Raw genomic sequence first — 42,847 nt, 5'->3', positions numbered from 1 at the left:
ATACGGCTCGATGAACTTCCACTGAGCATTGGTGAGTTGCCTACGCGTCACGACCACAGTCCTACCGGATTCCACCCCGCGCAGGGGGAAGAACTTAGAAGCTGATCACGACATCACACAGGCCCTAGGTGCCCACCTCGGGCGAAGTGAACAACTCGATGACCGCCGCACGGTCCCGGGCCCCGAGCTCACGGAGCACGAGCCTCTCGGACCTTCGATTCCGTTATGGGACGGCGTACTCGGCGTGGGATCGTTCCGGACGGACTGTGGGGCGATCGCAATCATTAGCGGCAAGGAGAGATCGCCCCCTGGCCTTCGTGTTTTCCCGAGGCGCGGGAACGTCCGGAGCGGTCTGTCCGGACATGAGGTCCGGACAGACCGCTCGCGCCTTCACGCGGAGGGATCGGGCTCAGCAGCCGCCGCAGTTGTAGAACGTCACGTCCCAGTGGGAGCCCTCGTCGGCGTAGACGTTGCCGGCTCCGGACTTCCACTGCGGGGCGCCGTCACCGCGCAACCCGATGTAACTGAACGTGTTCTTGATGTAGTTACCGAGGCACGTGTACTTGCTGAAGTCGAGCTTGTAGCCGTTCCAGTGCGAGTAGGTCCCGTCGGCGTGACCGGTCTCGGTGCCGCCCGTGATGTTCAGCGCGCAACCGCTGGCGCTCTTGAGGGTCTGGGCGCCCTGCGCCGTGGCGAGGTTGAGCTGGTCGAAGGACGTACAGGAAGCGTTGTTGCGGTTCGAGCAGCCGCCGGACGACGACCAGGTGATCCCGGAGCTGCGGAACATCGAGGTCGCGGTGGCGTGGCTGATCTTCGTGGCCGCGTGGGCGGCGGTGGCACCGCCGACGACGCCGACGCCGGGGGCGAAGAGCGCACCGAGTACGAGGGCGAGGGCGGTGAGGACGGAGCGCAGTACGTTTGCTCGTGGGCGGTTCGTGGCCGAGGGGCCGGCCTGGTTGCCTGGGGATGCCGCGGGGAGCTTCATGAGCTTTCCTCCTGGTGCGGATTTCGGCGGGGGGACGGGTGCGCTGGTGTACGAGGTGCCGTGCGGTGGAACTCGGGGTCTACCCGCGTCGACTCATGGACGCGAAAGGCCCGGGATGCGGCCCGGGGGCGGTCACACGGCCGAGCGGAAGGCCGGCAGGTATCCGCCGGAGTGGCCCGCGGCCGTGGGGTGGTAGCTGTTGGAGACGGGCACCGAGACGCTGTGCAGCCAGGCGTTGGCCGAGCAGATCTCGTGGCCCGTGAACTCGTCCACGACGCTGGAGTACGAGAATCCGGCGTTGGCGGCCTGCTTGGCGAGCATGCCGTTGAGGGCGTCGCTGCCCCGGTTGATCGCCGCGCGCTCGGTTTCGCTCAGGCCGGCGATGCAGCTGCCGTTCAGCTGGTAGAAGCGCGGGTAGCCGAGTACGACGACGTGAGCCTGCGGCGCCTTGCTGTGGATGGTGCCGTAGAGGGAGGAGAGACTCCCGGGCAGGGTGTTGTTGATCTGCGAGATGGCGTTGTTCACCGCGTTGACACAGGTGGTCTCGCTCTGCAGGACGCAGGTCTGCATGACGTTCGCGAACCCGACGTCGTTGCCGCCGGCGGTGATGCTCACGAGCGTGGTGGAACTGTTGAGGGGGGTCAGCTGGCCGCTCTTGACCGTACTGGTCGTCGCTCCGGAACAGGCGGTGAAGGAGAACGAGGCCGGGGCGTTGGCCGCCGCCCAGAGGGACGGGTAGGCCTTGCTGCTGCGCTGGCAGCTGCCGCTGTCGGACAGGTAGCTTCCGGCGCCGACCCCTGAGGAGTAGGAGTCGCCGAGAGCGACGTAGCGCTCGCCGGCCGCCGTGGCGGCCGAGGCCTGCTGGGTGAGTCCCAGGGTCACGGCTGCGAGGGTCAGCAGGACGGGCATGACGCGTCTGAAAATTGTCGTGGGCATGACAGTGAACTCCTTGGAGTGTTGTGGGGAACAGGAGTTGTTGAAGCGTCACTCTTCTAGCAGTGAGCGACCGCCACGCGATAGGCGTGCGAGGCGGATTGTTGCTGTGCGCTCGGCTGGGACGCCGAGCCCAAACGTCGCCGGGTCCTGGCGGACGACCGGCGCCGTGGCTGGTGGACGGGCGGCGGCCGGTCAGCCGGGCAGGCTGGCAGGCCGAGCGCCGCAGGGGATGAAGTGCCAGGTCTGTTGACCGGTGCCGTCGGTGCTCCCGGTGCCGCGGGTGCCGCGGGTGCCTCCGCCGCGGGGATCCCGGCTCGCGACCCACCTGACGTCACGTGAGACGTGCCTCCACTCCCTGCTCCGGCCGATCGTGATGCGACCGTTGACGGGTGTGCCGGGGGTGGTCGGGACGCGCCGGGGACGTACGTTGCCGTATGCGGGGATGCGCGAGCCGTCTTGGGTTCGACCGCCGGCGGCCGGGTGCCGGCGGCCATGGTCGCGCCCTCGGCCGCCGAGCCGCCGGGTCGCCGGGGCGCCGACTTGGCCCTGCTGAACAGCGAGGTCGGCAGGCCGACGCGGGTGAGGGTGGCGGAGGAGTTCGGACCGCCGAGCCGGCCACTGCGAAGGGTGGGTCCCGGCACCGACGCGCGAGGGGTGCGGGTCGTGGAGAGCGGCATGGCCGTGGCTGATGGTGGAAGCCGGCTGGGTGATGCCGGCTCTCGGAGCGACCATCGTGGCGGCGATCGGTACGGACGATCCGAGTCTTCGCCAGAGCATGACGATCAGCCTCAAATCCGCTGCGTGGGGGGCGTGTTGGTTGGGCCCGACACTTCTAGCAGCATCTGAGTACTCGTGAGTAGCCCTCGGACGACAGTCGTCCACTATGCGGGCATATTTTCTTCGCGCGTAGATGTCGGTCCGGCTCGGATGCCGGGGAAGTGAACGGACTGGTGCGCTCCGGCGCTCCGACGCCTCCCCGCAGAGCCTCCGATGGCCCTCGCCCGCCGTTCGGAGAAGGCGTCAGGGATGGGATGGGAGAGCGCGCCGCCCGCGCGCTCAGGGCTGCGAACGCAAACTCCGGCCCGGCCCGGCCCGGCCCGGCCCGGCCGGGGCTGGTCGAGCGGGTCGGGCTATTCGCGCGGTGCGGGAGGCGGGATGGGGCCGGGCCGTATGGTCGGACGGGCGGGTGGGAAACTATCCGGTCGTGGATCTGCCCTGCCACACCAGGTCCTCGGCGGAGGAGATCGTCGGAGCCGCTCCGGTTTTCTGGAGCGGACGCCTGTGTCGAGGCACAGTGCTTGTCGCCGGCCGGGGCGACGAGCCCGGACGGGTCAGCGGCGACGGCGCTTGACGAACAGCGGGATGCCGAGGCCGAGGCCTACGGCGACGACGGCGCCGAGTGCGGGCCACATCCAGGAGGCCTTCCCGGATTCCGCATCCGCAGATTGCACCTGGTGCGGCACCGCAGCTGTCTGGTCGGCGCTTGGGGTGGGAGCCTTCGCGGGGGCTGGGACGGCGAGGGGGTCGGTGTCGGGCGCACCCGGGTCTCCCTCATGATCGAGTAGAACCTTGCGGGGGCGGGCGACTCCGTACCCGACGTAGTCGCTGCGCTTCGAGCCGTCGACTGGGGCGCCGGCCGTCTGGATGAGGACACGGGCCACCTGGTTCGCGGTCCAGTCGGGGTGGGCCGACCAGACGAGCGCGGCGGAGGCGGAGGCGAGACTGGTGGCGTACGAGGTGCCTCCGTCTCCCACGCACCAGCCCTTGTTGTCGGTGCAGCGGATCTGGACCTTGCCGCCGACGGAGGACAGGTCCGTGTCGGGGCCGTAGGAGGTGAACGGCATGGCCTTGGCGGTGTCGTCGACGGCTCCTACGCCGATGACTCCCGGCAGGGCGGCGACAGGGTTGTTGAAGTTGTGGCCCTCCCCGTCGTTCCCCATGGCGGCGAAGACGAGCGCACCCTTGCTCTGGGCGTACTCGACGGCCGGCCTGATCTTGTCCATCGACCACCCCGGAGTCACCCCGAGGGAGATGTTGATGACTTTGGCTCCGTTGTCGGCCGCGTACCGAAGCCCCTTGGCCACTTCGGGACCTACGGCAAAGGCCATGGGCGTGCCGATGCTCGTGCGGATGGGCAGGACCTTGGCGCCGGGAGCGAGGCCCTGCGGGCCGCCTGCTGAGCCGTCGCCGACGATCCCCGCGGTCATGCTGGTCCCGTGCCCGACGAAATCCTCGTGGGGCGGATAGGTGATATCCGGGCGCTCGAAGGGTGGTTCCATGAAGGAAATGCCAGGAAGGACTCGGCCCTTCAGCTCTGGAAGGTCCGTGACGCCGCTGTCGATGACCGCCACTGTGACGCCGGTGCCGTCCGCCACCTTCCACATCTCCTGGGCTTTCATCTTCGTGAGGTAGCCCCGTGGGTCGGTATCGGCCGCCGCCGGCATCACCGTGCCGGCGCTGACCGTCCACGCTGCGACGATCACAGCCGCCGCCCTTCGCCACGACCCATGTCGATGTATGGTGCCCCGCATTTTCGCCCCTTTGTATCCATGCGCTGCAATCTCGCGCGGACCCACCTCATCACACTGCCGATCCAAGGCAGCACCCGGCTACTTGAAGGGCATGTCCCGGCCAGGGAGAGGCTTGGCCTTCTTTGCTGCTTCGCTCGTGCGTAGTTGCCACGCATAGATCAAGCGTTGTCGGCGGGGGAGGGGACGGCATGGCAGGGGACTTCACCCAGGGGTGGGGCCGGCGCCGCGCGAGATGGTCGACAACGGCCGTGCGCTCAGGCAGCGGTACGCCATCCAGGACGGGGACCCCACGCCGTACCCGGCGCAGGACGGCCACCCTGTCCGCGGGCCCACCGTCGGACCACCCTGATCCGGGGGTGACCGAGCGCCGTCCTTGGCCCGTCCGGCCGACTACGCCGCTCAGCCTCGTCGCATCGGGTGCGAGAAGGCCGCGCCAGGCCCCTCTGTCGTTCTCGTGCCTGAGAGGAGCAGAAGGACAGACCTGCGTCGCGGTCAGTCCCGGCGCCTGATCGAGTCCCCAAGCAAGTCGGTCAGTTCCGCCTCTACGGCGGAGAGCAGCGGGGTCCCCCAGACGGTCAGAGTCTGCTCCCAAGGATGCCCGAAGGTGCCCAGGCGCATGTCATGTGTGAGGTGGAGGTGGTAGTCGCCGTTGGGATAGGTGCCGAGGCCCGGCACCGGGGGCCGGCCGGGGATGCCGACGCGGCGGGGGTCGTAACGGTAGCCGTCGTGCTGCCAGTTCAGCCAGTACACGAACTCCCCGGGCTCGGTGGCGCTGACCAGTCCGCGCCGGACGATCGCGTCGAGCGCTGCGGGGAGGTCGGGCACGAGCCGGTGGTGGGAGTGCAGGTCCCAGACGGCAGAGGGGGACGGTTGGGTGATCGCAGGTCTGGTGCTCGGCGTGAAGTCGAAGTCCGCGTAGAAGCGGTCCCACAGCGGCCCGTCGTCGTGAAGCCAGTCGAGGAACTGTGCGGGCCGGCTCGGTTCCGGGGTTGCAGGCGGACTCCAGTGGTAGGAGCGGACGGTGGTGGCCTCGCTGAAACCGGCCTTCAGAAGTTGCTCGCGCAGCGAACCGTGGGCCTCGGCGAGCAGAGGGCAACCGAGCCGGCTCCGCTCGCGCCACCGGTCCGTGCAGGTCCGGACGAAGTCCTCGTCGTCACTCGTCAAGCCGCCGACGAGGGTGAAGGGCTGTTCGTCGCTGTGAGCCCAGCCGACCGCAGTGACCACGCCGTCGTCCAGGAGAACCTCGATCACGACGTCCCCCTCGTCCGAGGAGCCATCCGCGATCATCTCGGCGTACGGCATCGCGTGCGGGCCAGGGGAGTCGACGGCCACCGCCCAGGTTCGACCCGCCTGCCCCCGCACCCGGTACAGACTGTGCACACCGTCCCGAGGCTCCGGCACGTCCGCGCGCTCCACTCCTGACGACGTGGTGGCGATCAGCACGGAGCGCTCCCAGCCGGCGGTGAAACCCGCCGCCGTCAGTGCAGGACCCAGATCAGGGGAATCGTGTGCGTAGACCTTCCACTCCACCGGCTCACCACGCTTCGCGAAGGCTTCCTGCTGCCGACGTACCAGCACGGCGAGGTCGGTGCCCAGCGCGAGGGGAGCGTGCTCGACGGTCCCGCGGGTCCCGTAGTGACGGCGCGCGACCGGCCCGTCGACCTCGACCACCACCCCCACCGGGCTCCATGCTGGCATGCGCCCCCGCAGCCCGTTCCATTGCGCCCACCGCGCATCGACAACCATGATCGGGAGCTTAGGCGGGTCGGGGGACGACCCGGTGGCAGGGTCCAGAAGCAACTTCGCCAGCCGCGCAATTGTGCAGCCATGCACGCGGCGGTACCGGCGGGTCTGATCCACTCCCGGCGTCGCGGGCCAACCACCTCGCCCAACAGGTGTGGCTGTGACTGATCGGCCGCCCAGCGCCCCGCGACGCCACGGCCACACCCGCGCCACATCAGGGGAACGCCGGCGACCGGGGGCATAGCCGGAGAGGCGTGGCGATCTCCCACATATGCCAGACCCTCGGTGCGGCGCCGGGGTCAGCTCCTGCGGGTCAACGGGTGCCCGGCGAAGCTCACCCCTGCCAGGCCGTGAGCCACCAGGCTGCGAATGTTGCCGTGATCGGCGCCGTTCGGCGTCGCCACCACGCTGCGGTAGTGCTCGCCGAATGCCAGCAGTGCCTCCTGGTCGCTCAACCCCTCCAGCAGGGCAAGTCCCAGCGTCTTGCAGGAGCCCTCGTTCTCACCCGCGGCATTGTCCAGTTCCCCGTTGCGGAACGCCTGCGGCTGATACTCGTAGTGCGATGCGATGAAGGCCAAGGTGCCGGCGAACTCGTGCTCACCTGACGCGAGGCTTGCCCGGAGCGAGTCCAGATCAGTCATGTCGGGTCCTCTTGGGTGGGTTGGACAGACGATCCGCTTGCCGTCCGTGATCGGACGAACATACCCGCCTCGACGGCGGCACGCAGAAACCGTCCCACACCTCGAACGGACCACATCTCCGCAGCTTACAAAGAGGAGCTTGTATGGCCCGTCCGGCCGCCGAATGATGTGCCTCGCACCTTCGGGTTGCCTGCGGGCCCGCTTCCGGTGCGCGGCTCCAGGAGCGTCACCGCAGCGCCGTCTCCCGAAACCGTCGCGTCGCCCTGGCCGACCAGGCGGCGGTGTGCCGACCAACACGCGAGAGGCATGCCATCGTCCACGCGAGAGGCATGCCATCGTCCGGGGAGGTCCGCCCCCGCCTCAAGGCCGGTGGTCCACCGGACCGGTCCCGACGGGGCGCACCTGGTGAGTCTCGTTGTGGTGGTAGTGGTCGCGGCGCCGACACACATCACCGCGGCGAACGCGCGGCTCATCGCCGACGGCTTCAGGCAGGCCATCACCTGGCGGAACGCCGTCAAGTAGGGGGGCGCGCACCCAGCATGACGTGCCTGGTCAAAGGGGGAGAGTCGACGAAAGGGCTGGCTCCCCGGCGGGGTCATGCTCCGTTGCATTCGATGCAACTGCTCAGGTGGCTTCCGCCGCCTTCGAGGTGCTCCGGGCCCGAGCCCGTGCCCGCTCGATCTCGTTGATGTGGGTTTCGGTCCATTGGCGGAGCGCAGAGATCGGCTCGGCCAGACTGCGGCCGAGGTCCGTCAGGTCGTATTCGACCCGGGGCGGGATGGTGGGGTACACGGTGCGGGTGACGAACCCGTCGGCCTCCAGGCCGCGCAGCGTCTGCGTGAGCATCTTCTGTGAGACACCCTCGATGCGCCGCTTCAAGTCGGTGTAGCGCAGAGTTCCTTCGAGGAGCGCGTCCACGACGAGGATCGTCCACTTGCCGGAAATGTGGTCGAGGACCTGGCGCGTCGGGCACTTTGCGGAGTAGGCGTCGGCAGGCAGTCCGGATGCTTCCACCGTGGTCTTCATGCCGGGAGAGTAGCGCACGAAAAGGTGCCCTCTTCCCTACGGAGAGTCGCTCTCCAATAGTGAGTTACATGACGAGCCACACGATGTCCGTCGCTGAAGCGATCCGCACCCGCCGCACCGTCCGCCACTACCGGCCCGATCCGATTCCGCCGAGCACGCTCAAAGCACTCCTTGATCTCGCGGTGGAGGCGCCCACCAGTTGGAACCTCCAGGACCGGTCGATCGTCGTGGTGTCCGGAGAAGCGGGCCGTGCGGGGCTGGCATGGGCTACCGGAGGCCAGCCCCAGCCCCAAGAGGCCCCCGTCGTACTGGTCTTCGTCGCCGAGCCGCAGTCCTGGCGTGAAGACCACAGCGACGTCTATGAGCAGGCGCGGCGCGGGGGAGCATGGAACGACGAGTTCATCGCGAGGTTCTCCGCCGCGTCGAGCGCCTTCCAGGAGGATCTCGATCGGCGCGGTCTGCTTCGGGAGTACGCGGTCAAGGACGCCGTGATCGCGGCCTCATTCCTGATGCTCGCTGCTACGGAGATGGGTCTGGCGACCTCGCCCATGAACGGCTGGGACGAGGCCAAGGTGAAGAAGGTGATCGGGATCGACGGCCGTGACGATCTGGCCGTCGCCCTGTTGGTCTCGGTCGGCTACCCGGCGGAGGAACGGCGCCATCCAGGCCGGCGTGCCTTGGAGCGCAACGTCTTTCGCGGATCGTACGGGCGGCTCCGCGACACGGGGAATGCCACACGCCGGACATGAGACGCCCCTCTCATGGGGACGGTCGGGTGGGCCGGCGTTCCTGGTGGGGATCGCTGAGCAGCTGGTGCCCGATGCGTTGTGGGACTTGTTCCAGCGGGTGGTGCCCGAGGCGCCGTCGCAGCCTCAGGACGGTGGCCGGCGTCGGTACGGCGATCGGGAAGTGCTGGCGGCGATCGTGTTCGTCGTCACCTCGGGCTGCACCTGGCAGCATCTGCGCGCAGCGTTGTCCGGGCCCGCCGGTGCGGCCGCCCGTCGGCGCTTTTCGGAGTGCTCGAAGGCGTATGAGACAGGCCGCACCACCGTCGGCGCGAACCGGTAGGAGGTGACCTGCCGGAAGACAGCCCGGCTGATCGGCAGACGCCCGCCGGCGAACAGGTCGCGGTCGACGGCGGGACGGCGTATGGATCACCGATACCACCACACGGCGGGACAAGCTCAATCCTGAGCGCCGTGCCGCACTGACGGCGCCGGGCACGGGCACAGGCACGGGCACGGCATGGGCCGTCTCAGGCCGCGACGAGCTCCTTCTCGCGGTCCGGCGTCTTGACCTTGGGCTGCTTGTTCGGCAGCGAGAGCCGGAAGACCTTGCGCCACGCGGAGTACACCTGCTTGGGCAGCGGTCCGGTGACGTACTCCAGCTCGTACTTCTCGAACAAGGCGCGCACCTTCAGCGCGACCTCGGCGTACCGGTTGCTCGGGAGGTCAGGGAACAGGTGGTGCTCGATCTGGTGCGACAGGTTGCCGGTCATGAAGTGCATGGCCTTGCTGCCGCTGATGTTCGCCGAGCCCATCATCTGGCGCAGGTACCACTGGCCGCGCGTTTCGCCTTCGATCGACCGGCGCTCGAAGACCTGTACGCCCTCGGGGAAGTGCCCGCACATGATCACCGAGTGGGACCAGATGTTGCGGACCAGGTTCGCGGTGAACGTGGCGGCGAGCGTGGTGAGGAACGACGGGCCCGACAGCAGCGGGTGGATCACGTAGTCCTTGAGCACCTGCTTGCGGATCTTTCGGCCCACGTCCCTGGCCCGCGCGCGGAAGTCCGGATTGTTGCGGCGGCGCTTGTGCAGGTTCTTGGCGAGCTCCAGGTCGTACGCCGCGATGCCGTACTCGAAGAAGCAGGCGTTGATGAAGTTCCACAGTGGCTGGCCGAGGTGGAACGGGTGCCATTTCTGATCCTCGTCGACGCGCATGATGCCGTAGCCGAGGTCGTTGTCCTTGCCGATCACGTTGGTGTACGTGTGGTGCAGCTCGTTGTGCGAGTGCTTCCACTGCTCGGCCGGCGAGACATGGTCCCAGTCCCAGGTGGTGGAGTGGATCTTCGGGTCCCGCATCCAGTCCCACTGGCCGTGCAGGATGTTGTGGCCGATCTCCATGTTGTCCATGATCTTCGCCACGGACAGACCCGCGGTGCCGATCACCCATGCGGGCGGGAAGATCGAGAACAGCAGCACGCCCCTGCTGACCAGCTCGAGTCTGCGCTGCGCCGCGATCACCCTGCGGATGTAGGCGGCGTCGTCCGCGCCGCGGGCGGCGATCACCTCGTCGCGGATCGCGTCCAGCTCGCGGCCGAGCTCCTCGATCTGCTCCGCGGTCAGGTGTGCGGTGGGGTCGATGGCGGTCAAGGTGCTCCTACCGTTCGATGTCGCAGGGGCCCGCCGCGGCGGACACGCAGGTCTGGATGAGGACGCCCGGCTCGGCTTCGGTGATCTCACCGGTGCGCAAGTCGCGGACGGCTCCTGCCTTGAGCGGCGTGACACAGCCGAAGCAGATGCCCATGCGGCACCCGGACGGCATGAGCACGCCAGCCTCCTCGCCGACGTCCAGCAACGGCGTGGAGCCGTCCGCGTCGACGGTCTTGCCGGTGGTGCTGAACGTGACCTCGCCCCCGTCGCCGGCGACGACGATGCTCGGGCGGAAGCGTTCGGTGTGCAGGCGCTCCTGGACGCCGTGCTCGGTCCAGTGCTGTTCGGCGGCGTCGAGCAGGCCCGCGGGCCCGCACGCCCATGTCTCGCGCTCGGCCCAGTCGGGCACGAGTTCGTCGAGACGGGTGACGTCGAGCATGCCGTCCGTGTCGGTGTGCAGCTCGGTGAGACGCAGCTTCTTGTCCGCGACCAGGTCGTGCAGATCGTTCCGGAAGATCACGTCTTGCGGCTGTGGCGCCGAGTGGACCATGACGACGTCGTCGAACTCGATGTCGCGCAGCATGCCCATCACCGGCGTGATGCCGCTGCCGGCCGTCAGGTAGAGCACCTTGGCGGGCTTGGCCTCCGGCAGTACGAAGTCACCGGTCGCCTGGTCGAGCTGGATCAGCGTGCCCGGTTTCGCCCTGCGGACGAGGTGATTGCTGACCTTGCCGTCCGGGATCGCCTTCACGGTGATCGTGACGCGGCCGTCCTGGCGGTTCGTCGGCGAGGTGAGCGAGTAGGCGCGCCACAGGCGCACCCCGTCGACGTCGACACCGATCCGCACGTACTGACCGGCTCGGTGACCGCGCCAGCCCCGTCCCGGCCTGATCACGAGGGTCGCGGCGTCACCCGTCTCGGGGTGCACGGCCTCGATGCGCCCACGCAGGTCAGCGCCCGCACGCAGCGGGCTGACCAGATCGAGGTAGTCCGACGGCAGCAGCGGCGTCGTGACCATCTCCAGCAGTTTCCACGCCCCACTGCGGAGGGCTGCACTCGTCATGACTACAGCTTGATGCGCCTCAGGGCGTAAAGTCCTGTCCGCAGGACGTGAAACTGGTCGGCTGAATTGTCTGCAGGGAACAAAAACATGAACCATGCGATCCAGCGGGCCACCGAACTGGCCCTGGATGAGACAACGGTCACCGCACTTCGGGCCGAGCTGAAGACCACCGCCGACGAGGTCGTCCAGGCGATCATCGACGAGGTCCCCTCCTACGCCAACGCCCTTTCGGGCCGCATGGGCGGCACCATCCGCCGAGCCGTCCGCACCGCCCTGGCGCACTACCTGGACCTCGCGAGCGGGAACGCCACGGGCGGCGACGGCGGTGACGCAGCCTACGAGCTGGGCCGCGGCGAGGTGCGCGACGGCCGCTCGATGGACGCCCTGCTCAGCGCCTACCGCGTCGGCGCCCGCGTCGCCTGGCGATGCCTGGCCGCGGGTGCCGTACCCGCAGGTCTGCCCGCCGCCGAGGTCGCCAAATTCGCCGAACTGACCTTCGCCTACATCGACGAGCTCTCCGCCGCGAGCGCCGCGGGCCACGCCGACGAACTGGCCGCCCGGGGCCGGGCTCATGAGCGCCACCTGGAACAACTGGTCCGCGACCTCCTCGCCGACGCGAGCCCGGACGTGCTGCGGGCCTCCGTTCAACGGGCCGGGTGGCAGCCTCCGGTTTCGCTGACCGCGGTCCTGCTGCCCGCAGCCCAGGCCCGGCCCGCCAACCGCGTGCTCGACCCGGGAACCCTCGTCCTCGACGATCTGCCGGACGCCCTCGGCGTACTGTTCGTCCCCGACGCCGACCGATCACATCTCCTCAGACAGCTGACCGACCGTACCGCCGTGGTCGGCCCGTCCCGGCCATGGACCCGTGCGTCCGCCTCGTACGCACGAGCCGTCCGTGCGCGCTCGCTCTCCTCCGATATCCGCGACACCGAGGATCACCTGCCCGAGCTGGTGCTGAGCGCCGACGTGGACGCGTTCGCAGACCTGCGTGCCCGAGCCCTCGCACCGTTGCTGACCTTGCCCGTCGCGACCGCGCGGCGGCTGGAGGAGACGTTGCGGGCGTGGCTCCTGCACCACGGCAGACGGAACGAGGTGGCGGCGGCGCTGTTCGTCCATCCCCAGACCGTCCGGTACCGGATGTCGCAGCTCCGGGAGCTGTTTCCGGATCTCGAGTCGCCGCACCGGGTCCTCGAACTGACGCTCGCGGTCGGTCTTCGGGCCAGCTGACGCGTTCTTCGAGCGTCCACGTGGGTGGCGAGGAGGTCCATGCGGCCGTTGCGGACGAAGGCGGGCCCTGCGGTGAGCGCGTCCGGGGTCCATTGCAGGCTGCGGTGCGCGGTCCACTGCCGGGTGGTGCGGCGGCGGGGGCGGGCAAATAGTCTGCGGCGTCACCGACGAGGACCAGGTCGCCGCCGCCGTCGACCACGACGTCGAAACCCTCAGCCGCCTCGACATGGCAAACGGAGGCGGCCGGCCCATCACCGGGCCGGGCCCGGTCACTCCCCGGCCCCTGAGCCGGCGGGCGTGGTGTGGCGTCCGGCGAGGTGCTACGCGGTCAGCGCTTGCGAAGGCGTTTGGCACCGTGGGGAGTCAGTTCGGCCATCCTGCCGTTCCCTGTCAGGATGCGGGCGCCGGCTGGGAACCAGAGTCCGACACGCAGTTCGGCCCAGGAGTCGTCGTACGTCATCACGGCGTCGACGAACGTCTCGGGCGGCAGGTAGTCGTGCTCGATCACGTAGTGGAGGAGCAGGTCGGGGGCCGCGAACATGTGCCTGGGGGCCTGTGGCACAGGTACGCGGATCTCGGCGCTGCCGAGGTGCAGAGCTTGATCTCCGCAGACCGTCTGGGGCATCCCGTCGAACGGTGCGGGAGCGGGGCAGAATGCGCACAGGTGAAACCCGCGCGTGCCGTTGGCTCGGTGCCCGTCGTAGATCCGGACCAGGGCCTCCACGAACCCGGCCGGCGTCGTCCCACGGCTGAACTCCCGGTCCCTGGCCAGCCACCCGACCGCGATACGTGGATAGCGAGGTGTGAACGTCACGATGCACTCGTCGACGCGGACGGTGTCCTCGTCGAAGTACGTGTAGGGGCTGAGGTCGGCGATGTAGGTCACTCTCAGTTGCTATCACATCGGCTGCTCGGCACCTCCGGTCGGTTCCGGGCCCGCCGGCACGACCGGGTTCGCCGGTCCTCCCTGCACGGGCCCGGTTGGCCGCGGCCGGTACCCCGGACGGACATGGCGGAAGCCGCCACCGCGCTGCGGCCCGGACGGCTCGTCATGCCCGCCGCAGAGCAGGCGCTGCGCCGGGCCATCGACCAGGCACAGTCCCGGCCCGCGCCGGTGTGCCCCACAGCGTCACAGCTCCTGCCCCACCCCTTCACCGTGCGCCAGCACCTCAGCCACCTGCGTGCTGCCCGCCGCCGCACGTTGGCGGCGCCCGATGATCCGGCCGCCCGTGCCGCGCTGGACGACGCCGCGTACACGCTGTGTGTCCTGATGGGGCAGCGCGGCACGTACGCCGCCCTGAAAGCGGCCGAAGAACACGTCGCCGCGCACCGCCTCCCGGCGTCGCCCGGCTAGGGAGCCCCCACCCTCGCTGACCGGCCCCTCTCCTCCAGGAAGCGTGCGGTCAAGGCGGCTGCCCCGTCGAATCTTTCGAGCCACGGCCGACCCCACCCCAGTTCCGGTCGTGTCCGCCTGATCGGGTTCCAGCGCGCGAACGCCGGCAGCTGTCGTACGGCGTCGCCCCGCGCCCATCCCCACGCCGACACCCGACTTCGACCCATGCCGTTTATGTCGGTTTTATGGGGTAGATGGTGGCTAGTACCCGTTTCTCTGGAGGTCATCATGGCGTCTAGCTACCGCGCACCCATCGAGGAGCACCCGGACCTGATGGAACTGCGCGCCCGACACGACCGCGCTGCCGCGACACCGCGGGCACAGATGATCGAGGCCCTCGCTCTTCTCACCGGCCTCTACATCGCGGCGTCGCCCTGGATAGTCGGATTCAGCGGCTTCGGCACCCTCGCCGTCACCAACCTCATCGCCGGAATCGGCTACGCGCTGCTCCTGGGTGGTCTCGGCAATTCCTACGAACGCACCCACTCCATGGCATGGGCCGCGGCGGCCATCGGCATCTGGACGTGCATCGCGCCCTGGGTCGTCGCCGGCGACGTCGCCCACACCCGATCCATCACCAGCAACCTCATCAGCGGCGCCATCGCCACGCTCCTCGCCATGGCGGCCGCCTCAGGCGCCCGCGACCGCACGGACACCTCTCGAGAGCGCTCCGCTGCACGCGCGCCGCGCACCATGCCCGGCGACCGCTGACCCGCCTGACCCTGTGGCCCCCGCCGGGAGATCTCGCTTGGCGGTGGGGGCCGCGTCATGCTTGGCCCGCCGCAGGCCGGAACGGCCGCAGTCGCTGACTTCCCCGGTTGCTCCCGACTCCCGCATGAACCGCGAGGACCTCACCGACGCGCTGAGGAACGCCTCCTGACCCGAGCCCCGGCCCGGGTGCCCTGATGTTCCGCAAAGGTATTCACAAAGGTATGCGCCAGTGCATACTCGGGTCATGGCAGATACAACCGTGAAGATCGACGCCGAGACCCGAGACCGCTTCGCCGCTGTCGCCGCAGCCCACGGTAAGAGCGTGCGCGCCTACCTGGCGGAACTGGCCATCGAAGAAGAGAACCAGCTCGCCCTCGGAGGCGCGACCGTAGCCTTCCGAGAAGCCGTGAGCAGGCCGGGCATCGCCGAGGCCTTCGACGCCGAGTTCGGCGGACTCCCGTCCTCCCCGAACACGCGCCGGGCGGCCTGACCCTTGAACCTGCACATCGACATCCGCTGGCTCCTGGACCGACAGGAGGAACTCCTCGGCAAGGACCTCGGAGTCCTGGACTACTCGGGCCTCGTCGCCGCAGTCGCCCGCCACCGCGTGAACACCCCGGCACTGGCCACCGACGAACCCGATGCCTACTGGCGGGCCGCAGCCCTCCTGGAACAGATCGTCCTCCTGCGCCCGCTCCCGGCCCGCAACGAATACTTCGGCTACGGCGTCGCCGTCGCCTACATCCGAGCCTCCGGTAAAACCGTGGACGACACCTTCGAACCCTGGCGTGACCTCATCACCGACATCCGAGCACTACGTCTGAATGTCTTCGAGGTCGCCGGCCGGCTCCGCTCCCTGCTCAGTTCCTGATCGGCCGCCTGCCGACTTCACGCGCGTCCAGCCGCGTATCTGAGAGCCGGCCCACCCCCGGAACCAGAAGCATGTGTGCGATTCAGCGGTGATCGGCAGGGTAGGCGACGCCTGCATGTCGATCCCCGGCGAAAGGTACCCCCGATGCTGATGGCACACCCCGCCGTTCTCCCCGGCCTCGTCGACCGCTACTGGGCGCTGTCCGTACTCGACGCGGCGGAAGGCCACTCGCCCGTGCGCAAGGAGATCGAGGACGTGGAACGAGCCCTGTGCGTGGCCACCGGTACGACGGACGTGCACGCCGCCCTCATCGCCGCCCGCCATCACCTGCCCGGCACGAGCCCCCTCGACGACTCGGTACTCGCTTCCCGCTGACCGGTCCGGCAACCGACGTCCTCGGCAGCCCGCCCCTCCAGGACGCGGTCCTGGGTGATCGCGGGCTGGGCTGGTGGACCGCCGACGCGGAGCTTTCCAGGGGGCGGCTCGCGGCGGCCGTAACGCAGGGGGGCAGGGTGGAAAAGGCTTCCGGCGCCCGTAGCGGCGGCCCACGCGACGGCGAGCTCGAGATGTCTCCTGGCGCGCCGTTTTCACCGCACGATTGAACGCCGTACGCGAACGACTGCGACTGCGCGTCGTCCACGGCGACTTCGCGGCACGCACCACGGATAGCCGCTTCGACCTGATCATCTCGAATCCGCCCTACGTCCCAGCCCCGGGGCGCCTGCCGTCGCGGGGCGGGAACCGGCTCCCCCTGGCCGAGGCTCCGACGCTTACGAGATGTTCCAGAAGAACAGGACAGCGCCGTCAAGGTCCTTTTCACCCCGTGACTCAGGTCGGCGTCTCAGGTCGGGGCGAAAGGTTTCCCAGGCAGAACAGCAACGCAGTACCCGGCGCGCTGGCCGGCGCGCCCGGCATAGCCGCCGCGGACCGGTCTGCGCACCTCTGCTTAGCGCATAGCGCATAGCCAAGCGAGGTGACACCGAGTCTGCGCCCGAGCCCACGGGACCGGCCCATGGGACCGGCACAGGGTCCGGGGTTGCCCGGGTCGGCCGAACCCCAGGTGCAGCCCGGAGGGCGGGCGTCGGCCCGTCACAGGTCTCCGGCGTCCCTTCGCTCCAGCGGGCTCAATGCCGGGCCCTGAACGACCTGACCGTCGATGCCGAAGCGGGAACCGTGGCAGGGGCACTCCCAGGTGCGTTCGGCATTGTTGAAGGCGACGAGGCATCCCAGGTGGGTGCAGACGGCGGACACGGCGTGCAACTCGCCCTGGTCGTCGCGGTGCACCGCGCAGGGCTTGCCGCCGGCGCGGACCACCGTTCCTTCTCCCGGTCGCAGGTCCCGGACCGGGCCGTTCGTGCCGTCGCCGAGCGTGTCGAGGCGGTCCTTGACGAAGTGCTTCCCGGTGTCCCACTGCGCCTTGAGGAACTCCGGGGCGGATCGCACCGACGAGCCGAGGCGAGCGGGGTCGTAGAGGCCGGCCCACCGTTGCGGGGATCCGACGACGAGGGAGCCGATGAGCGTCCCCGCCATGACCCCGCCCGTCATGCCCCAGCCCGCGAAGCCGGTCGCGACGTATACGTTCTCGCCGCCCGTGGGCAGCCTGCCGACGAGGGGCACGGTGTCCGTGGAGCTGTTGTCCTGCGCCGCCCACCGGCGGGAGAGCGTCACGCCGGGGAAGCGCTGCTCGGTCCAGGCCTGCAAGCGGGCATACCCGGCCGCGGTGTCTTCGCCGCTGCCCGGAGTGAAGGCTTCGCCGGTCACGATGAGGAGCCGACTGCCATCCGAGAGCGGCGCCGTGCGGACGGAGCGTTTGCCGCCTTCAGCGGTGATGTACATACCCTGCGGGTCCTGGGCAGCGGGCAGCGCTCCGGCGACCACGAGGTCGCGGTGCTGGGTCAGCCGGGAGGCGAGGACGGCGTGATCGAAGACGGGATGGTGGGTGGCCACGACCACGTGCCGGGCGGAGACGCTCACTCCGGCCTCCGTGGTGAGCCGGCACGGGTCCCCGTCATCGAGCCTGGTGACACGGGTGCCCTCGTAGATCCTCCCGCCCCGCGCGATGATGTCCTCGACGAGTCCGCGCAGGTACTTCAGCGGGTGGAACTGGGCCTGGTTCTCGACCCTCACGGCGCCGGCGACGGGAAAGGGCAGGCCGGTCTCGGTCACGAACGACGCGTCGAGCCCGACCGACCGGGCCGCCTCGGCCTCCGCGCGCAACGCCTCGACACCGTCGGGCTGCTCACAGTAGGTGAGGGCCGGGCGCCCCTCGAGCTCGCAGTCGATACCGAGCTCCGAGGCCACGTCGAACACGTGCCGCAGGGCGGCGCTCTGGGAATCGGCGTAGTAGCGGGCCGCTTCGTCACCGCGCTTGCTCCGGAGCGTGGCATACACGGAGGTGTGCAGCGCGGTGAGCTTTCCTGTCGTGTGCCCCGTGACGCCGCTCGCGAGCCGGTTCGCTTCGAACACGATGACGCTCAGCCCGGCTCTGGCCAGTTCCCACGCCGTGCTGAGGCCCGCGATTCCGCTGCCGATCACCGCGACATCCGCCTCAGCGGATTGTGAGAGTGGGGCGAAGGACGCAAGGGCGGCCGACTGCATCCAGTAAGACCGTTCGGCATCGGGAAGTCGGTTCATGGGGTGCGGCTGCCCACGAAAGCGCTTGTGATGCGAGATCGCGCCGCCGCCGTCGGACCCGGGGGCCGCCGCACAGGGGCCGGCGGACATCGGGTCAGGACCCATGCCGCTCCTGGCGATATCTGTGTGAACGAGGCGTGGTAAACGGGCCTGCACCCGGGTACAGGCCCTGGGCGGCGCTCGGTGACGGGCCGTAGTACCCCCCGGTCCGTGCTGAGGCCCCGTGGGAGCGAAGCTAGCTAGGCTTGCTCTCTGGCCCTTTGTACGGCCGCACTATCGCGGCTTCGACAGCGTGAATGACGGCGTGCCTCGGACTCGGGCCTGATGCCGCAGCGCCATACAGGGGGAGTCCGCTCCCGGCACGTTCCTGTGCTGCGAGGCGACCGGCTCACCGTGTAGCGGGGCGCCCGGCGGGCAGATGCCCGGCATGACCAGGCACGGTCGCCGTGAGCACCCGGGCGTCGAGAGGCCCTTGGAGGGCCGCGTCGCGGTCGTCACGGGCGCCGCACGCGGACTCGGCCAGGGGCTGGCATACGCGCTGTCCTACAGCGGCGCCCGGGTGGCCCTGGTGGGGTTGGAAGACCGCCGCCTCGCCCGCCTCGCGTCGGACCTGCCCGGCGTGGCGGTCCACTGGCCCCTCGACGTGACCTGCGCCGACGAGCTCGCCGCGGCCGCCGATGCCATCCGCCGGACGCTCGGCAGGCCTTCGATAGTCGTCGCGAACGCGGGGGTGGCTCTCGGCGGGCCCCTGCTGGACTGTGACACCGACGCCTGGCGACGGGTGATCGACGTCAACATCGTCGGCAGCGCCCTGACGGCGCGCTGCTTCCTGCCGGACCTGCTCCACACCCACGGCTACTACCTCCAGGTCGCCTCCATGGCAGCCCTCGCGCCCGCACCCCTCCTCACGGCCTACTGCGCGTCGAAAGCCGGCGCGGAAGCGTTCGCGCACGCCCTGCGCGCCGAGATCTCCCACCGCGGTGTCGATGTCGGCGTCGCCTACCTGAACTGGGCCGACACCGCCATGATCCGCGAAGCCGAAGAAACGACCGTCTTCCGCGAACTGCGGACGCACCTGCCCTGGCCGGCCTCCGCCATCCACGACCCCGCCCCCTACATCCGGGCCATGATCCGCGGCATCGAACGCCGATCCGCGCACATCTACGCCCCACCGTGGCTGCGCGGCGCCCACGCAGCGCGCGCCCTTCTGCCATCCGTCGTCGCGCACCGTTCCCGCCAGGTCCTCGCCGACCGCGGGGAAGCGCCCCTGCCGCCCACCGGCCTCCTCGGACCCGGCGGCGCCGCCGCAGGCACCGTCCGGGCCGGCGTGCGGAACCCTGATCCTTACCTCCACTCCGGGGAGTGACCATGGCCATACGACACCGACTGATCCACGCCGCCCCGCACCAGGTATGGACCGTCCTCGCCGACGCCTCCCTCTACGCGGACTGGGTGGTCGGCACGAGCGAATCACACGCCGCCCGCGGCGCGTGGCCCGAACTGGACTCCGCCCTCGAGTACGCCGTCCGGATCGGGCCGTGGACGCTGTCGGGTACGACGGTCGTCCGCAGTGTGGACGCACCCCGAGCACTCGAACTCGAAGTCGACAGCGGCCCCCTCGGCACCGCCCGGGTCGCGATCGAGGTCCGCCCCTGGGGTCAGGAGTCCCTGGTCATTGTGGACGAACACCCGCTGCGCGGGCTCGGGGGCGCCCTGCACAACGCCGCGGTCGACGCGCTGATCCAGCTGCGCCACCGCGACATGCTACGACGGCTCTCCGACGTCGTCGAAGAACATGCCGGAGCTTCCGCCCACGAAAGTGCCTGAGGCCGAGGGAGAGAGGGGGGCCCGGGGCCGTGCGCAGCTCGTTCTGGCTCCGCTGCCCGGACGCAGCGACGGCCGCCCCCGTCTGGACCTTCACCGCCGACGTTTCGCGTACCGAGGCACCGCCGCGAAGCGGGCGGGGAGGGAATCGGCGGCCTGGGCAGGACGTCAGGTGAGGGCGGTCGCGCAGCATACTCCGTGCCGGTCTCGCGGGACGTCGGGGATGTGCCGAGGAAGGCTGGTCCGGGCCCGGGTCCACCTCCGGGAGACCGTCACCGCGCTCCCCTCTCTGACCGCCACTGGTCCGGCCGGGGCCGGCTTCGCCGATGCGGCCGCCACCGTGGTGGTAGCGGCGTTGGCTGGACCAGACCGCGCGCCGTCGGCCGGTCCCAGGCGAGGCCGAGAAGCCGCCCGACGCGACCTCGCGGAGACGGCGCGGGATTCCCTGCAGCGCGCCGCCGCCAGGCGCCGCCGCCTTCGCCCTCGGCGACCAGCAGTGGCTTCCTCGACCGGCTCACCGCCGTGGTCGGCGCCCCTTGGATCGTCATCCCCATCGGCTCCATCGGAACGGACCGGCGTCATCCACCGGCCAGCTGCTGGATCGTTCTGAGCGTCTGGCCTGCTCCGTTCTCGGTCGCCATATGTTTCGCCGCTCTTGCGGCGGCCCGGCTGTGTGCCTGCTGCTTCACTACTTGGTGCAGTGAGTCGGCAAGCCGTTCCACCGTGAGGGACCGGAAGGGAATCGGGTCGGTGGCGGCGCCGAGGGCGGCGAGCCGCCCCGCCCAGAACGGCTGGTCCGCGGTCACCGGCACGGTGACAGCAGGTACGCCGGCGCGCAGCGCGGCGGCCGAGGTGCCGGCCCCGCCGTGGTGGACCACCGCGGCCAGCCGTGGAAACAGCAGGGCGTGCGGCACGGCCCCGATGGTGAGCAGGTCGTCTCCGTCGGCGGCGAGCCCGGCGCTGCCGGCCTGGAGGATCCCCCGCAGCCCGGCGCGGCGCAGGGCCCGCACAGCGATCTCGCTCAGTCGTTCCCCGTCGCCGGATGCCATGCTTCCGAATCCGATGAGGACGGGCCGGGGTCCGGCACGCAGGAAGTCCTCGAGCTCGGCAGGCAGCCGTTCGGTCGCATCGTGATGGGGCCACCAGTTGCCGACGACCCTCAGGCCGGAGCGCCAGTCGGAGGGACGGGGCGCCAGGGCCGTGCTGAAGCCGTGCACAATGGGCCAGTTCGCCTGTTCCTGTCGTCGACGCATCTCGGAAGGGGAGGCCGGGGGCAGCTCGAGGCGGTGGCGCAGCTTTGCGACCGCCTGTGCGTAGACGCGGTCGGCCATCCGCAGTGCGAAGCGTCCGGTTGCCCGGTTGGCGAGACGTCCCGGCGAGCGGGAGCCTGTCACGACGGGCGGGAAGTCGCCGGTCGGTGCGGTGGGCTGGAGGTACACGCCGAGGCTCGGTATGCCCATGGCCTCGGTGAGGTGCCAGCCGAGCGGGGCCGTCGTGGTCGACAGCAGGAGCAGGTCCGTGTCATCGCCCACCGCGTCGGCGAAGCCCTGACCCAGTTCGGTGATGAACGCGGCAGCGGTCCGCATCAGTTCACGGGTGCCTGTGCCGCCGCCACCCACCCGTGTGTCGGCGGGCAGACAGCGGAATTCCAGCCCTGCGTCGCGTACGAGGGGTGCGAAGGTCTCTGGGGCGGCGAGGGCGACGTCGTACCCGGCCCGGCGCAGTTCAGCACCCAGGCCCGTGTAGGGTGCGACGTCGCCGCGCGATCCGGCCGCGGCGATCAGGATCCTCATGGGGCCTCCTCAAAATCCATACTTCCACCGGGGTGGCGGGCCGCGTTGGCGTGGACCGCCTTGCACGTGTAGACGGCCAGGCCCGGGCGTTGCTGCGAGGGCGGTACGACCAGAGCGAAGGCGCGCGGGTCGGCGACGAAGTCGTCCGCGATGCGCCGATGCATGTCAGGCGGACAGGCGGTGAACCAGCGTGCGATGTGCAGGCGGTGCTCCTCGGCGAGGTCCATGGCCCGCTCGCCGTCGCCCGGTTCACCCTCGTCGAAGACCGCGAGCAGCTCCGCGCGCCATGTGGCGGCTTCCCCCATGAGCTGGCGCCAGTCCTCCTTGGTGTGGACAGCCGCGCGCGCCACCGCCTCGCTCTGTCCCTCCGATCGTGCCCACTTCAGCTCTGCCTCGGTGGCGTAACTCAGGTCGAAGGTGACCTCACCAAAGACCTCGAAACGTTCTTGCGGGGTCAGGGACACCCCGGTCTTCTGGACCTCTATCGCCCGCTCCGCCACCTCGGCCAGCCGCTGCAGCCTGGCGATCTCCTCACTCAGCTGCCGCTGCCGGGCCCGGAGCCGCTCCAGGGCGTTCCCCTGCGGATCCCGCAAGATCGCGGCGATCTCGTCGAGGGGGAAGCCGAGTTCACGGTAGAAGAGGATCTGCTGGAGACCTACCAGGTCGGCTTCACTGTAGAGCCGGTATCCCGCGCTGCTGCGGTCACTGGGCGAAAGCAGGCCCGCCTTGTCGTAGTGATGCAGTGTCCGCACTGTCACGCCGGCAAAGGCCGAGACCTGCCCCACGGAGTAGCTCATCCACCTGTCCTTTCGTCGGCATACAGCCTCCAGCCTGACGTAGGGGGAGGGTCAACTCGCGCGCCAGAGGGGGGCATGGCACGGTCCGCGGCGGCGAAGCCTGACCGTGGAGAACTGCGGGGAAGGGGGAAGCGGATGATGTCTGTCGAGGCTTCGGGAGGCACTTGGCTCGGGGTTGCGTGATCAACATCGACGAGATCCAGCGTCGCAAGCGCGTGCGGTCGAGGATCGCGGTCTGCTCCATAATTCAGGTGTGGACATATCCGATGAGGGACAACCGCTCGATCCCGTCTGGCTTGAGATCAACAACAACGTGTGTGGCGGCTTGACGGGGGCCCCGAGTGCCTCGTTGGTAGTCGAGCGGTTCATCGGGGCAGGCTGGAGTTCCAGATCGGCTTCGTGGAAGTCGTATGAAGTTGAGACCGGCTGGTGTCGCCTCGAGGTCGACCCAACCGAGGGCGACACGCTTCTGAACGGAGTCGTCGATCCTCAGCGGTTCGAGGATCTGGCAACGCTGTTGACCCGGTTCGGCCTGCCGTTCAGTCTTGAACTTTATGACGATGACGGCGAACTGCTGCGGGAGATCGAAGCCGGAACCCCGTCAGCGCCTCACGGCGCAGTTCCCAAGCGCCTCAGCCCGCTGCTCGCTCGGCCTGGGCTTTGGTCGCGGCGAGGCGGTAGGACTCGGTTCCGGTCTGGATGATGCCGAACGCTTCCAGGTCTCACCCACCACCGCCCAACGCTGCTGGTCCACGTCGACATCAAGAAGCTCGGGAACATCCCCGACGGCGGCGGCCACAAGGTCCTGGGCCGCCAGGCCGGGCCGCAGGAAACGGCCCCGTCTGGGCTACCGGTACAGGCCCGAAGAGCGGCCGGTTCCCGCCGCCCGGCAGGGTGCCATGCCGTCCCGGTCCCGTGGTCACAGGCGCCGCAGTCGGATCAACCGGCTCGCGTAGTCGCCGGCCGGCAGGCCCAGGTCGAGGCCCCGCGTGGTCAGGAGCGCGCCGTCGTGGACCGTGCCGACGGGCAGCTCCTCGTAGCGGGCGTCGGACCGCAGTCCGGGCAGTGCCAGCGGGGCGGCCGCGTGCCCGAAGCGTGTCGCGGGACGGCAGGCGATGACCGCGTGTTCCGCTCCGTTCGGGGCCGCGTAGTGCACCGCCCGGACGCCGCCCTCTCCGGTGAGCCGGTACTGGTCCCCGTGTTGGACCAGAGCGCGGATCTGTTTGTACGCGGCCAGGTGCTCGGCGGTCTCCGCCTTCTCCTCGGCGGTGAACGCGATCAGGTCGCCGCCGAGGCCGAGCACCCCGGCCATCGCGACGTGGAACCGGAAGCGCAGCGGTGTCGCGCGTCCGGTCGCCCCGTTCGGGCTGTCGGTGACCCACGCCGCCATCGCCTGGGCCGGGAACAGCTGGCTGAACCCGTGCTGGATGGCGAGCCGGTCCACGGGGTCGGTGTTGTCCGAGGTCCAGATTTCGTCGGTGCGGGCGAGGACACCGAGGTCGGCGCGGCCGCCGCCGCCCGCGCACGCCTCGATCCGCAGGTCCGGGTGGTCGCCGCGCAGCTGGTCCATGATCGCGTAGACCGCGCGGGTGTGGTCGATCCACAGCCGGTCCGGGTCCCGGTGGCCGCTCCAGCCAGCCTCGGTGACGACGCGGTTGGCGTCCCACTTCAGGTAGTCGACGCCGTGCTCGCGGACCAGGCCGTCCAGTGTCCGCAGGACCCAGGCCGCCGCGTCCGGCCGTCCGAGGTTCAGCATGAGCTGGTCGCGCATTTCGGTGGCCCGCCGGGTCGGGGCGTGCACGACCCACTCCGGATGCGTGCGGTACAGGTCGCTGTCGGCGTTGACCATCTCCGGCTCGACCCACAGCCCGAACTTCATCCCCAGTCGGTGCACCTCGTCGGAGAGCGGGCGCAGACCGCGCGGGAAGGCGTCGGCGCGCGGCGTCCAGTCGCCCAGCCCGGCGCGGGCGTCGCGGCGCGCGCCGAACCAGCCGTCGTCCAGGACGAACAGTTCGACGCCCAGGTCGGCGGCGGCCGCCGCGAGTTTCCGCTGCCCGGCCTCCGAGACGTCGAACCCGGTGGCCTCCCAGGAGTTGTAGAGGACCGGCCGGTCCTCGTCCGGGTGGGCCAGGACGTGGGCGCGGACGTACCGGTGCCAGGAGCGGCTGGCCGCGCCGAATCCGCAGGAGCTGTAGAGCCCGGCGTAGACCGGTGTGCGCAGGCTCTGTCCCGGCTCCAGCGTCCAGCTGACGCCCTCGTGCCCGAAGCCGCCGCTCCAGGTGGTGCGGCCCACCGGATCACGGTCCACGGTGATCCGCCAACTCCCGCTCCAGGCCAGGGCGCTGCTCCAGACCTCGCCCCGCTCCTCGTCGGCGGTCCCGTCGTCCAGCGCCAGCCACGGGTTCGCGTGGTGGCTGGTGAGACCGCGGCGGCTGGTCAGGACGGTCTCGGCGACCGGGAGCCGGTCGCGGTTCAGTTGGAACTCGCTGTTCCAGCCGCCGGTCAAGTGGCTCAGGCGGTAGTCCGCGCGGTGCGGCAGCGCCCAGGAGGCGGAGTCGCAGCGCTCGAGGACGAAGGGCCCGCGGCCCGGCCCGTCCGCCGCGTCGGTTCCCGGGCCGTCGCCGGTGTGGGTGACTTCGGTCCAGCGCTCGATGACGTCGGTGTCGTCGCGCACGTGGTAGCAGAGGTCTGCCGCGAGCGGATAGACGAGGTCCTTGAGGTGGATCCGCAGGGTTCCGCCCTCGATGCTGTGGCCTTCGAACCGCCACTGTGCTCCTCGTACCCCGTCGGCGAAACGGACCTGGAGCCCGGCGGGACCGAACCGGGCCCCGGTCTGGATGCCCAGCTCGTCGGGCGCCGCCTCCGACTCGAAGCTGCTGACCGCGGGGGAGTGCGCCTCGGGCAGTGCGGCCACCGCGGAGGCTTCCAGGGGGGCACCCCAGTAGATGTGCCGCGGGCTTCCGTCCTGGCCCACGCGCAGCGCGTACAGGCTGTTCGGGGTGCGCAGCAGGCCGAGGCCGGTCGCGGGGTCGAAGGATATGGGCGGGTGGTTCAAGGCTGAATCCCCTGTGAGCACGAGCAGTTGGGGCCCGAGCGTAGGTGGGGAATCCATGGGGATTCAATACTTGACGAAGTTAATTTAATACCCCTAGGTTTCACCCGTGTTTCCAGAACAGTCAGCCAAGACGCTGGCGGCGACGCCTGCGGCGTCCGCAGTCCTGTCCCTCCTCCTGACCGAAGGCCCGCTCAGCCGGGTGGAGATGGCCCGCCGTCTCGACCTGTCGTCGGCAGCCGTCACCAAGGCCGCGCGGCCGTTCCTCGACGCCGGGTACCTGCACGAGCTCGCCTCCGAACGGATCGCGCCGGGGGCCGGACGTCCGGTCAGCCCGCTGGCCGTCACCGCCGAGCGCGAGTACTTCGTCGGCGTGAAGGTCACGACCGACGACCTCGTCGACGAGATGGTCGGCGAGATCGTCGGCGTCCTCTGCGACCTCCAGGCCCAGGTGCGCGTCTCCGTTCGGCGGCCGCTCCCGGACCGCAGCCCCGAGGCCGTGGTCGTGGAACTCGCCGCGCTCGTCGACGAACTCCTCGACTCTGGCCCTGACTACCGGGCCCGGACCCGGAATCTCGGCGTCGCCATCTCCGGTGACGTCGACCGGGTCCGGGGGCTGGTCCGGTGGTCGGCCCGGCTCGGCTGGCAGGACGTCCCGATCGGCCGGCTCGCGGCCGAGGCGACCGGGCTCGGCGTCACCGTCGAGAACGACGTCAAGGCGCTCACCGTCGCGGAGCACTGGTTCGGCGAGGGTGTGGGAACCGACTCGTTCGCGCTCGTCACCGTCGGGTCCGGCATCGGCTGCGGCATCGTTGTCGACGGCCGTCTGCTCACCGGGGCGTACGGCGTGGCCGGGGAGATCGGGCACATCTGCGTAGATCCGGACGGCACGCGCTGCCGCTGCGGCCGTCAGGGCTGCGCCGAGACCGTCGCCACCACCGGGGCGATCCTGGCGGCCGCGCGAACGGCGTCCGGCGAGAGCGACATGGACTTCGGACGCGCCGTGGAGCGTGCGCGAGCGGGCGACGAGCCGGTGAAGGAGGTCTTCGCCAAGGCCGGAACCGCGATCGGGCTCGTGGTCGCGGCGATGGTCAACATCTGCGGCCCCGAGCGGATCGTGGTCTCCGGCGAAGGCCTCGACACGTACGACCTGCTCGAGGAGCGCATCTGGGCGTCGTTCGCCGCGCACGCCTTCGGAGCCGCCGCTCGGGCTCCGGTCCTCGTCCGTCCGCTCCCGTTCGAGGAGTGGGCCCGCGGCGCCGCCGCGGTCAGCATCCAGGCCCTGTTCCCTCAGGTCCGCACCACCGCGCGCGCACGGTGACCCACGCGCACGGTGACCACGCGCACGGTGGCCACGCGCACGGTGGCCACGCGCACGACGTATGGCTTCGGCGCCGCCGCACAGTCCTGACCGGTGTCCTTCGATCCCGTCCCTCAACGAAAAACAGGATGCGAAATGAGCCCACGCAAGGCCGACCTCTGCCGACGGGGATTCCTCGGCGGGTCCCTTCTGCTCGTCGCGGGCGCCGTCGCCGCGTGTAGCACCGACCCGGCCGGCAGCGGTTCCGCCGGCGGCGCCAAGACCACGCTGAACGTCTGGTACCACGCCTACGGCGAGGCCGGGACCCAGCAGGCCGTGACCCGCTACGCCACCGCGTTCACCAAGGCCAACCCGGACATCGCAGTCAAGATCAGCTGGATACCCGGCGACTACCAGGCGAAGCTGAACTCGACGCTGCTGACCTCCGAGGCGCCCGACGTCTTCGAACTGGGCGACTTCGAGACCGGCTTGGCGAAGAGCGGCCAGATAGCCGCCCTCGATGACATCTACGGCGCGAGCAAGTCGGACTTCACCAGCACCAACCTGGAGTACCTGACGGCCGGCGGCAAGCTCTACGGTGTCAAGCAGGTCGACGACGCGATGATGCTCTATTACCGCAAGAGCACCCTGGACAAGGCCGGCATCAAGGTCCCGACGACCTTCGCCGAACTCGCCGACGCCGCCAAGGAGCTCACCACCAAGAACACCAAGGGCCTGTTCGTCGGCAACGACGGCGTCGGCGACGCTCCGTTCAACGCGATCTTGTCCAACGGTGGCGAGCTGGTGGCCGACGGGAAGGCCGCGTTCGCCTCCGCACAAGCCGTCGAGGCCCTGACCGCCGTCAAGCGACTGCATGCCGACAACTCGCTGCTGCGCGGTTTCACCACCGACTGGTGGGACCCCTCGGCCCTGACCCAGAACGCCGCCGCGATGCAATGGGGCGGCCTGTGGTCGATGCCCGCCGTCGAGAAGGAGCTCGGCGAAGACTTCGGCGTGGCCCCGTGGCCGGCCCTGAAGGCGGGCGGCAAGCCGATGGTCCGCATCGGCGGCTGGAGCTGCCTGGTCAACGCGAAGGGCGGCAACGTCGAGGCGGCGAAGAAGTACGTGCAGTGGCTGTGGATCGCGCAGACCGATCTGCAGAAGGACTTCTCCCAGAGTTACGGTCTCCACATCCCGCCGCGCAAGGCCGTCGTCGCCGAGGCCGACAAGCTCCGTACCGGTACCGCCAAGGAAGCCGTCGAGCTGGCGGCCCAGTACGGCAAGGCGAACCCGAACACCTGGTCAAGCGCGGTCCGAACCGCCTTCAGTGACGCCGCGTCCAAAGCGATGACCGGTCAGGGCGACGTGGCGGACCTGCTGACCGCCGGCGCCGCGAAGGCCCAGCCCGAGATCGACAAGCAGAAGGTCTGATGGGCACCGCCCCCCGGGCGACGCTGTCCCCGACGCGCCCAGGACGTCCCGCGGATCAGTCGAGGGATGCCGCCCCCGCGGCAACCCGGCGTCGACGTACGGACTGGCGGACCGTAGGCGCCTTCGCCCTGCTGAGCGCCCCGATCCTGGTCGGCATCGGGATCTTCAAGTACTTCGCCATCGTGTGGAGCTTCCTGCTCAGCTTCTCCAAGGCGGACCGCACGATCGCCCTGGGCGACTGGGTCGGATTCGCCAATTACCACCAGCTCCTCGCAGACCCCGAGTTCCGCAAGTCCCTCACCCAGATCCTGCTGTTCACCCTGTTCATCGTGCCGGTCACGTTCGTCGGCTCGCTCGGTCTGGCCCTGATGGTCCACCGGATCAGGCGTGGCAGGGCCCTGTTCCGCACCAGCTTCCTGATCCCGGCCGCGGTGTCGTACGTGGCCGCTTCGCTGGTGTGGAAGATGTGCCTGTTCAACGGCGTCCCCGGCGGCGTCGCCAACACCATCGGCGCCTGGTTCGGGATGGATGCGACGCCCTGGCTCCAGACACAGAGCCCACCCCTGTACTGGGTCGTGATCGTCACCCTGCGGCTCTGGCTCCAGGTCGGCTTCTTCATGGTCCTGTTCCTGGCCGGCCTCCAGGGCATCCCCCGGGAGATCTACGAGGCGGCGTCCCTCGACGGCGCGACCGGCTGGCGCCTGACACGCCGGATCACGCTGCCGATGCTCCGCAACACCTCGGTGGCGGTGCTCATGCTGCTGTTCATCGCCGCGTTCCAGGCGTTCGACGAGTTCTACAACCTGTTCACCGGAGGCGGCGGGGCGACCAGCGGTGCCGCCACAGCGGTACGCCCGCCACTGGTGTACCTGTACGGCAAGGCGATGCAGGACCAGAACTACGGCCTCGGATCGGCCGGCGCGTTCATGGTCACCGCCCTCATCGTGGCCGTGACGCTGATCCAGGGCCGGATCACCGGCTTCGGCAAGAACGAGGAGTGAGACCCGTGCAATCGCTCAACCGCACCGTGCGGGTGACGGCCCGGAGCGCGCTCATCGGCGTGGTCACCCTGATCTTCCTGGCGCCCTTCTACATCATGCTCCGCAACTCCCTGATGGACTCCCAGGGCATCACGTCACCGCACTGGACCTGGTGGCCGTCCACCCTGCACTGGGAGAACTTCACCTCCCTGTTCTCCGACCCGACCCTGCACATGGCAGAAGGCCTGCGGAACTCACTGATCGTCGCGCTGATCAGCGCACCCCTCTCGACCTTGTTCGCCTCGGCCGCCGGATACGCCTTCGCACGGATTCCTCTGCCAGGCCGCGGATTCCTGCTGGCGCTCATCATGGCCACCATGATGATCCCGGGCTCGGCGACCTTCGTCCCGACGTTCATCGTCGTGGGCTCCCTCGGCGGAGTGAACACGCTGTGGGGCATCATCGCGCCCGGCCTGTTCAACCCTTTTGCGGTACTGCTGTTCCGCAACTTCTACCTCCGGTTCCCCAAGGAACTGGAAGAAGCCGGCCGTCTGGACGGCCTCGGCTGGCTCGGGCTCTACCGGCGGGTCGCGCTCCCGAGTTCCGTGGCGATGCTGGCCTCACTGGGGGCGCTGGCGTTCATCGACAGCTGGAACGCCTTCTTGTGGCCGCTGGTCGTCGGACAGGACCCGGGGTCGTGGACGGCGCAGATCGCACTGTCGAACTTCCTCACCGCCCAGACCATCAACCTCCCGGGACTCTTCGCCGGAGCGGTCGTGACCATCGCGCCGCTCGTCGTCATGTTCCTCGTCGCACAGCGCTACATCGTCGAAGGCATCGCCACCAGCGGACTCAAGGGCTGAGCCCGCCCCTTCCCCCCCACCCCGATGAAGGGCACCACCATGAGACTGGCCAGATCCACCGCCCGCGGACTTCCGGTGCTCCTCGCCGTCGGCCTGCTGCTGATCGGCGCCGTCCCCGCCTCCGCCGCCCCCACGGAACCTGCCTCCACCGCACCGGTCGCGCTCACCGGCCAGCAGCTCACCGCCTCCTGGACAGCACCGCTCAGCACCCGGGGCCGGTACATCGTCGATGCGGACGGCAACCGCTTCAAGCTCAAGTCCAGCAACTGGGCCGGCGCCCAGGGAACCTGGGAGGGCAGCGGCGACGTCAGCGACACGGCGAACCACCAGGCCGACCAGAACGCGCACAACATCCCGCTCGGCCTGGACCGGACGCCGATCGCGAAGATCCTGGCCGACTTCCATACGCTGGGCATCAACAGCATCCGGCTGCCCTTCGCCAACGCGATGATGCGCGACACCGCAGCCGTCCCCGACCCGGCCGTCACCGCCAACCCGCAGCTCAAGGGCAAGACCCCCCTCCAGGTCTTCGACGCCGTGGTGGCCGCGCTCACCGCCGACGGTTTCGCGGTGATCCTCAACAACCACACCACCAGCTACCGCTTCTGCTGCGGCCTGGACGGCAACGAGCGTTGGAACAGCGGGCAGCCCACCAAGCAGTGGGTGGACGATTGGGTCTCCCTGGCCAACCGGTACAAGGACGACAAGCGCGTGGTCGGCGCCGACCTGCGCAACGAGGTCCGCCGCGACACCTGGAACGATGCCAACTGGGGCTGGGGCGACGACCACGACCTGTACGCAGCCTTCCAGGAGGCCGGCAACAAGATCCTCCAGGCAAACCCCGACATGCTCATCGTCATGGAGGGCATCAACTGGCAGGGCATACCGCTCAACGGGATGAGCTACGGCAGGCCGATGCTGACCCCGGTCCGCAACCTCTCCAACACCCTGATCAAGTCCAACAAGCTGGTGTACGCCGCCCACTTCTACGGCTACACGGGCCCGAACTACACGGGCGCCGACAGCGGCCCCGGCCACACCAACGACTGGCCCTACGAGGACTTCCCGCTCGAAAAGCTCAAGCAACTGGTCGACGAGGAAGCCCTGTTCGTCACCCAGGAGGGCCAGCACTTCACCGCCCCGGTCTGGATCAGCGAGTTCGGCGCCGCCGGACGCGGCTCGGACGACACCAAGGAGAAGACCTGGTTCGCCAACTTCACCGACATCCTGGTGAAGAACGACACCGACTTCGCCCAGTGGCCGCTGGTCGGCTGGACCGGCGCCAACGGCAAGCCGAACGACAACTGGGCGCTGATCTCCTACGACGCCATGGGCAAGAAGCAGAGTGTCGTGGACCCGGGTGACTGGCGCGCCACCGCGTGGAACAAGCTCGTCAACGCGCCGGGCAAGACCGGTCAGGTTCCCGGGGCGAACCGCTGGAACATGCTCGACCGCAACCAGAACCTGTCCGCCACGATGCTCGCCAAGCCGGACTGGAGCCCTGGCAACCGCAAGGGCAACTGCCCCGACACCGAGCGGCTGACCGCCTTCGCCCGCAGCTCCGACCGCAGCCTGTGCACCGACGCGAACCAGCCCGCCAAGGCCCCCGGCAACTGGACGGTCGTCACCGACGAGCGCTACGCCACCCACGGCGACTGGGCGCCCGGCCGAGGCAAGCTGCAGTGCCCGGACAACAGCTTCGTCGTCGGCTACAGCGCCGACGGGCCCGTCAAGGCGGTGCTCTGCGCACCTGCCGCCGATCCGCTGCCGCTCACCGGCCGCACCGTGTGGTTCGACAAGGGCGACAACCGGCCCTCCACCGGCGGCTCGGTGACCAGCGACTGGGCGCCCGGCTACTACAAGGGCCAGTGCGCCGACCACGAGTACATCGCCGGTGTCGCCACCGCGTGGTACGCGCACACGGGCGGCGTCCTCGACGCCCTGCTCTGCCGCCCGCTGAAGTAACCCTCGCCCGCACCGAGTGGAACTGCGGGACACACCGAGTCCGGGGCCGGCCGAAGAGCGGTCGGCCCCGGACCGGCAACTCCCGCGGAGGGAACGACACCATGCACAGCAACACGCTTCTCCGTCCAGTCGGCTGAGGAGACCGCCGAAGTCCTGCTCGCGGGCGAACTGGCCCTGGGCGGCCGCATCGTCCCGCTGGCGCTGGCGCTGGCGCTGGCGCTGGCGCTGGCGCTGGCGCTCGAGCGTGGGGCCGGCCGGACGGTGGTGACGAAGAACCCGCGGGACCCACAGATCGATGAGACGTTGGCAGTCCCTCTCGACAGGGCGCGCCGTAGTAGCCGTTGCCGCGCATCCGGCGGTGCATCTCGCGGCGGAGCTTCCGCCGGCCGGTGAGGCGGCGGACGGTGCCCGCGTCGATGTACCGACCGTTCCAGAACTCGGAGGTGTCCCTCCCGCTTTCCGTGTGCATGAAACGGTCTGCCGGGGAAGGCGTGCAGGGGACCCGTACACCCGAGAAGGGACGGACAACATGGCGCGACCGAGGATCATGGTCGTCGGCGCGGGCTTCGCCGGCGTCTCCTGCGTACGCCGCCTGGAGCGGACGCTGTCACCCGGGGAGGCGGAGATCCTGCTGGTCACTCCGTTCTCCTACCAGCTCTACCTGCCCCTGCTGCCTCAAGTGGCCTCCGGGGTGCTCACCCCCCAGTCCGTGGCGGTGTCGCTGCGCCGCAGCCGCCGCCACCGGACCCAGATCGTGCCCGGTGGGGCCGTGGGCGTCGACACCCGGGCCAAGGTCTGCGTCATCCGGAAGATCACCGGGGAGCTGGTGGACCAGCCGTACGACCACCTGGTGCTCGCGCCGGGGAGCGTGACCCGCACCTTCGACATCCCAGGCCTGTCGGAGCACGGCCGCGGTATGAAGACCCTGGCCGAGGCGGCCCACCTGCGCGACCACGTGATCGCTCAGCTCGACCTGGCCGACGCCGCCGCGCCGGGCTCGGCGGAACGGGCCTCCCGCCTCGGGTTCGTCGTGGTGGGCGGAGGCTACGCCGGTACCGAGACGGCCGCTTCCCTGGAGCGGCTCACCACGAACGCCGTCGGCCGCTACCCCCGGCTGGACCGGCGCGAGATCAGCTGGCACCTCGTGGACGTGGCCCCCAAGCTCATGCCCGAGCTCGGCGACCGGCTGGGCCGGGCCGCCCTCGACGTGCTGCGCCGCCGCGGCATCGAGGTCTCGCTCGGCGCCTCCGTCGCCAAGGCGGGCCCCGAGGACATCACCCTCACCGACGGACGCGTGCTGCCCTGCCGCACCCTCATCTGGACGGCCGGCGTCGCCGCGAGCCCGCTCATCGCCACGCTGGGAGCCGAGACGGCCAAGAGCGGCCGGCTCGTCGTCGCACCGGACCTGCGGGTCCCAGGAGCGGACGGTGTGTTCGCGCTCGGCGACGCGGCCGCCGTACCCGACCTCGCGGGCGGCGGAGACGGCGCGGTGTGCCCGCCCACCGCGCAGCACGCCGCACGCCAGGGCAAGGCCGCCGCCGACAACCTCGTCGCCACGCTGCGCGGCACGCCGCTGCGTCCGTACGTACACAAGGACCTCGGACTGGTCGTGGACCTCGGCGGCCGCGACGGCGTCTCCCGGCCGCTCGGCATCGACCTGCGCGGAATGCCCGCACAGGCCGTGGCCCGCGGCTACCACTGGGCGGCGCTGCGCACCGGAGCCGCGAAGACCCGGGTGATGACGAACTGGCTCCTGAACGCCGTGGCCGGAGACGACTTCGTCCGGACGGGCTTCCAGACCTACAAGCCGGGCACGCTGCGCGACTTCGAGTACACGGACCACTACCTCACCCCGGAGGAGGTGCGGGCCCGTACGGGGGCTGACGGGGGCTGACGGGGGCTGACGGTTCCGGCGAGGGCGGCGCGGCATGCGTCGCCGTCGCCGGAACTCCGTCGACCGGCAGCCCCCGTCGCTCCGTCGCCGGTCTCGGTCGTACCGACTTCGTGCGGCGTCCGCCGGGTCGGCGATCCTTGGAGGATGCGCGCCGCCCGCCTGATCCGTATGGCTCTCCTGATCCAGTCGAACCCCGGCCTGACCGGGGCCGCTCTCGCCCGTGAGCTGGAGATCTCCGAGCGGACCGTGATCCGTGACGCCCAGGCGCTGCAGGAGGCCGGAGTCCCCGTCCGGTCGGAGCGGGGCCGGGCGGGCGGGTACTTCCTCGCCGCGGGATACCGGACCCGGCTCACCACGCTCCATCCGAACGAGGCGGAGACGCTCTTCCTGTCCGGTCTGCCCTCCGCGTTGCGGGATCTGGGGCTGTCGCACGCGGCTGAAACAGCCCGGCTGAAGCTGACCGCCACCTTGCTCCCGTCGGTACGCCAGAGCGCCGAGTCCTCGGCGCGCCGCTTCCACCTCGACGCCCCGGCCTGGTTCCGCGAACCCGCGACCCCGGAACTGCTGCCGGAGCTGGCCCGCGCGGTGTGGACGGACCGGGCCGTCGAACTGTCGTACCTGCGGCCCGGCCGGGACGGCGCACCGCCCTCTGCCGTGGCGCGGGTGGTGGAGCCGTACGGGCTCGTGCTGAAGGCCGGCACGTGGTACCTCGTGTCCCGCATCCCCGGCGAGGGGCAGGACCGTGACGGCGGCTGGCGTACCTACCGCGTCGACCGGATCACCGCCCTGGGACCCGTACCCGGAAGGGAGGAGCCGTTCGTGCGCGACCCGGCCTTCGAGCTGGCCGCGCATTGGGATACCCGGTCGGCGGCCTTCGCCCGCACCCTGCTGCGCACCACCGTCACCGTCCGGCTGACCGACCGGGGCCTACGGCAGCTGCCCGCCGTCGTGGACGGGGCCGCCGTCGCGGATGCGCTCGCCTCCGCGAGCGCCCCCGACCCCGCCGGCCTGGTCACCCTCGACCTGCCGGCGGAGTCCGAGGACGTGGCCTTCGACCAGCTGTCCCGGCTCGGCGCGGACGCCGAGGTGCTGGCCCCGGCTCGCCTGCGCGCCCGGTTCCGTGAGCGCGCCGCAGCCCTGGCCGCCCTCTACCAGGCCGACCCTCAGGAGGCGGAACGGAGCAAGCGGGACCGGAGTGGGCGGGACCGGAGTAGCCGGGACCGGAGTAGGCGGGATCAGCGGTAGTCCTCGGGGGAGCCTTTCCTACCGCCGAAAGTGACGTCCTCGAAGTATGCCCAGGCGTCCGGCTGGCTGCCGTCCACATCCGTCACCCCGTACGCCCTGGCGAGTTCCCCGCTGGACGTGGACTTGCCGTTCCACCGCTTCGCGCGATCCGGGTCGGCGGCCAGCGCCGCGATCGTACGGGCGAGGTAGCTCGGTGACTCCGCGATCGCGAACGTCGGCTCCTGGGCGATCGCGTCACGCCAGTTGTCCTCACGCACACCGAAGTGGGAGAGCATCTGCTCCGAGCGCAAGAACCCCGGCGAGACCGCGACGGCCGCGCCCCCGTACTCGGCCAGCTCCTGGCCCAGGCCGAACGCGAGGCGGATCGGGGCGTTCTTGGCCAGGTCGTAGTACATGTTCTCCCGGTAGCGGCGGTTGGAGTGCGCGGTGCCGTCAGTGACCTCCACATGCAGCGGCGCGTCGGAGCGGATCAGCAGCGGAAGCAGCAGCGCCGCCGTGATCACGTGTGAGCGCGCGCCGAGTTCCAGGATCCGGAGGCCGTCGGCGAGCGGTGTTTCCCAGCTCTTCTTCCCGAACACCGAAGTGGCCAGAAGGTGCTCGCCGCCCCACAGGTCGTTGACGAGGATGTCGAGCCGCCCGTGCTGCCGGTCCACCTGCTCGACGAGGGCGCGTACTTGGGCTTCCTCGAGATGGTCGGTGGGAACCGCGATCCCGGTGCCGCCCGCCGCGGTGACGAGTTCAGCGGTCTCCTCGATGGTCTCGGTGGTCCGGCCTACCTCGCTGGCCCGGCCCCGGGTGGTACGGCCGGTGACGTACACGGTCGCACCGGCCCTGCCGAGCTCCACGGCCTGAGCCCGCCCCACACCGCGGGTGGCACCCGCCACGAGCGCGATCCGGCCCGCGAGCGGACCGGACCGGCCGGACTGCTCGGTGTTCTGCGTGTCCTGGCTGTTCTGCTGGTCCTGCGTGTTCTGCGGGTTCTGAGGGGTGATGTCTCCGTGGCTCATGACATCCATCGTTCCTGCCAAAACTGACAGATCACGTCACCCTTTACCGGGGGGTGCCGCGCATCACCCGGCCAGGGCGTGGCTCTCGGCGAAAGTCGGGTTCTGCGCAGACGTGGGGGAGGGGTTGCTGCACGTCACCCGCGACGCCTGCGCCCGCGGTCCGGTTGAGCTTCGCTGTCGGTCACGTCGGGAGGGGCGGTGCCCCGGCCGACATCACCGCGAGGCGGCGGGTCGGGACGACAGCGTCCGGGCAGCCGTCGCCGAGCGGAGTGCCTCCAGCGCGGAACTCTGCTGTGCGGCGCGCTCCAACAGCGCGTCCAGGTTCGCGGCGGAGAGGCGCTCGTCGGAGTCGGCCAACGCACGCAAGGTGCGCCAGCAGGCTGCCTTGCCCAGGACGCCCAGCAGCATCGACTCCGCTTCCAGGACGTCGCTGAGGGGTGAACGGGAGAGGAAGTGCCCGTTGGGCTTGAGGCGGCCTGCCTTCTCCGCGAGCCAACCCATGGCTGCCTTGGACTGGCTGAGGGAGATGCCCAGATCGCTCATGATCCGGGCCAGCGCGTCGCGGTCCTCGTCGACCTGCTGGGCGAGGCCGGCCAGCGCCGTGGCCTCCTCGGGCTCCGTACGGGCCTGCGCCGCCCGCCGGAAGAGCTCCAGCCCACCGGTGGCGCCGGCATAGTGGTCGTTGAGATAGATACCCAGCAGATCGGCGTTCCCGACGTCACCGTCCCGGCTCCCGCCACGGGCGCCCCCGGTACCGGCTGCGGCGTGCATTGCGCGCTCCACCGACTCGCCCAGTTCCATCCAACTGTTCTCGAACTTGGTCAGCCCTTCGCGCTCCAGCGTGTCGGTGACGTCTGCGAAGTCGATGCCTGCCTCGTTCAGCGCCTTCAGGTGTGCGGCGGCGGCCGTGAAGACCTCCACCGTCGGTGCGTGGGCGGGCAGGGTGCCGTGGTCGGCGAACGCGGCCAGTGTGGCGCCGGGCATGGTGTTCACCGTGCCCGCGATGACGAGGTCGCTGACGTACATCGTGTCGGGGTAGGACGGGTCCTTGACCCCGGTGGATGCCCACAGGGGACGCTGCACACGGGCTCCGGCCGCGGCGAGGCGCTGCCAGCGGGGATCGACGAGCGTCTGCTCGTACGCCTGGTAGGCGAGCCGGGCGTTGGCGACCGCGGCCTTGCCCTTGAGCGCCCGGGCCTCGGGAGTGCCGATGGCGTCGAGGCGGCGGTCGACTTCGGTGTCGACGCGGGAGACGAAGAACGACGCCACCGAGTGGATGTCCGCCAAGTCCCGGCCGGAGGCCTGGGCCTGCTCCAGGCCGCTCTGGTAGGCGTCCATCACCTCGCGGTAACGCTCCAGGGAGAAGATCAGCGTGACGTTGACGCTGATGCCCTCGGCGACGACCGCGGTGATCGCCTTCAGGCCCTTGCGGGTGGCCGGGATCTTGATGAACAGGTTGGGGCGGTCGACCGCCTCCCACAGCTTCCGGGCCAGGGTCGCGGTGGCATCGGCGTCCTGCGCCAACCGCGGGTCGACCTCGAGCGAGACCCGTCCGTCGATGCCGCCGGTGCGCTCGTAGACCGCACCGAAGGCATCGCAGCCATCCCGTACGTCGTCCGTGGTCAGAGCGAACACCGCGTCATCGACGTTGCTCCCCTGGTCACCCAAGCGCCGCAACTGCTCGTCGTAGCGGTCCCCCTTCGACAGCGCGGAGGCGAAGATCGTCGGGTTGGTGGTGACCCCCACCACGTGCTTGTCCGCAATCAGCCCCTCGAGCTCTCCACCGGCCAGGAGCTCGCGGGACAGGTCGTCGAGCCAGACCGACACCCCCGCGGCGGACAGAGCGGCAAGCGGGCCAGAGCCAGCGGAAACAGTCATGCGAAGCCTCCAGAAGGGCGCGGCGCCGCCCCCGCTGGATGTGTTCGCCCGGCGGGCGTAACCGCTGGTGGCGGCGCTCGACACGGTGGTTCCCACTCCGCCTGCCCGCGGTGCTCGAACCAAAACGATTCGAGCGGTTGATCCGCTGATGCGGTATGCGTCCGCGGTGACGTCAACGGCTCGGCCGGGTGTGCATTCGGCGGGCCTCGACGCGCTGGGGGGCAGCGCGAAGTGCGGCGGAACCTCCCCGCGCCCACGCAGCGCCCAGGCCCGGTCGGCCTGTGCGATTCCATGGACCGGCGCGCGGGCGCTGTGCCGACCCCTCAGCACCCACAGGGTGTACACGGCCGCTCGCCGCGAAGCGCCGACGCGGACCGCCCGATCGGATTCCCTGGAGTTGTGCCAAGCCGCCGATTGCGGGTAAGCGCACGACATGATCACTTCAGCGCCTCTCGCAGCCGAGGGCTCCTCGTCCCTGTTCCTGCTGCTGGCCGGTGTCGTACTGGTCGTTCTGCTGATCGGAGCTTTCGCCTACGGCGCTCGGCGCAGGACACGAGGTACAGACCCCGGCACCAACCCGACCGGACAGAACCCGCAGGCCAGAGCCCACCAGGACTCCTGGCAGACCCCCGACGACGACCCCGATCCACACCACCGCTCCTGAGCGACCAGGCGCCGGTGGGTGCATCAGGAGCACGCGCCGGGCCGGCTGGTCACAGCCGCGTGACGTCTCAGTAGTACCTCTCGGCCAATCGGGTTACACCGGCGTTGTCGGCGCCGCGCTGGTCGCTTTCCGCACCTACGGCCGCTTGCTGTGGTGGCGCGGCGCCGAGACGCGGCGTTCCCCGATCAGCCCCGAGGAGGAGGGCGGCACCCGCATGGATCCCCGGCCCGCCACGAACGTCAGACCGAGGCCCAGCACGCCGCCGCTGGTCCCAGTCGAGCCATCCCCAAGCCGGGCGGGCTGACCAGGCCGTGTCGGCGGTGTTGGTCTCCACGCCTCCCGCACGGGCGCGACAGCCTCCACCGCAGCCGGTGGGATCACTCGCAGGCGACACCGTCACCGTCACGGTCGAGATGCGGCCCGAAGCCAGGATCGCCACGCCGGATCGGAGCCGCCTGCGCCTGCCTGACCGCGGTGCAGTTCCGGTACGACACCGCACTCCCGCTCCCGGACGCAGAGCTTCTGCTTTTGCCGTTGCCGGATGAGGGTTTGTCGGCGGCAGGAGCACTTCCGGAAGCCCTGGTCTTGGCGTCATCCACCACCGGCTGGCGCTCCGGCTCCGCCGGCGCATCAGCCTGAGGCCGCCGGGCAGCACCGGCCACCCCCTCAGGGGCAGGAGGAAGCGGCGGCGCTGGCGCCCCCGTCGGCGACGACTCCGGCGACGACACCGGCGGGGACGCCGTTGGAGCGGGCGACACAGGGACCGGTGCAGAAGCCGTCGGGACGGGAGCGGTAACCGTGACCACGACCACCGGCTGAGGCTGCGGCTTGGCGTCAACACCGACGGGCTTCGGACTGGCACCGGCCAGCAGCAGCACTCCGAACCAGACCGATGCCAACACGACCGTCACCGCCTTGCCGGCCCTGTCCCAACGCGCCACGAATGCCAGCGCGGCACCGAGCGGGGGGACGACCAGCGTCGCGGCGACCACGGCAGGAACCGCCCACGCGGGATGCCAGCGACGGCCCGCAACGGGTGAAGGCCGACTGGGTTCACAGGGTGGGTACACGCGTCTCCAGACTGAAAGCACCAAAGAGGGGCGAAGTGCGGATGGGGGAGAGGGCCCGGGCCATGATCACCGCCTCGAGGCGTGCCCACGCGGCACGCAGCGGCCCACCAGGCCAACGCCTCAACGGCCGACTGGTCACCGGACAGCCCCAAACAGTTTCTGCAGAGCAGCGCACTCGCCTGTCGGCCCACCGGCCCATCGCGACGTCGGCCTGCGCCGAAAACGATCACGCCGGCCACACCCAAGGGGTGGCACGGGCCTGGCGCACCAGCTCCATCCGGCCGCCGGGGGACGGCCCAGTACGGGTGTGCGGCCAGGGCTCGGGAGAGCCGCCTCGCGGTAAGCCTTGCGCCCCTCGGACGGTCGTGCCACGGCGGTCCGGCACCGGCCCCGCCGTGACTTTTCGTGCGCGGGTCTCTCGGCCCAGCAGCCCGCTCGGGTCGAGCTGGCGAAAGTGTGTCCTGGAAGGCCGCCGCTCCGGTGGGAGGGGGCCGACGTCACGGGGGGTGATTATCTCCCCACCGCGCTCCCAAAAATCTGTGGTGGTCGGAGTAGACATATGGCGGTGCTGTGGTTATGGTTTCTCTCGTAGCCCAGAGAGACCGAAGGGCCTGGCAGAGACGAACTGCCGGGCAGCAGTACCCGCAGTACGAGTAGTCGCAGTACGCATGACGGTGCGGTGGTGGAGTGTCGAAGCCAGAGTGGTTGCAGGACGGCGACGGGACTGGCGACCGGACCGGGTGGCCCGCAGTGATCAGGGGCCGCCGTGAGCAGGACCGCAGTTGACGCAGTGGCAGTACCCGTAGTTCGCAGTACCCAGCAGTGAAGTAGGTGAGTGGTACCTCGGTGAACGCTTCGAAGTGTGGGCGCGTGCACCGGGATGTTCGGCAGTGGGGTTCTAAGCCAGAGCAGACGCACGATGGGCGACGGGGCTGGCTGTCGAAGACGTGGCGCTCGGTCAGGTCACGAGTAGTGAAAGCGGTTCGCAGTACAGCGGTAAGAGCAGTACACGTAGTTCGCAGTAGTAGTACCCAGCAGTTCAGTGAGTGGAGCAGTACCTCGGTGAAGGCGTCGGGCTGCGGGCGCGCGCACCGGGAGGTTCGGCAGTGGGGTTCTAAGCCAGAGCAGACGCAGGACGGGCGACGGGGCTGGCTGCCGAAGACGTGGCGCTGGGTCAGGCCACGAGCAGTACCCGCAGTTCGCAGTATCAGCAGTACAGCAGTTCCCAGTGGTAAGTAGTTGATCATCCGAGGGATGAACGGAGGGATTGGGCGCCATCAGGATCGCCCGGACGCCACGCGAGTCCGGGTACCGCAGGACATCGTGAGTGAGGTGGTCTCCGGTCAAGCAACCGCGATCCCCGCACCCCCGACAGTGTTGAGTTCAGGTCGGGTAGGCGGATAAGTAGGCCGGCGCAGTACCAGGGCCGGCAGATGGTGTAGCAGTTCCTTCGGGGCCCTGGTGCCATAGGCACCAGGGCCCCTCCGCATGTTCCACAGAGAGGTGAAATGACCGCAGGCGACATGCTTGGCCGTCTCGATGACGATGATTTCCCCGCCTACACGATGGGCCGGGCTGCCGACATGCTCGGCACCACCCAGAATTTCCTTCGCGCGATCGGCGAGCACCGCCTGATCACCCCGCTGCGCTCCACCGGCGGTCACCGGCGTTACTCCCGCTACCAGCTGCGCATCGCGGCCCGCGCCCGTGAGCTCGTCGACCAGGGCATGCCGGTCGAGGCCGCGTGCCGGATCGTCATCCTCGAAGACCAACTCGTAGAAGCGCAGCGCATCAACGCCGAGTACCGGCGCGTCTCCGGACTGGCGAACCCACCGGCCGCGGCCTGAGGAGGCAGATCCGATGCACCGTCCGGACAGAGCGGGCCGCGGGAGCCGGGCGTGATCCCGCTCCCTCGCCAGTCCCCCCTCACCGTTGTCGCCGGTCACGGCCTGGTCCGCCTCGCCGGGGAACTCGACGTGGCGACCGCGCCGGCCGTACGCGACGCGGTCCGCCAATCCCTCGACAGCCACCCGGCCCTGCTGCGCATCGACATCAGCGGCGTGTCCTTCTGCGACTGCTCCGGCCTGAGGGCCCTGCTGTGGGCGAAGGCCGAAGCGGCCCGAGCGGAAGCCGGCTTCCACCTCAGCGGCCCGCTCCAGCCTGTCGTCGCCCGGGTCCTGGACGCCACCGCCACCACCGCGCACCTCGGCCTCACACCGCGACCGGCCGAGCGGGGCCCCAGGCGGCGGGAGCAACGCCGGCGGGCCGCGGCCTCCGGGATCGCACGCCATTTCGGAAACGGAGTGGCCGCACAGGTGGTTGCGCGTTGAACGGAGTATGGCCAGGCCGCTGCGACCCCCGGCCCTCGACGGTCAGCGGGAATGCGGGAATGCGGGAAGGAAGTTCCTTCGCGGGGCGCACCCCCGGGGGCGGTGTGGTGTCCGGCCGCAGCGCGGAGCGGCGAACGGGCCGTTCCGGTAGCCGGGCGGTCAGCCTGCCGCGGCTTCACTTGTCGCGGTCCGCGGGCCGCGACGACGTTGTCGGCTGATGCGTGCGGGCTTCCACCAGTTGGCGGGACCGAGAAGAGCCATGACTGCGGGGACGAGGATTCCGCGGACGAGGATCGCGTCGACGATCGCCGCGGAGGCGATGCCCGCGCCCATGAGCTTGAGGATGGTGACGTGGGAGGTAGTGATGGCTGCGGTGGAGATGGCAAGGGCCGCCGCGGCCGAGGTCATCAGCCGGCCGGTGCGGGAGATGCCCGTGACGATGGCCGCCCGGTTGTCCAGGCTGCGGTCGAACTCCTCCCTGATCCTGCCGAGGAGGAAGATCTCGTAGTCGATGGAAAGGCCGAACGCCACGGCCAGTGTGAACAGCAGCAGACTCGCGTCGAGGGAACCGGCGAGCGTGAACCCGCCCAGCGCGTCCGCCCCGTGTCCGTACTGAAAG

37 protein-coding genes and 3 pseudogenes (1 of these 40 only partly in view) are annotated in these 42,847 nt (G+C 70.0%); 22 read left to right on the top strand and 18 right to left on the bottom strand.

Annotated features, from left to right (window positions below; all coding sequences use genetic code 11):
• Positions 1–409: 409 nt before the first annotated feature.
• The 6 genes from ABZY44_RS11910 to ABZY44_RS11885 form a co-directional block, all read right to left on the bottom strand.
• Entirely contained in the window at positions 410–985 is a 576-nt protein-coding gene (locus tag ABZY44_RS11910; RefSeq protein WP_356652546.1) for a hypothetical protein, read from the bottom strand.
• Positions 986–1,117: 132 nt separating this feature from the next.
• Positions 1,118–1,921, bottom strand: a complete 804-nt coding sequence (locus tag ABZY44_RS11905) for an SGNH/GDSL hydrolase family protein (RefSeq protein ID WP_356652544.1) — start codon at positions 1,919–1,921, stop codon at positions 1,118–1,120.
• 1,331 nt (positions 1,922–3,252) lie between these two features.
• A complete protein-coding gene (locus ABZY44_RS11900; RefSeq protein ID WP_356652542.1) occupies positions 3,253–4,404 on the bottom strand; it encodes a S8 family serine peptidase in 1,152 nt (383 codons plus the stop codon).
• 540 nt (positions 4,405–4,944) lie between these two features.
• Entirely contained in the window at positions 4,945–6,198 is a 1,254-nt protein-coding gene (locus ABZY44_RS11895; RefSeq protein WP_356652540.1) for a DUF2716 domain-containing protein, read from the bottom strand.
• A 296-nt stretch (positions 6,199–6,494) separates the two neighbouring features.
• A complete protein-coding gene (locus ABZY44_RS11890; RefSeq protein ID WP_356652538.1) occupies positions 6,495–6,836 on the bottom strand; it encodes a HopJ type III effector protein in 342 nt (113 codons plus the stop codon).
• A gap of 624 nt (positions 6,837–7,460) precedes the next feature.
• Entirely contained in the window at positions 7,461–7,862 is a 402-nt protein-coding gene (locus tag ABZY44_RS11885; RefSeq protein ID WP_356652535.1) for a helix-turn-helix domain-containing protein, read from the bottom strand.
• Positions 7,863–7,930: 68 nt separating this feature from the next.
• On the opposite strand from ABZY44_RS11885, the gene ABZY44_RS11880 reads away from it, so the two are divergent.
• Both ABZY44_RS11880 and ABZY44_RS11875 read left to right on the top strand, forming a co-directional pair.
• Entirely contained in the window at positions 7,931–8,611 is a 681-nt protein-coding gene (locus ABZY44_RS11880) for a nitroreductase family protein (RefSeq protein ID WP_356652533.1), read from the top strand.
• A gap of 40 nt (positions 8,612–8,651) precedes the next feature.
• A pseudogene (locus ABZY44_RS11875) lies at positions 8,652–8,891 on the top strand (transposase); the annotation flags it as partial.
• Positions 8,892–9,117: 226 nt separating this feature from the next.
• Here the strand turns inward: ABZY44_RS11875 and ABZY44_RS11870 are convergent.
• Together ABZY44_RS11870 and ABZY44_RS11865 are read right to left on the bottom strand one after the other, a co-directional pair.
• Complete coding sequence (locus tag ABZY44_RS11870) at positions 9,118–10,236, bottom strand: acyl-CoA desaturase (RefSeq protein WP_356652531.1); 1,119 nt, start codon at positions 10,234–10,236, stop codon at positions 9,118–9,120.
• A 7-nt stretch (positions 10,237–10,243) separates the two neighbouring features.
• A complete protein-coding gene (locus ABZY44_RS11865) occupies positions 10,244–11,299 on the bottom strand; it encodes a ferredoxin reductase (protein WP_356652528.1) in 1,056 nt (351 codons plus the stop codon).
• An 87-nt stretch (positions 11,300–11,386) separates the two neighbouring features.
• On the opposite strand from ABZY44_RS11865, the gene ABZY44_RS11860 reads away from it, so the two are divergent.
• Positions 11,387–12,526: a helix-turn-helix domain-containing protein gene (locus ABZY44_RS11860; protein ID WP_356652526.1), complete on the top strand. Its 1,140-nt coding sequence runs from the start codon at positions 11,387–11,389 to the stop codon at positions 12,524–12,526.
• Positions 12,527–12,552: 26 nt separating this feature from the next.
• On the opposite strand, the pseudogene ABZY44_RS11855 reads toward ABZY44_RS11860, so the two are convergent.
• Positions 12,553–12,689, bottom strand: a pseudogene (locus tag ABZY44_RS11855) (transcriptional regulator); the annotation flags it as partial.
• Between the two features lie 165 nt (positions 12,690–12,854).
• A complete protein-coding gene (locus tag ABZY44_RS11850; RefSeq protein ID WP_356652525.1) occupies positions 12,855–13,412 on the bottom strand; it encodes a hypothetical protein in 558 nt (185 codons plus the stop codon).
• Positions 13,413–13,535: 123 nt separating this feature from the next.
• Here ABZY44_RS11850 and ABZY44_RS11845 point away from each other — a divergent pair, with 123 nt between their 5' ends.
• The 6 genes and pseudogenes from ABZY44_RS11845 to ABZY44_RS11820 form a co-directional block, all read left to right on the top strand.
• On the top strand, positions 13,536–13,880 hold the full coding sequence (locus ABZY44_RS11845; protein ID WP_356652523.1) for a DUF5133 domain-containing protein: 345 nt from the start codon (positions 13,536–13,538) through the stop codon (positions 13,878–13,880).
• Positions 13,881–14,147: 267 nt separating this feature from the next.
• Positions 14,148–14,630, top strand: a complete 483-nt coding sequence (locus ABZY44_RS11840; RefSeq protein ID WP_356652521.1) for an SPW repeat protein — start codon at positions 14,148–14,150, stop codon at positions 14,628–14,630.
• A 244-nt stretch (positions 14,631–14,874) separates the two neighbouring features.
• Positions 14,875–15,120, top strand: a complete 246-nt coding sequence (locus tag ABZY44_RS11835) for an antitoxin MazE7 (RefSeq protein ID WP_356652519.1) — start codon at positions 14,875–14,877, stop codon at positions 15,118–15,120.
• Positions 15,121–15,123: 3 nt separating this feature from the next.
• Positions 15,124–15,501, top strand: a complete 378-nt coding sequence (locus ABZY44_RS11830; RefSeq protein ID WP_356652517.1) for a toxin Doc — start codon at positions 15,124–15,126, stop codon at positions 15,499–15,501.
• Between the two features lie 144 nt (positions 15,502–15,645).
• On the top strand, positions 15,646–15,876 hold the full coding sequence (locus ABZY44_RS11825) for a DUF5133 domain-containing protein (RefSeq protein WP_356652515.1): 231 nt from the start codon (positions 15,646–15,648) through the stop codon (positions 15,874–15,876).
• Positions 15,877–16,060: 184 nt separating this feature from the next.
• Positions 16,061–16,216 (top strand): annotated as a pseudogene (locus ABZY44_RS11820) (methyltransferase); the annotation flags it as partial.
• Positions 16,217–16,590: 374 nt separating this feature from the next.
• Here ABZY44_RS11820 and ABZY44_RS11815 read toward each other — a convergent pair.
• Entirely contained in the window at positions 16,591–18,099 is a 1,509-nt protein-coding gene (locus ABZY44_RS11815) for an FAD-dependent oxidoreductase (protein ID WP_356652552.1), read from the bottom strand.
• Positions 18,100–18,562: 463 nt separating this feature from the next.
• On the opposite strand from ABZY44_RS11815, the gene ABZY44_RS11810 reads away from it, so the two are divergent.
• Together ABZY44_RS11810 and ABZY44_RS11805 are read left to right on the top strand one after the other, a co-directional pair.
• The gene (locus ABZY44_RS11810) at positions 18,563–19,501 is read left to right on the top strand and encodes an SDR family oxidoreductase (RefSeq protein WP_356652513.1); all 939 of its coding nucleotides are present in this window, start codon (positions 18,563–18,565) and stop codon (positions 19,499–19,501) included.
• 2 nt (positions 19,502–19,503) lie between these two features.
• The gene (locus ABZY44_RS11805) at positions 19,504–19,962 is read left to right on the top strand and encodes an SRPBCC family protein (protein ID WP_356652510.1); all 459 of its coding nucleotides are present in this window, start codon (positions 19,504–19,506) and stop codon (positions 19,960–19,962) included.
• A 575-nt stretch (positions 19,963–20,537) separates the two neighbouring features.
• Here the strand turns inward: ABZY44_RS11805 and ABZY44_RS11800 are convergent.
• Together ABZY44_RS11800 and ABZY44_RS11795 are read right to left on the bottom strand one after the other, a co-directional pair.
• Positions 20,538–21,752, bottom strand: coding sequence for a glycosyltransferase (locus ABZY44_RS11800; RefSeq protein ID WP_356652508.1), 1,215 nt, complete (start codon positions 21,750–21,752; stop codon positions 20,538–20,540).
• A complete protein-coding gene (locus tag ABZY44_RS11795) occupies positions 21,749–22,549 on the bottom strand; it encodes a MerR family transcriptional regulator (RefSeq protein WP_356652506.1) in 801 nt (266 codons plus the stop codon). The genes ABZY44_RS11800 and ABZY44_RS11795 overlap by 4 nt, the downstream gene beginning before the upstream one ends.
• Before the next feature lie 253 nt (positions 22,550–22,802).
• Between ABZY44_RS11795 and ABZY44_RS11790 the strand changes: the two genes are divergently transcribed.
• Entirely contained in the window at positions 22,803–23,252 is a 450-nt protein-coding gene (locus tag ABZY44_RS11790; RefSeq protein ID WP_356652504.1) for a hypothetical protein, read from the top strand.
• Positions 23,253–23,468: 216 nt separating this feature from the next.
• Here ABZY44_RS11790 and ABZY44_RS11785 read toward each other — a convergent pair whose 3' ends face one another.
• On the bottom strand, positions 23,469–25,604 hold the full coding sequence (locus ABZY44_RS11785; protein ID WP_356652502.1) for an alpha-galactosidase: 2,136 nt from the start codon (positions 25,602–25,604) through the stop codon (positions 23,469–23,471).
• Between the two features lie 106 nt (positions 25,605–25,710).
• Here ABZY44_RS11785 and ABZY44_RS11780 point away from each other — a divergent pair, with 106 nt between their 5' ends.
• From ABZY44_RS11780 to ABZY44_RS11750, 7 genes are all read left to right on the top strand, one after another.
• Positions 25,711–26,922: an ROK family transcriptional regulator gene (locus tag ABZY44_RS11780; protein WP_356652500.1), complete on the top strand. Its 1,212-nt coding sequence runs from the start codon at positions 25,711–25,713 to the stop codon at positions 26,920–26,922.
• Between the two features lie 135 nt (positions 26,923–27,057).
• On the top strand, positions 27,058–28,332 hold the full coding sequence (locus tag ABZY44_RS11775) for an extracellular solute-binding protein (protein WP_356652498.1): 1,275 nt from the start codon (positions 27,058–27,060) through the stop codon (positions 28,330–28,332).
• On the top strand, positions 28,332–29,333 hold the full coding sequence (locus ABZY44_RS11770) for a sugar ABC transporter permease (RefSeq protein ID WP_356652496.1): 1,002 nt from the start codon (positions 28,332–28,334) through the stop codon (positions 29,331–29,333). Before ABZY44_RS11775 ends, ABZY44_RS11770 begins: the two co-directional genes overlap by 1 nt.
• A gap of 5 nt (positions 29,334–29,338) precedes the next feature.
• Entirely contained in the window at positions 29,339–30,175 is an 837-nt protein-coding gene (locus ABZY44_RS11765) for a carbohydrate ABC transporter permease (protein ID WP_356652494.1), read from the top strand.
• Positions 30,176–30,214: 39 nt separating this feature from the next.
• Positions 30,215–32,140: a cellulase family glycosylhydrolase gene (locus ABZY44_RS11760; RefSeq protein ID WP_356652492.1), complete on the top strand. Its 1,926-nt coding sequence runs from the start codon at positions 30,215–30,217 to the stop codon at positions 32,138–32,140.
• Positions 32,141–32,669: 529 nt separating this feature from the next.
• On the top strand, positions 32,670–34,034 hold the full coding sequence (locus ABZY44_RS11755) for an NAD(P)/FAD-dependent oxidoreductase (protein ID WP_356652490.1): 1,365 nt from the start codon (positions 32,670–32,672) through the stop codon (positions 34,032–34,034).
• Positions 34,035–34,178: 144 nt separating this feature from the next.
• Positions 34,179–35,279 (top strand): WYL domain-containing protein, encoded by a 1,101-nt coding sequence (locus ABZY44_RS11750; RefSeq protein WP_356652487.1) that lies wholly within the window; start codon positions 34,179–34,181, stop codon positions 35,277–35,279.
• Here the strand turns inward: ABZY44_RS11750 and ABZY44_RS11745 are convergent.
• Positions 35,270–36,286, bottom strand: coding sequence for an SDR family oxidoreductase (locus tag ABZY44_RS11745; RefSeq protein ID WP_356652485.1), 1,017 nt, complete (start codon positions 36,284–36,286; stop codon positions 35,270–35,272). The two genes, ABZY44_RS11750 and ABZY44_RS11745, sit on opposite strands and share 10 nt — an antisense overlap.
• A gap of 213 nt (positions 36,287–36,499) precedes the next feature.
• On the bottom strand, positions 36,500–38,164 hold the full coding sequence (gene tal / locus ABZY44_RS11740; RefSeq protein ID WP_356652483.1) for a transaldolase: 1,665 nt from the start codon (positions 38,162–38,164) through the stop codon (positions 36,500–36,502).
• A 433-nt stretch (positions 38,165–38,597) separates the two neighbouring features.
• On the opposite strand from tal, the gene ABZY44_RS11735 reads away from it, so the two are divergent.
• Positions 38,598–38,828, top strand: a complete 231-nt coding sequence (locus ABZY44_RS11735) for a DUF6479 family protein (RefSeq protein ID WP_356652480.1) — start codon at positions 38,598–38,600, stop codon at positions 38,826–38,828.
• A gap of 377 nt (positions 38,829–39,205) precedes the next feature.
• On the opposite strand, the gene ABZY44_RS11730 is transcribed toward ABZY44_RS11735, so the two are convergent.
• The gene (locus tag ABZY44_RS11730; protein ID WP_356652550.1) at positions 39,206–39,322 is read right to left on the bottom strand and encodes an excalibur calcium-binding domain-containing protein; all 117 of its coding nucleotides are present in this window, start codon (positions 39,320–39,322) and stop codon (positions 39,206–39,208) included.
• Between the two features lie 2,084 nt (positions 39,323–41,406).
• On the opposite strand from ABZY44_RS11730, the gene ABZY44_RS11725 reads away from it, so the two are divergent.
• Positions 41,407–41,745: a MerR family transcriptional regulator gene (locus ABZY44_RS11725; protein ID WP_356652478.1), complete on the top strand. Its 339-nt coding sequence runs from the start codon at positions 41,407–41,409 to the stop codon at positions 41,743–41,745.
• A gap of 51 nt (positions 41,746–41,796) precedes the next feature.
• Positions 41,797–42,228: an STAS domain-containing protein gene (locus ABZY44_RS11720; RefSeq protein WP_356652476.1), complete on the top strand. Its 432-nt coding sequence runs from the start codon at positions 41,797–41,799 to the stop codon at positions 42,226–42,228.
• A 159-nt stretch (positions 42,229–42,387) separates the two neighbouring features.
• On the opposite strand, the gene ABZY44_RS11715 is transcribed toward ABZY44_RS11720, so the two are convergent.
• Positions 42,388–42,847: the 3' portion of an MMPL family transporter gene (locus tag ABZY44_RS11715; protein WP_356652474.1), read on the bottom strand. The gene runs 1,712 nt beyond the window's last position; the window shows 460 of its 2,172 coding nt (coding positions 1,713–2,172); its start codon lies off the right edge, out of view; it ends in the stop codon at positions 42,388–42,390.

It is taken from the genome of Streptomyces sp. NPDC006544 (assembly GCF_040611715.1).
In the GTDB taxonomy this organism is placed as follows: Bacteria; Actinomycetota; Actinomycetes; order Streptomycetales; family Streptomycetaceae; genus Streptomyces.
The sequence above is the reverse complement of the archived record's forward strand: the minus strand, read 5'-3'. Positions and strand labels throughout refer to the sequence as shown.

Bases quoted from the DNA above. Each gene is read 5' to 3' on its own strand.
- ABZY44_RS11910 (WP_356652546.1), bottom strand. From the start codon at position 985: ATGAAGCTCCCCGCGGCATCCCCAGGCAACCAGGCCGGCCCCTCGGCC.
- ABZY44_RS11905 (WP_356652544.1), bottom strand. From the start codon at position 1,921: ATGCCCACGACAATTTTCAGACGCGTCATGCCCGTCCTGCTGACCCTC.
- ABZY44_RS11895 (WP_356652540.1), bottom strand. From the start codon at position 6,198: ATGGTTGTCGATGCGCGGTGGGCGCAATGGAACGGGCTGCGGGGGCGC.
- ABZY44_RS11890 (WP_356652538.1), bottom strand. From the start codon at position 6,836: ATGACTGATCTGGACTCGCTCCGGGCAAGCCTCGCGTCAGGTGAGCAC.
- ABZY44_RS11885 (WP_356652535.1), bottom strand. From the start codon at position 7,862: ATGAAGACCACGGTGGAAGCATCCGGACTGCCTGCCGACGCCTACTCC.
- ABZY44_RS11880 (WP_356652533.1), top strand. From the start codon at position 7,931: ATGACGAGCCACACGATGTCCGTCGCTGAAGCGATCCGCACCCGCCGC.
- ABZY44_RS11865 (WP_356652528.1), bottom strand. From the start codon at position 11,299: ATGACGAGTGCAGCCCTCCGCAGTGGGGCGTGGAAACTGCTGGAGATG.
- ABZY44_RS11860 (WP_356652526.1), top strand. From the start codon at position 11,387: ATGAACCATGCGATCCAGCGGGCCACCGAACTGGCCCTGGATGAGACA.
- ABZY44_RS11845 (WP_356652523.1), top strand. From the start codon at position 13,536: ATGGCGGAAGCCGCCACCGCGCTGCGGCCCGGACGGCTCGTCATGCCC.
- ABZY44_RS11840 (WP_356652521.1), top strand. From the start codon at position 14,148: ATGGCGTCTAGCTACCGCGCACCCATCGAGGAGCACCCGGACCTGATG.
- ABZY44_RS11835 (WP_356652519.1), top strand. From the start codon at position 14,875: ATGGCAGATACAACCGTGAAGATCGACGCCGAGACCCGAGACCGCTTC.
- ABZY44_RS11825 (WP_356652515.1), top strand. From the start codon at position 15,646: ATGCTGATGGCACACCCCGCCGTTCTCCCCGGCCTCGTCGACCGCTAC.
- ABZY44_RS11815 (WP_356652552.1), bottom strand. From the start codon at position 18,099: ATGCAGTCGGCCGCCCTTGCGTCCTTCGCCCCACTCTCACAATCCGCT.
- ABZY44_RS11810 (WP_356652513.1), top strand. From the start codon at position 18,563: ATGACCAGGCACGGTCGCCGTGAGCACCCGGGCGTCGAGAGGCCCTTG.
- ABZY44_RS11805 (WP_356652510.1), top strand. From the start codon at position 19,504: ATGGCCATACGACACCGACTGATCCACGCCGCCCCGCACCAGGTATGG.
- ABZY44_RS11800 (WP_356652508.1), bottom strand. From the start codon at position 21,752: ATGAGGATCCTGATCGCCGCGGCCGGATCGCGCGGCGACGTCGCACCC.
- ABZY44_RS11795 (WP_356652506.1), bottom strand. From the start codon at position 22,549: ATGAGCTACTCCGTGGGGCAGGTCTCGGCCTTTGCCGGCGTGACAGTG.
- ABZY44_RS11775 (WP_356652498.1), top strand. From the start codon at position 27,058: ATGAGCCCACGCAAGGCCGACCTCTGCCGACGGGGATTCCTCGGCGGG.
- ABZY44_RS11770 (WP_356652496.1), top strand. From the start codon at position 28,332: ATGGGCACCGCCCCCCGGGCGACGCTGTCCCCGACGCGCCCAGGACGT.
- ABZY44_RS11760 (WP_356652492.1), top strand. From the start codon at position 30,215: ATGAGACTGGCCAGATCCACCGCCCGCGGACTTCCGGTGCTCCTCGCC.
- ABZY44_RS11755 (WP_356652490.1), top strand. From the start codon at position 32,670: ATGGCGCGACCGAGGATCATGGTCGTCGGCGCGGGCTTCGCCGGCGTC.
- ABZY44_RS11750 (WP_356652487.1), top strand. From the start codon at position 34,179: ATGCGCGCCGCCCGCCTGATCCGTATGGCTCTCCTGATCCAGTCGAAC.
- ABZY44_RS11745 (WP_356652485.1), bottom strand. From the start codon at position 36,286: ATGAGCCACGGAGACATCACCCCTCAGAACCCGCAGAACACGCAGGAC.
- tal (WP_356652483.1), bottom strand. From the start codon at position 38,164: ATGACTGTTTCCGCTGGCTCTGGCCCGCTTGCCGCTCTGTCCGCCGCG.
- ABZY44_RS11735 (WP_356652480.1), top strand. From the start codon at position 38,598: ATGATCACTTCAGCGCCTCTCGCAGCCGAGGGCTCCTCGTCCCTGTTC.
- ABZY44_RS11725 (WP_356652478.1), top strand. From the start codon at position 41,407: ATGACCGCAGGCGACATGCTTGGCCGTCTCGATGACGATGATTTCCCC.